The 56,658-nt window shown below is 43.4% G+C and carries 59 protein-coding genes and 1 CRISPR repeat array (1 of these 60 only partly in view); of the genes, 23 read left to right on the plus strand and 36 right to left on the minus strand.

The annotated features are described in order from the left end of the window. Both LAY57_RS18265 and LAY57_RS18270 read left to right on the plus strand, forming a co-directional pair. Positions 1 to 516, plus strand: a 516-nt coding sequence (locus LAY57_RS18265; protein ID WP_249068246.1) for an RNA-guided endonuclease InsQ/TnpB family protein, incomplete at its 5' end; no start/stop codon positions are given. 394 nt (positions 517 to 910) lie between these two features. Beyond that, positions 911 to 3,436: an EAL domain-containing protein gene (locus tag LAY57_RS18270; RefSeq protein ID WP_249068247.1), complete on the plus strand. Its 2,526-nt coding sequence runs from the start codon at positions 911 to 913 to the stop codon at positions 3,434 to 3,436. Between the two features lie 46 nt (positions 3,437 to 3,482). Here the strand turns inward: LAY57_RS18270 and LAY57_RS35890 are convergent, their stop codons facing one another. After that, positions 3,483 to 3,608, minus strand: coding sequence for a hypothetical protein (locus LAY57_RS35890; protein WP_275994148.1), 126 nt, complete (start codon positions 3,606 to 3,608; stop codon positions 3,483 to 3,485). On the opposite strand from LAY57_RS35890, the gene LAY57_RS18275 reads away from it, so the two are divergent. Beyond that, a complete protein-coding gene (locus tag LAY57_RS18275; protein ID WP_249068248.1) occupies positions 3,607 to 4,311 on the plus strand; it encodes a hypothetical protein in 705 nt (234 codons plus the stop codon). The two genes, LAY57_RS35890 and LAY57_RS18275, sit on opposite strands and share 2 nt — an antisense overlap. Positions 4,312 to 4,379: 68 nt before the next feature. On the opposite strand, the gene LAY57_RS18280 is transcribed toward LAY57_RS18275, so the two are convergent. Together LAY57_RS18280 and LAY57_RS18285 are read right to left on the minus strand one after the other, a co-directional pair. Then, positions 4,380 to 7,688 (minus strand): type 2 lanthipeptide synthetase LanM family protein, encoded by a 3,309-nt coding sequence (locus LAY57_RS18280; protein ID WP_249068249.1) that lies wholly within the window; start codon positions 7,686 to 7,688, stop codon positions 4,380 to 4,382. Positions 7,689 to 7,738: 50 nt separating this feature from the next. Beyond that, positions 7,739 to 8,029, minus strand: a complete 291-nt coding sequence (locus LAY57_RS18285) for a hypothetical protein (protein ID WP_249068250.1) — start codon at positions 8,027 to 8,029, stop codon at positions 7,739 to 7,741. A gap of 155 nt (positions 8,030 to 8,184) precedes the next feature. Between LAY57_RS18285 and tnpA the strand changes: the two genes are divergently transcribed. Together tnpA and LAY57_RS18295 are read left to right on the plus strand one after the other, a co-directional pair. Next, positions 8,185 to 8,583 carry an IS200/IS605 family transposase gene (gene tnpA, locus LAY57_RS18290; RefSeq protein WP_249068302.1) on the plus strand — a complete coding sequence of 133 codons (399 nt, stop codon included), beginning with the start codon at positions 8,185 to 8,187 and terminating at the stop codon, positions 8,581 to 8,583. Then, positions 8,576 to 9,844, plus strand: a complete 1,269-nt coding sequence (locus LAY57_RS18295; RefSeq protein ID WP_249068251.1) for an RNA-guided endonuclease InsQ/TnpB family protein — start codon at positions 8,576 to 8,578, stop codon at positions 9,842 to 9,844. Before tnpA ends, LAY57_RS18295 begins: the two co-directional genes overlap by 8 nt. A 114-nt stretch (positions 9,845 to 9,958) precedes the next feature. Here the strand turns inward: LAY57_RS18295 and LAY57_RS18300 are convergent, their stop codons facing one another. From LAY57_RS18300 to LAY57_RS18365, 14 genes are all read right to left on the minus strand, one after another. After that, entirely contained in the window at positions 9,959 to 10,189 is a 231-nt protein-coding gene (locus LAY57_RS18300) for a hypothetical protein (RefSeq protein WP_249068252.1), read from the minus strand. 33 nt (positions 10,190 to 10,222) lie between these two features. After that, a CRISPR array of direct repeats spans positions 10,223 to 13,235; the repeat unit is 37 nt; unit sequence GTTTCAATCCCTGAAAGGGATTTTAGTCGATTTCCAG. Between the two features lie 251 nt (positions 13,236 to 13,486). Further along, positions 13,487 to 13,759 carry a CRISPR-associated endonuclease Cas2 gene (gene cas2, locus LAY57_RS18305; protein WP_249068253.1) on the minus strand — a complete coding sequence of 91 codons (273 nt, stop codon included), beginning with the start codon at positions 13,757 to 13,759 and terminating at the stop codon, positions 13,487 to 13,489. A gap of 1 nt (position 13,760) precedes the next feature. Next, complete coding sequence (gene cas1d, locus LAY57_RS18310) at positions 13,761 to 14,765, minus strand: type I-D CRISPR-associated endonuclease Cas1d (RefSeq protein ID WP_249068254.1); 1,005 nt, start codon at positions 14,763 to 14,765, stop codon at positions 13,761 to 13,763. Positions 14,766 to 15,162: 397 nt separating this feature from the next. Beyond that, positions 15,163 to 15,756, minus strand: coding sequence for a CRISPR-associated protein Cas4 (gene cas4, locus LAY57_RS18315; RefSeq protein WP_249068255.1), 594 nt, complete (start codon positions 15,754 to 15,756; stop codon positions 15,163 to 15,165). A gap of 3 nt (positions 15,757 to 15,759) precedes the next feature. Next, positions 15,760 to 16,596 carry a CRISPR-associated endoribonuclease Cas6 gene (cas6, locus tag LAY57_RS18320; protein ID WP_249068256.1) on the minus strand — a complete coding sequence of 279 codons (837 nt, stop codon included), beginning with the start codon at positions 16,594 to 16,596 and terminating at the stop codon, positions 15,760 to 15,762. Positions 16,597 to 16,661: 65 nt separating this feature from the next. Further along, entirely contained in the window at positions 16,662 to 17,372 is a 711-nt protein-coding gene (gene cas5d, locus LAY57_RS18325; RefSeq protein ID WP_249068257.1) for a type I-D CRISPR-associated protein Cas5/Csc1, read from the minus strand. A 5-nt stretch (positions 17,373 to 17,377) separates the two neighbouring features. Then, on the minus strand, positions 17,378 to 18,370 hold the full coding sequence (cas7d, locus tag LAY57_RS18330) for a type I-D CRISPR-associated protein Cas7/Csc2 (RefSeq protein ID WP_249068258.1): 993 nt from the start codon (positions 18,368 to 18,370) through the stop codon (positions 17,378 to 17,380). A gap of 56 nt (positions 18,371 to 18,426) precedes the next feature. Beyond that, on the minus strand, positions 18,427 to 21,834 hold the full coding sequence (gene cas10d / locus LAY57_RS18335; RefSeq protein ID WP_249068259.1) for a type I-D CRISPR-associated protein Cas10d/Csc3: 3,408 nt from the start codon (positions 21,832 to 21,834) through the stop codon (positions 18,427 to 18,429). Next, a complete protein-coding gene (hepT, locus tag LAY57_RS18340) occupies positions 21,824 to 22,270 on the minus strand; it encodes a type VII toxin-antitoxin system HepT family RNase toxin (protein WP_249068260.1) in 447 nt (148 codons plus the stop codon). Before hepT ends, cas10d begins: the two co-directional genes overlap by 11 nt. Then, entirely contained in the window at positions 22,267 to 22,719 is a 453-nt protein-coding gene (gene mntA / locus LAY57_RS18345) for a type VII toxin-antitoxin system MntA family adenylyltransferase antitoxin (protein ID WP_249068261.1), read from the minus strand. Before mntA ends, hepT begins: the two co-directional genes overlap by 4 nt. A gap of 23 nt (positions 22,720 to 22,742) precedes the next feature. Next, entirely contained in the window at positions 22,743 to 23,156 is a 414-nt protein-coding gene (locus LAY57_RS18350) for a hypothetical protein (RefSeq protein WP_249068262.1), read from the minus strand. Positions 23,157 to 23,393: 237 nt separating this feature from the next. Further along, positions 23,394 to 23,618 carry a hypothetical protein gene (locus tag LAY57_RS18355; RefSeq protein WP_249068263.1) on the minus strand — a complete coding sequence of 75 codons (225 nt, stop codon included), beginning with the start codon at positions 23,616 to 23,618 and terminating at the stop codon, positions 23,394 to 23,396. 302 nt (positions 23,619 to 23,920) lie between these two features. Continuing rightward, positions 23,921 to 26,143: a type I-D CRISPR-associated helicase Cas3' gene (gene cas3, locus LAY57_RS18360; protein ID WP_249068264.1), complete on the minus strand. Its 2,223-nt coding sequence runs from the start codon at positions 26,141 to 26,143 to the stop codon at positions 23,921 to 23,923. 11 nt (positions 26,144 to 26,154) lie between these two features. Continuing rightward, positions 26,155 to 26,412 carry a DUF433 domain-containing protein gene (locus LAY57_RS18365; protein WP_249068265.1) on the minus strand — a complete coding sequence of 86 codons (258 nt, stop codon included), beginning with the start codon at positions 26,410 to 26,412 and terminating at the stop codon, positions 26,155 to 26,157. Positions 26,413 to 26,690: 278 nt separating this feature from the next. On the opposite strand from LAY57_RS18365, the gene LAY57_RS18370 reads away from it, so the two are divergent. After that, complete coding sequence (locus LAY57_RS18370; protein WP_249068266.1) at positions 26,691 to 27,548, plus strand: helix-turn-helix transcriptional regulator; 858 nt, start codon at positions 26,691 to 26,693, stop codon at positions 27,546 to 27,548. Between the two features lie 34 nt (positions 27,549 to 27,582). Here the strand turns inward: LAY57_RS18370 and LAY57_RS18375 are convergent, their stop codons facing one another. After that, entirely contained in the window at positions 27,583 to 28,296 is a 714-nt protein-coding gene (locus LAY57_RS18375) for a hypothetical protein (protein WP_249068267.1), read from the minus strand. Positions 28,297 to 28,696: 400 nt separating this feature from the next. Here LAY57_RS18375 and LAY57_RS18380 point away from each other — a divergent pair, with 400 nt between their 5' ends. The 4 genes from LAY57_RS18380 (at position 28,697) to LAY57_RS18395 (ending at position 31,896) form a co-directional block, all read left to right on the plus strand. Further along, the gene (locus LAY57_RS18380) at positions 28,697 to 29,425 is read left to right on the plus strand and encodes an AIM24 family protein (protein ID WP_249068268.1); all 729 of its coding nucleotides are present in this window, start codon (positions 28,697 to 28,699) and stop codon (positions 29,423 to 29,425) included. A gap of 84 nt (positions 29,426 to 29,509) precedes the next feature. Continuing rightward, a complete protein-coding gene (locus tag LAY57_RS18385; RefSeq protein ID WP_249068269.1) occupies positions 29,510 to 29,866 on the plus strand; it encodes a Spx/MgsR family RNA polymerase-binding regulatory protein in 357 nt (118 codons plus the stop codon). 138 nt (positions 29,867 to 30,004) lie between these two features. Next, complete coding sequence (locus LAY57_RS18390; RefSeq protein WP_249068270.1) at positions 30,005 to 30,568, plus strand: HdeD family acid-resistance protein; 564 nt, start codon at positions 30,005 to 30,007, stop codon at positions 30,566 to 30,568. Between the two features lie 146 nt (positions 30,569 to 30,714). Beyond that, positions 30,715 to 31,896 carry a CapA family protein gene (locus tag LAY57_RS18395; RefSeq protein ID WP_249068271.1) on the plus strand — a complete coding sequence of 394 codons (1,182 nt, stop codon included), beginning with the start codon at positions 30,715 to 30,717 and terminating at the stop codon, positions 31,894 to 31,896. Between the two features lie 169 nt (positions 31,897 to 32,065). Here LAY57_RS18395 and LAY57_RS18400 read toward each other — a convergent pair whose 3' ends face one another. From LAY57_RS18400 to LAY57_RS18410, 3 genes are read right to left on the minus strand one after another with little or no spacing between them, the layout of a single operon-like run. Then, positions 32,066 to 32,545 carry a DUF4336 domain-containing protein gene (locus tag LAY57_RS18400; RefSeq protein WP_338022440.1) on the minus strand — a complete coding sequence of 160 codons (480 nt, stop codon included), beginning with the start codon at positions 32,543 to 32,545 and terminating at the stop codon, positions 32,066 to 32,068. A 20-nt stretch (positions 32,546 to 32,565) separates the two neighbouring features. Beyond that, complete coding sequence (locus LAY57_RS18405) at positions 32,566 to 33,618, minus strand: agmatinase family protein (protein ID WP_249068272.1); 1,053 nt, start codon at positions 33,616 to 33,618, stop codon at positions 32,566 to 32,568. A 32-nt stretch (positions 33,619 to 33,650) separates the two neighbouring features. Continuing rightward, positions 33,651 to 33,941: a hypothetical protein gene (locus LAY57_RS18410; protein ID WP_338022439.1), complete on the minus strand. Its 291-nt coding sequence runs from the start codon at positions 33,939 to 33,941 to the stop codon at positions 33,651 to 33,653. A gap of 200 nt (positions 33,942 to 34,141) precedes the next feature. Here LAY57_RS18410 and LAY57_RS18415 point away from each other — a divergent pair, with 200 nt between their 5' ends. Together LAY57_RS18415 and LAY57_RS18420 are read left to right on the plus strand one after the other, a co-directional pair. Then, on the plus strand, positions 34,142 to 34,789 hold the full coding sequence (locus tag LAY57_RS18415; RefSeq protein ID WP_249068273.1) for a Uma2 family endonuclease: 648 nt from the start codon (positions 34,142 to 34,144) through the stop codon (positions 34,787 to 34,789). A 121-nt stretch (positions 34,790 to 34,910) separates the two neighbouring features. Next, entirely contained in the window at positions 34,911 to 35,363 is a 453-nt protein-coding gene (locus LAY57_RS18420; protein ID WP_249068274.1) for a DUF29 domain-containing protein, read from the plus strand. A 300-nt stretch (positions 35,364 to 35,663) separates the two neighbouring features. Here the strand turns inward: LAY57_RS18420 and LAY57_RS18425 are convergent, their stop codons facing one another. After that, on the minus strand, positions 35,664 to 36,242 hold the full coding sequence (locus LAY57_RS18425; RefSeq protein ID WP_420839102.1) for a DUF29 domain-containing protein: 579 nt from the start codon (positions 36,240 to 36,242) through the stop codon (positions 35,664 to 35,666). Beyond that, the gene (locus LAY57_RS18430; RefSeq protein ID WP_249068275.1) at positions 36,196 to 36,510 is read right to left on the minus strand and encodes a helix-turn-helix domain-containing protein; all 315 of its coding nucleotides are present in this window, start codon (positions 36,508 to 36,510) and stop codon (positions 36,196 to 36,198) included. Before LAY57_RS18430 ends, LAY57_RS18425 begins: the two co-directional genes overlap by 47 nt. Before the next feature lie 42 nt (positions 36,511 to 36,552). On the opposite strand from LAY57_RS18430, the gene LAY57_RS18435 reads away from it, so the two are divergent. Next, positions 36,553 to 36,771: a type II toxin-antitoxin system HicB family antitoxin gene (locus tag LAY57_RS18435; protein ID WP_249068276.1), complete on the plus strand. Its 219-nt coding sequence runs from the start codon at positions 36,553 to 36,555 to the stop codon at positions 36,769 to 36,771. Here the strand turns inward: LAY57_RS18435 and LAY57_RS18440 are convergent. Continuing rightward, positions 36,761 to 37,090, minus strand: coding sequence for a helix-turn-helix domain-containing protein (locus LAY57_RS18440; protein ID WP_249068277.1), 330 nt, complete (start codon positions 37,088 to 37,090; stop codon positions 36,761 to 36,763). The genes LAY57_RS18435 and LAY57_RS18440 overlap by 11 nt on opposite strands. Before the next feature lie 6 nt (positions 37,091 to 37,096). After that, positions 37,097 to 38,608, minus strand: coding sequence for a threonine ammonia-lyase, biosynthetic (ilvA, locus tag LAY57_RS18445; RefSeq protein WP_249068278.1), 1,512 nt, complete (start codon positions 38,606 to 38,608; stop codon positions 37,097 to 37,099). Positions 38,609 to 38,621: 13 nt separating this feature from the next. Between ilvA and LAY57_RS18450 the strand changes: the two genes are divergently transcribed. Next, positions 38,622 to 38,924 carry a hypothetical protein gene (locus tag LAY57_RS18450; RefSeq protein ID WP_249068279.1) on the plus strand — a complete coding sequence of 101 codons (303 nt, stop codon included), beginning with the start codon at positions 38,622 to 38,624 and terminating at the stop codon, positions 38,922 to 38,924. Positions 38,925 to 38,945: 21 nt separating this feature from the next. Beyond that, positions 38,946 to 39,395, plus strand: coding sequence for a hypothetical protein (locus LAY57_RS18455; protein WP_249068280.1), 450 nt, complete (start codon positions 38,946 to 38,948; stop codon positions 39,393 to 39,395). Between the two features lie 173 nt (positions 39,396 to 39,568). On the opposite strand, the gene LAY57_RS18460 is transcribed toward LAY57_RS18455, so the two are convergent. From LAY57_RS18460 to LAY57_RS18470, 3 genes are all read right to left on the minus strand, one after another. Next, complete coding sequence (locus tag LAY57_RS18460; protein ID WP_249068281.1) at positions 39,569 to 40,228, minus strand: DUF2290 domain-containing protein; 660 nt, start codon at positions 40,226 to 40,228, stop codon at positions 39,569 to 39,571. A 74-nt stretch (positions 40,229 to 40,302) separates the two neighbouring features. Continuing rightward, entirely contained in the window at positions 40,303 to 42,411 is a 2,109-nt protein-coding gene (locus LAY57_RS18465) for a DEAD/DEAH box helicase (RefSeq protein ID WP_249068282.1), read from the minus strand. Between the two features lie 313 nt (positions 42,412 to 42,724). Beyond that, entirely contained in the window at positions 42,725 to 43,300 is a 576-nt protein-coding gene (locus tag LAY57_RS18470) for an Alr1449 family protein (protein WP_249068283.1), read from the minus strand. A 210-nt stretch (positions 43,301 to 43,510) separates the two neighbouring features. Between LAY57_RS18470 and LAY57_RS18475 the strand changes: the two genes are divergently transcribed. Further along, positions 43,511 to 43,945 (plus strand): hypothetical protein, encoded by a 435-nt coding sequence (locus tag LAY57_RS18475; protein ID WP_249068284.1) that lies wholly within the window; start codon positions 43,511 to 43,513, stop codon positions 43,943 to 43,945. Positions 43,946 to 43,993: 48 nt separating this feature from the next. On the opposite strand, the gene LAY57_RS18480 is transcribed toward LAY57_RS18475, so the two are convergent. Next, a complete protein-coding gene (locus LAY57_RS18480; RefSeq protein ID WP_249068285.1) occupies positions 43,994 to 44,875 on the minus strand; it encodes an ImmA/IrrE family metallo-endopeptidase in 882 nt (293 codons plus the stop codon). 3 nt (positions 44,876 to 44,878) lie between these two features. After that, on the minus strand, positions 44,879 to 45,247 hold the full coding sequence (locus LAY57_RS18485) for a helix-turn-helix domain-containing protein (RefSeq protein ID WP_249068286.1): 369 nt from the start codon (positions 45,245 to 45,247) through the stop codon (positions 44,879 to 44,881). A 173-nt stretch (positions 45,248 to 45,420) separates the two neighbouring features. On the opposite strand from LAY57_RS18485, the gene LAY57_RS18490 reads away from it, so the two are divergent. Both LAY57_RS18490 and LAY57_RS18495 read left to right on the plus strand, forming a co-directional pair. After that, entirely contained in the window at positions 45,421 to 46,434 is a 1,014-nt protein-coding gene (locus tag LAY57_RS18490) for a coiled-coil domain-containing protein (RefSeq protein WP_249068287.1), read from the plus strand. 92 nt (positions 46,435 to 46,526) lie between these two features. Continuing rightward, positions 46,527 to 47,234 (plus strand): Uma2 family endonuclease, encoded by a 708-nt coding sequence (locus LAY57_RS18495; RefSeq protein WP_249068288.1) that lies wholly within the window; start codon positions 46,527 to 46,529, stop codon positions 47,232 to 47,234. A gap of 5 nt (positions 47,235 to 47,239) precedes the next feature. On the opposite strand, the gene LAY57_RS18500 is transcribed toward LAY57_RS18495, so the two are convergent. Beyond that, positions 47,240 to 47,500, minus strand: coding sequence for a hypothetical protein (locus tag LAY57_RS18500; RefSeq protein ID WP_249068289.1), 261 nt, complete (start codon positions 47,498 to 47,500; stop codon positions 47,240 to 47,242). Positions 47,501 to 47,644: 144 nt separating this feature from the next. Between LAY57_RS18500 and LAY57_RS18505 the strand changes: the two genes are divergently transcribed. Together LAY57_RS18505 and LAY57_RS18510 are read left to right on the plus strand one after the other, a co-directional pair. Next, positions 47,645 to 48,730, plus strand: coding sequence for a coiled-coil domain-containing protein (locus tag LAY57_RS18505; protein ID WP_249068290.1), 1,086 nt, complete (start codon positions 47,645 to 47,647; stop codon positions 48,728 to 48,730). 168 nt (positions 48,731 to 48,898) lie between these two features. Beyond that, entirely contained in the window at positions 48,899 to 49,327 is a 429-nt protein-coding gene (locus tag LAY57_RS18510; protein ID WP_249068291.1) for a KTSC domain-containing protein, read from the plus strand. 209 nt (positions 49,328 to 49,536) lie between these two features. On the opposite strand, the gene LAY57_RS18515 is transcribed toward LAY57_RS18510, so the two are convergent. Beyond that, positions 49,537 to 50,385 carry a lysophospholipid acyltransferase family protein gene (locus tag LAY57_RS18515; protein WP_249068292.1) on the minus strand — a complete coding sequence of 283 codons (849 nt, stop codon included), beginning with the start codon at positions 50,383 to 50,385 and terminating at the stop codon, positions 49,537 to 49,539. Positions 50,386 to 50,568: 183 nt separating this feature from the next. Here LAY57_RS18515 and LAY57_RS18520 point away from each other — a divergent pair, with 183 nt between their 5' ends. Beyond that, a complete protein-coding gene (locus tag LAY57_RS18520; RefSeq protein ID WP_249068293.1) occupies positions 50,569 to 50,931 on the plus strand; it encodes a hypothetical protein in 363 nt (120 codons plus the stop codon). Positions 50,932 to 50,947: 16 nt separating this feature from the next. Here LAY57_RS18520 and LAY57_RS18525 read toward each other — a convergent pair whose 3' ends face one another. From LAY57_RS18525 to LAY57_RS18535, 3 genes are all read right to left on the minus strand, one after another. After that, complete coding sequence (locus tag LAY57_RS18525) at positions 50,948 to 51,631, minus strand: Uma2 family endonuclease (RefSeq protein WP_249068294.1); 684 nt, start codon at positions 51,629 to 51,631, stop codon at positions 50,948 to 50,950. 100 nt (positions 51,632 to 51,731) lie between these two features. Further along, positions 51,732 to 52,412, minus strand: a complete 681-nt coding sequence (locus LAY57_RS18530) for a Uma2 family endonuclease (RefSeq protein ID WP_249068295.1) — start codon at positions 52,410 to 52,412, stop codon at positions 51,732 to 51,734. Positions 52,413 to 52,564: 152 nt separating this feature from the next. Further along, on the minus strand, positions 52,565 to 52,798 hold the full coding sequence (locus LAY57_RS18535) for a hypothetical protein (RefSeq protein WP_249068296.1): 234 nt from the start codon (positions 52,796 to 52,798) through the stop codon (positions 52,565 to 52,567). A gap of 5 nt (positions 52,799 to 52,803) precedes the next feature. Here LAY57_RS18535 and LAY57_RS18540 point away from each other — a divergent pair, with 5 nt between their 5' ends. Next, positions 52,804 to 52,950, plus strand: coding sequence for a hypothetical protein (locus LAY57_RS18540; protein WP_249068297.1), 147 nt, complete (start codon positions 52,804 to 52,806; stop codon positions 52,948 to 52,950). Positions 52,951 to 52,994: 44 nt separating this feature from the next. Here LAY57_RS18540 and codB read toward each other — a convergent pair whose 3' ends face one another. After that, complete coding sequence (codB, locus tag LAY57_RS18545) at positions 52,995 to 54,275, minus strand: cytosine permease (protein ID WP_249068298.1); 1,281 nt, start codon at positions 54,273 to 54,275, stop codon at positions 52,995 to 52,997. A gap of 751 nt (positions 54,276 to 55,026) precedes the next feature. Between codB and LAY57_RS18550 the strand changes: the two genes are divergently transcribed. Then, on the plus strand, positions 55,027 to 56,658 hold the 5' portion of the coding sequence (locus tag LAY57_RS18550) for a PAS domain S-box protein (protein WP_249068299.1). The gene runs 612 nt beyond the window's last position; 1,632 of the gene's 2,244 nt are visible here — the first part of the coding sequence; the start codon lies at positions 55,027 to 55,029; its stop codon lies off the right edge, out of view.

Below are 56,658 nucleotides of genomic sequence, written 5' to 3' on the forward strand. Positions count from 1 at the left end.
ACTGTAGCCGCATTGTACGAACGGGTAGCTAAATCCCGCCAGGATTTTCTACATAAGCTTTCCCGAAAGCTCGTCAATGAAAACCAAGTTGTCGTAGTAGAGAATCTTAATGTCAAAGGCATGGTACGCAATCACAATTTAGCTAAAGCCATATCTGATGTGGGATGGGGAACCTTTGTCAATTTCCTAGCTTACAAGCTAGAGAAAAAAGGTGGCAAGTTGGTTGAAATTGACCGTTGGTTTCCCAGTTCTAAGCTCTGCTCTAATTGCTATTACCAGATTGATAAGTTACCGCTTAATATTAGGGAGTGGACTTGTCCTAATTGCGGTACTCGTCACGACCGTGATGGAAACGCCGCAATCAACATTAGAGCGGAGGGCATCAGGATACTACAGACGGATGGAACAGCCGTTTCTGCTAACGGAGGGGAAGTAAGACCTCATATTGGACGCAAGTCTGTTCTGAGGCATTCCTCTGTGATGTTAGAAGCCCACACTATAATCGCTTCGATTTAGTGTGGGTAGTTCACAGCTATGTTTAGTAGTAGTTATAGCAACCGCCAGGGCGATTAAGCCAACTCCAACTGTTACATGAAGTCCATAATCCCTTACGGAGTAACCTCTTCCCTCTTCCCTCTTCCCTAGTCCCTAGCCCCTAGCCCCTAGTCCCTAGCTATAATACTGCATTTTTGTCAGCAACCCCGCCTGAAGCACAGTGCAGTGTAGGCGTTTCTGACTATGAACTGGCGAGAGTAGGAACTGCACTTCTTCCTACTCTCCCCTCATGGGCAGGTACTTAAAAGTGCTTGTGTCGTGTTCGTCCCTGGGCTAAAGCCGCAGGGTTTCCATTCTACCACTTTCTTTTATGACAGCTAAGCTTTTTTGGAAATTTAATTGGCTGTTGCCTCCAATGATCAAGAGAAACCAGCGTATTAGAGCTAAACTCGGCCAGATAGCAGCCCTCGTCTTGCAACAACCAGTTTTGATTAGCAGCATACTGGTTTCGGGTTTGGTGCTAGGAGTTAGGCAACTTGAGGTTTTGCAACCTCTGGAACTGATGGAATTCGATCGCATGACCCAGTTAAAACCGGAAGACCCGCCAGATCCGCGAATTTTGGTAGTCGAAGTTACAGAAGCAGATATCCAAGCCCAAAAACAATGGCCTCTTTCCGATCGCACTATCGCTAGACTGTTATCAAAGCTACAATCTTATCAACCTAAAGTCATTGGTTTAGATATACATCGCGATTTACCCCGCCCACCCGGTCATGCAGAGTTGGTTAAGCAACTTCAAGCGCCAAATGCGATCGCCATCTACAAGCTGGGCGATACCGATGGTACAGGTGTCCCAGCGCCTCCCGGAATTCCAAAAGAACGAATTGGTTTTAATGACTTTGTTCTCGATCCGGATGGAGTAATACGCCGGAATTTTATGTATACCTCTACACAAACTGAAAAACTTTATTCATTTTCTCTACGGTTGAGCCTCAGCTATTTGAAAGATGCCAATATTGGCTTTAGAGCTAATCGTAACGCTCTGCAATTGGGCCAAACAGCATTTATAGCCTTGGATGCCAATTCAGGCGGGTATCAAAATATTGATGCCCAAGGTTACCAAATACTGGTAAACTATCCGCGTAGGAAAGTAGCGCCCCAGGTTACCCTGACACAAGTTTTGAACGGCGAGATCGATCGCAATTTAGTGAAAGACAAAGTAGTGCTGATCGGCACCACAGCACCGAGTGGAAAAGATTTGTTCTTCACTCCCTACAATCCAGCCGATCGCAAAAAAGCCCTGACACCCGGCGTGTTAGTCCATGCTCAGATGGTAAGCCAAATCCTGAGCGCCGTACTAGATGCTAAACCTCTGTTTTGGTTTTGGCCCCAATGGGCTGAAGCCTTATGGGTGTGGGGTTGGTCGCTGGTAGGGGGAATGCTGGCGTGGCGTCTTCGGCATCCCTTATCCCTGGGAATAGCCGGAACTGTAGCCATAGCAGGATTATTTGGAATTTGCTTCGCTTGTTTTCTACAGGCAGGATGGGTGCCCTTCATAGCGCCTGCACTGGCATTAGTAATCACAGGCGGCAGTATGGTGACTTATCAGTTATTTCATCATGCTTTTTACGATTCCTTAACGGGTTTGCCAAACCGAACTTTATTCCTCAAGAAAGTTGACAAAGCAATTGGTCGCACCAAACAGGACGATAAGTTTTTATTAGCCGTTATCTTTCTGGATCTTGACCGCTTTAAGTTTGTCAATGAAAGTCTCGGACATCAATTTGGCGATCGAATGTTACTTGCCGTCACCCAAAGGTTAAAAGCATCTCTGCGTTCTACAGATACAGTAGCGCGGATTGGGGGAGACGAATTTGCCATCCTGCTTGAAACCATTACCGATGTCAATCAGGCAATTCTTGTAGCTGACCGATTGCAAAAGCAACTGACTTTGCCATTTAACTTAAAAGGGCAAGAAATCTTTACAACTGCCAGCTTTGGCCTTGCTTTTAATCAGATCGATCGTTACTACCAACCAGAAGAACTGCTGCGAGATGCCCACACAGCCATGTATCGCGCCAAAGCATTAGGCAAAGCACGCTATGAAATTTTCTCTACGGGTATGCACACCCAAATAGTCACGCGATTGCAGTTGGAAACTGACTTGCGTCGGGCGGTTGCTTCAATGACACAGGGAAATAGCCACGAATTTCTAGTCCACTATCAGCCGATCGTATCCCTAACAACAGGTAAGATAGCAGGTTTTGAAGCACTGATGCGCTGGCAATCCCCCGAAGGCAAATTCATTTCCCCAGCAGAGTTTATTCCAGTGGCGGAAGAAACCGGATCGATCATACCCCTCGGTAAGTGGATATTACAGCAATCTTGCCGTCAGTTGGGTATTTGGCAAAAACAATTTCCCATGCACCCACCTCTAATGATGAGCGTTAACCTTTCCGGTCAACAGTTTTCCCAACCGGATTTAGCCGAACAAATTGAAAAAATTATCAAGGAAACAGGACTGGACGGTAATAGTGTGAAACTAGAGATCACAGAAAGTATGGCAATGAACGATGTTGAATCCACCATTGCCATCATGTTGCGCCTCAAAGCTTTAAACCTGCGATTTAGCATCGACGACTTTGGTACTGGTTATTCATCTTTGAGTTATCTACACCGCTTTCCTGTAGATACATTGAAAGTAGATCGTTCCTTTGTCAGCCGCATGGATAATACTAGCGAAAATGCTGCGATTGTCCAAACTATTGTCATGCTCAGTCATAACTTAGGCATGGACGTAGTTGCCGAAGGAGTAGAAACAGCACCACAAATGGAAAAACTTCGCACACTCGAATGCGAATACGGACAGGGCTATTTCTTTTCTAAGCCACTCCATAACGAAGCAGCAACAGCATTGTTGGCTTCACAACCCCAATGGTGATTAGATAGAATAGGGGCTAGTGCAGGATGGCGGAAATAACTCACCACTAAAAATTGCCAATGATTGCTCTGGAGATCTTGATTTTTACCACTGACAACTGACAACTGACCGCTTGCACTCTAAGTGCCAGTCCAGTAAAAAAGTTAACAAAAAGTACAAAGTCTAAAATCATGAATTATTTACAACGAGGAAGCTCAATTTTAGGAATTGCAATATTAGTGGGCGGAATTACTACCGCACCTTATGCCCAACAAGTAGCCCAAACTAGGGCCGAAGACTTTTATAATCAAGGTATAAGCAAGGCCCAGAGAGAAGATTACCGAGGCGCGATCGCAGATTTGCAAAGATCTGCTAATTTATTTACCCAACAGAGAAATCCCTCAAATGCTTATAAAAGTAAAGCCCTTGCTATCTACGTGCAATTAGTCGAACAAAGACTTCAGCCTACTTCCAGTTCTCAATCCCTGCCAAGTTGGTACAAAATAGGTAAATGTTTGGGCGAACCTACTTGTCAATACGGAATTACTTGGATCGATCCAGAAGCAGAAAAAACGGCTTTTGGGGGTATATTAATCTTAGAAAAACACTTGCGAATGAAAGAAAAGCCCGATGGTTCTGGCGAACCCGTTAAGGCAATTTTAGATGTTCGGGTATTACCAAAACTTCGCCCAGAAGAAATATTACAAAGTAACTGCGAGTTAAGAAGGAAGGCAGACCCGCAAATTTTGGCTATTGTCCAATTTCAGGGATTTGAAGATCGGGATTTGTACACAAAAGTGAGGCAAGCCTGGTGGGCGAATTTAAACACTGAAAAAATTGACCCACTTCCTACTACAAATATTACCTGCATTAATCCATGTCCTGGCGGTTGTTGAAAAGCTTTTTTTATTTACGACAAGATCCAAGGGTTTCACTAAAATGTTTTTGGCAATATTATCGATTTCTATTCCCATAACAATAGAGAAGGTAGCACTTCTGAATGCGCCAACCGAAGCAACTCGTAGCCAATACCAGATGTTCCTTGAAAGAAACTGGGACTAAATACAGAATTAGGTAAATTAGGAAACTGATATCCACCTACTTGTTCTGCCCGACGCACTCCCCAAGCCGCTCTTTTTTCCGCAGCTTCTCGTAATTCGGAACGAGATAATTTTTCGGCAGCCACTAACAGCATCTCTATGCGACCAAAGTTACCGCAGCATACGCAGTCCGCATCATGTAAACTATGCTTTTGCGTAGTCTGCAAAGCAACTTCCACATCTTGATAAATATCATCTGTTGCTAAAATTGACAACCCGCCCAATCGCGCCAAACCAATCCCAGCAGCGCCATGACACCAACTCACCATAAACCCAGATTGACCGTTTTGTTGAGCAAAATCTCGTAAATCCGGCCAGTTTGCAGCTACACTAGAAAAAACGCTCCGCTCATAAGCAATGCCTTCATAAGCTGCTTCTAAATAAGCTTTGTTTTGCGTCACAGCATAGAGTCGCAGCAGCGCATAAGCAATACCCGCCGCACCGTGAGAGAAACCCGTATACGCCTTCTTACCCAAAATTTTCCAAGCTTTCGTAGCACCATTAATGCTAATTTGATGCTCTAGCAAATGCTGACCGCAGGTTATAGCGCGTTCTAAAACTTTTGGCTCTTTTATTTCAGCATATAGTGCCAATAATCCTAATATTGCACCAGCGGAACCGCCAAGAGTATCAAATTGTCGATCGCTTGTAATTAGTTCTGCGGTAATCAGATTAGCAATTCCCAAAGCATCTTCTAAAAGTGACGCTTCTCCCAGGAAATGACTTGTTCTAACTAATGCGTAAATCATCGAACCTAGCCCCGTTGAACCGCCAATTCCACAGCGCACAAATCGGCGGGTAGACTCAAAATCAGCGGTTTGCAAAAATTTGCGAATTGACTGTAAAGCTCCTAAAATTAAATCCCGAAATTGGTGATTGCCTTTGACATAATCCAATGCAGCTAAAAATAGAGCAATACCGCTATTACCGTTATAAAAATCTTCAGGTAAAGGCATCATTTGAAACCGTTCGGCATTGGGAATATAGGCAAAGCTAATCCATTTTACACTACCATCATTCCCCCAGATTGCCCGTTTCTGAATTTCTGTGGCAATGCGCGTCGCTTCTCCTAGTAATTGTTGGCTGCTGAGGGGCTGAATTTGTCCGAAGTCAGCTATATTGGTAATGCGATCGCTTTTTTTATTTGGCACTAACCTCGCATAAAAAGAGCCTTTTATAATCTCGATTTGTTGAGCTAAATCTTTTTCATTCAAGGTTTGTATCTGAGTTAAAACTTGCTGATAACTGGGTTCTTGAAAGTAATGTTCGATTGGTTTTTGTAAACCAATTGTGAGGTTATTGCTGTTAAAATATGCGGCAAAATAGGGAATATCTAACTGCTCCATAGCTTTCAATTCTGCATTAAAAATTGGCCACGAATCAGGCTTTTTGGGAGCGACTAGAAAAGCACGAGATAAGATGTCTAGTTCGATGCTGCGATCGACTCCATCCCGAAGAAATTTGGGAGATTGAATTTTTTGTAAGATTGTCCAATAAATCCTTGTAGCCCGAAAAATAAAGCGCGATCGCTTATTTTTTAGCGCCGCCAAAGGACTATCTTGTGCTAGGAGAACTTCTCGGCGATCGATTAAAAATCGATACATTTGTTCAAAACCAGACACAATTTTGTCGAGATAATCATTGGGCGAAAGGGGAATCCCATTTAAGGTGGGAACATTCGTGGGGACTGGATTTGGGGTATTGGGTACTTTGTCCTGATTTTGCTCTTTTGCTATTAACTGTTCGTCAATACCGCCGAGAGCGCTAACATCGTAGGCAAGGCGATTATTTTTGGCAAATTCCCAACGCGGTAATAATCCTGTGCGTAGTACGGATTCGGAAAACTGTAAGGTTACAGATGTTTCTGCTGCTGTTGCTTCTGGTAATTCGGTGATAGCATTTACCTCTTGGTGCATTAAAGTTTCCATGTCAATTAGCACCAAATGTTCGCCGGTGGCAATTAGATTTTCTCTATGACAATCAACTACTCTAAGTGCATATAGCAGACACAGCAACATTCCGGCTCGTTGATAAAAACGTTGTGCTGCTGCTTCATTTTCACAGGGTAGATGTTCTACATATTCAACCCAACCATAAGTTTTGCGATCGCATACTTTTAAAACTTTGAACTGTAAAGGGATATCCTGCTGATTGCACCAGTCTAAAAACTCTGTATAAGCTGCTTCTGCACCTAAGTCTTTCGGTTTGTAAACAAGTTTCAGTCCGCACTCAAAGGTAATCGCAATCACGGTTGTGCCGCCATTGTGAGGATCGGAGAGAGAAGACTTAATTTCAATTACTTTTCCCAATTCATCATTAGTAATTCGTAATTTTTCTTCGTTCCTCTGTTGTGGTTGAAATATTTGCTTAATTTCTAAGAGATCGGCTTTTAGGCTTTGCAAAAATGCGGCTGTTGTTTCCACCCAAAAATCAATGGCGACTGCCATTAATCGACCTAGTACTGGATATGTTTGGAAAAAAGTCAATAGCCCATCTTGCAAAAGTTTCTGCACGAAAGCTTCATACTGAACTTTGATTTGAGCCTTATCTGTTGATGATTGTGCCAAAACATTAAGAATAGTTTGCCCTAGCGGACGAGAACGGGTGAATTCATATTCAAGGGTTTTGCCGCTGAGATTTATAAGTTGATCGAGTAAACTGCGTTCTAGAGTTAGGTAAGCTGATTCCGAAAGCAGTTCTAAGGGGAGATTCTCTGGAGATAATGAGGTAAAACCGAGACGAGTTAATAGTTTTTGCCGCGCAACAAAGATGGCGGGGAGCAAAATTTCTGCAAATAGTATAGGGTTGTTTTTGTCAATGGGTAATGGCTGATTTATTTTCTCTTCTTGGTGATTGACAAACGAGTCTGCGGTTTCTATAATCTCCTTTAAGGTTTCTGCCCATGTTGGCAAAGTGCGATCGCCTACAGTCGGATGCGATCGCAAAACCCTACTTACTTGAGCCAGTTCCAAACCATCCCACATCAACCGTTTCTGAAACTTCTCCCAATTTCCTTGGGCCACAACATCACACCAACGCTTCAGAATGCGATCGGCCCTCTGCGGTTCGTTAACTTGTGTAACATCAGGGGTCAGTGATTCGATCCTCAGACGTTCTGATAGAGAGCTAGCTTGGGCGACTATTTGTGCTAGAGCAAACTGAGTTATTACCATAATTTCAAGTTTCCATCCCTGAAAGGGATTTTAGATGGTTCATGAATTGCTTAGCTACCGCCGCTAGAGCCATTGGGTCGCTGAGAAAGCAGGTACTGCCAAACCTGGGTGACCTCAGCCTGCATCTCCCTAATGGCAGCTCTATCTGCTTCTGCGTTTTCTACCAGCCTGTTGATAGCGCTATCTGTGGATTCTGCCCACCGGCGAACCGTCTGGTAGAACTCTTCTAAGTCTTCTCTCTGGGCCAAACGCGCATCCCGTTCGTTAATCAGGTTAGTCGCCATATTGTCGAGTATTCGTTCGATACGGTCTAGTCGTTGTTGTTCTGGTGTTTGGGTCATTGATGTTTACTACAATCCATTGACATTCCACATTTACCAAAGAAACGAGCGGAAAGCCCCTGACTTCAGGCATGGGGATGAACGCGGTGGCGGCTTTAGCCGCCTATAGATATTAATATTTTGTATTAGATAGCTCAATGCTGTATAATATAAATATGACAGGTAAATACAAATCTAACAACAATATCGTCTATTCCTGTAAGTATCACATTGTTTGGTGTCCCAAATATAGGCGCAAAGTGCTTATACAAGGCGTAGATATTCGACTCAAAGAAATACTGGAAGAAGTCAGTGTTGAATTTCAAGCCGATCTCATTGAAATGGAAATAATGCCAGACCACGTTCATATCTTAGTTGAGTGCGATCCGCAGTTTGGTATAGCTAAATTAATTAGATATATGAAAGGTCGGTCATCTCGCCTTCTACGCCAAGAGTTTCCTTGGTTAAAAAGCCGTCTACCCTCCCTTTGGACTAACAGTTATTTTGTCTCAACTGTCGGCGGTGCGCCAATCTCAATAATTAAGCAATATATCGAGAATCAAAAGAATGTCTAGCTACGGATGCCAGCAAATCTTAATCACCCCATGCCAGGAACTGGGAGCAATACTTGAATATGTCTGCTCAGAATCTGCCAAGCTAACCAACTGCGGTATTTATTATTCAAGGCAGTTATTTTTTCAAGCTGGTCAGATTGCTACTAAGTTCGCTCTGCATAAAGAAATGAGGAACAATCCCCACTTTAAAGCATTGCAATCTCAAGTAGCACAGCAAGCCTTAACCACTGTCGCCGAGTCGTTCAAATCCTTTATGGGACTTATTAAAGCCTATCGTCAAGGAGCTATTGTCGAACGTCCTAAACTACCTAAATATCGCCAAGGTGGACTTGCTCTAGTAACTTACCCATCGCAAGCAGTCAAGCTAAAAGATGGAATACTTAGATTTCCGCTAGGGAACAAAGTTAAAGCATGGTTTGGACTAGATGCTTTCTATATGCCGATGCCAACTAACCTAGACTACTCTGCCATCAAGGAATATAGGATACTTCCTAGAAATAGATGTTTCTATCTTGAGCTTGTCTACAAGCTTGAATTAGCGAAAGTTGATGTTAGCCCTGACAAAGTTCTCGGCATCGATCATGGAATTAATAATTGGTTGACTTGCGTGAGCAATGTTGGTACTAGCTTTATTGTCGATGGGTTGCATTTAAAATCCTTAAACCAATGGTACAATAAGCGAATCTCTATGCTTCGGTCAAATCAGCCTCAAGGCTTCTGGAGCCATCAGCTTGCTAGGCTCACTGAAAAGCGTAACCGCCAAATGCGAGATGCCGTAAACAAAGCGGCTAGAAAAGTTATTAACCACTGCCTTGATAATAGCATCGGCAAAATTATCTTTGGCTGGAATACTGGTCAAAAAAATAGTGCAAACATGGGCTCTAAAACTAATCAAAAGTTTCTCCAGCTCCCCACGGCAAAACTCAAAGATAGGATTGCTCAACTGTGCGAACAGTACGGCATTAAATTTCGAGAAACTGAGGAGAGCTATACTTCTAAAGCTTCGTTTGTTGATAGAGACTATCTGCCTAAGTTCGGCGAAAAACCTGAAGGGTGGAAAGAATCTGGCAAGCGGGTACAGCGTGGTTTGTATAGAACTGCTCAGAATTGGTATATCAATGCTGATTGCAATGGTGCTGCAAACATACTTAGAAAAGTAGCGACAACACTTGAATTTGATTTAAGTGGAGTTGGTAGGGGCGCTTTGACTACGCCCTTAAGGTTCAGATTATGGACTCTTAAAGAATCCCCGTCCCTTTAGGGCTGGGGAGTGTCAACTAATCTCTAATTTAACCAAAAAAACTTCGTGCAACTTGGCGAATTTCTAAAGGAAGAAGATGATATTCTGACCAAAAGGACGGTAAAGTAGCAGACTTCATAATTGCTCGTAGTCCATCGGCTGCGCTTGTCCTTGAGCAATTTGTTGTTTTGCTTGTCTAGCTGCTTCTACCAGTTTACTTTGGGTTTTCTCAAAAGATTGATTCCATTGCCATTCATCTTGAGAATCAGCAATGTATTCTCGTAAATGATCAATAATTCCTTCTTGTTGTGAATCAGGTAGAGATTCTAAAATTTTAACAATAGTTGCTATATTTTCTCTTGACATTGTGGCTCTCAGTTATTTAGTGGTTGATGAAAAGTTTCAATCCCTGAAAGGGATTTTAGTCGATTTCCAGCTTAAAATGTATCTGTTATTAGCAGATACATGGTTGTTTCAATCCCTGAAAGGGATTTTAGTCGATTTCCAGTCTACTGCACCTTCTAATGTATTAGCAGATGTAGCAAGTTTCAATCCCTGAAAGGGATTTTAGTCGATTTCCAGTTGCAAACATCGTTGCCGGTGGAGGTTATAAAAGTGAAGTTTCAATCCCTGAAAGGGATTTTAGTCGATTTCCAGGGAGAATGCAAAACTTCCCGATAAAGTGACAGGTTTCAATCCCTGAAAGGGATTTTAGTCGATTTCCAGTCACTTGCACTACCCAGCTTTCTGGGTGCATATAGTTTCAATCCCTGAAAGGGATTTTAGTCGATTTCCAGCGAACTAGCGCCTGAGAAATTCGAGATGGACAAAGTTTCAATCCCTGAAAGGGATTTTAGTCGATTTCCAGCTCAGAATCCCAGCGATAGCCTTCGCCTTCTAAGTTTCAATCCCTGAAAGGGATTTTAGTCGATTTCCAGGCAGCTTACTCACCTCCTAGCTGCTGGTGTTGGTTTCAATCCCTGAAAGGGATTTTAGTCGATTTCCAGGAAAACCGAACAACGCAAACCACAGCAAAAACCCCCAAGTTTCAATCCCTGAAAGGGATTTTAGTCGATTTCCAGGGGTATTAATTGTAGTGGCAACTGTTTGATAGGTTGTAGTTTCAATCCCTGAAAGGGATTTTAGTCGATTTCCAGGAGTTAGCTAAATCTAGAAGGAAAGCGATAAAGCTAGGGTTTCAATCCCTGAAAGGGATTTTAGTCGATTTCCAGGAAAGCAATGGGACGCAAACCATACAAGCCAAATGTTTCAATCCCTGAAAGGGATTTTAGTCGATTTCCAGATTACTCAGTTTTGAACAGAGCGTTTGCATCTTTCGTTTCAATCCCTGAAAGGGATTTTAGTCGATTTCCAGTCCAGGCGAGCCGACTGGGGAAATACTACATGAGGTTTCAATCCCTGAAAGGGATTTTAGTCGATTTCCAGATCGCACTCGAATCCCACCAAGAGGCTGTTTTCTGTTTCAATCCCTGAAAGGGATTTTAGTCGATTTCCAGATGGCTAAATCTACAAGGGTCAAACTTCCCCTTAAAGTTTCAATCCCTGAAAGGGATTTTAGTCGATTTCCAGTGATTATCCGTTTTCGGCGCATTTCTACATTATCTAAGTTTCAATCCCTGAAAGGGATTTTAGTCGATTTCCAGTTTCACCCGCGGCTATAGTCTGGGTGCTTGTGAAGTTTCAATCCCTGAAAGGGATTTTAGTCGATTTCCAGTCCGGGTTAGCTCTCCTTCATTGGAAAAGTCTGGGTTTCAATCCCTGAAAGGGATTTTAGTCGATTTCCAGTCTTCATATTCTGGTCGCATGATCCCGTGAGCTTCGTTTCAATCCCTGAAAGGGATTTTAGTCGATTTCCAGACCAGAATTATTCGGGTCGCTAAAGCCGTATCCACCGCGTTTCAATCCCTGAAAGGGATTTTAGTCGATTTCCAGGTGCGATTGGCAGACAGAGGTAGCCAGGGTGATGCGTTTCAATCCCTGAAAGGGATTTTAGTCGATTTCCAGCCACTTGCTGCATTAGGCGCAGCATTTGCTGCCTTAAGTTTCAATCCCTGAAAGGGATTTTAGTCGATTTCCAGATCCCTACGGCGATGATGGTGGCGAACCCGGTGCAGTTTCAATCCCTGAAAGGGATTTTAGTCGATTTCCAGCGGGGTGGCGCAATTCGTATCGCAAAGAACCATCAAAATTGTTTCAATCCCTGAAAGGGATTTTAGTCGATTTCCAGCCCCTGCTCAAATTTTCTAGTGCTGGATATTTCTCGGTTTCAATCCCTGAAAGGGATTTTAGTCGATTTCCAGTTTTGCTTCTGGGAGGGTTGCTGAGGGAACTTCAGCGTTTCAATCCCTGAAAGGGATTTTAGTCGATTTCCAGGCAAAATCCAAGAACCAGAAGCACCAGGCTCAAAAAGTTTCAATCCCTGAAAGGGATTTTAGTCGATTTCCAGCCACTGGGGGGATATTCAGCTTTGGGAAAATAGGTTTCAATCCCTGAAAGGGATTTTAGTCGATTTCCAGTTAATGCTGTCGTGGATGAAGTTGAATTCGGTAGGTTTCAATCCCTGAAAGGGATTTTAGTCGATTTCCAGGTGTTACCTCGTTCGCATCCCTGGCGGAAGCGTTGTTTCAATCCCTGAAAGGGATTTTAGTCGATTTCCAGCGATCGCTCTCGTTTCGCGATCGCTCTGGCTATTTGAGTTTCAATCCCTGAAAGGGATTTTAGTCGATTTCCAGGTTATTGGTTGGAGCTTTTACACCATCAGGAGTAGCGTTTCAATCCCTGAAAGGGATTTTAGTCGATTTCCAGGTTGTGTATTTTCCCTTGCCGGGAAGGCGATCGCACTCCGTTTCAATCCCTGAAAGGGATTTTAGTCGATTTCCAGATTAATTAACCAGAGGCGATATCTGCCTTTTGCATAGCGACTGTTTCAATCCCTGAAAGGGATTTTAGTCGATTTCCAGACTTTCATCCCAAGCTGTGGTTTTCCAGAAATAGTTTCAATCCCTGAAAGGGATTTTAGTCGATTTCCAGGAACTTGAATCTGTTCTTTAGCTATTAAGGCTGGGTTTCAATCCCTGAAAGGGATTTTAGTCGATTTCCAGGGAATTCCCTTCGTACACACCAAGAAAAATATCGTTTCAATCCCTGAAAGGGATTTTAGTCGATTTCCAGCTGGTAATTCAGAGCCAGAATCGTAATCTGGATAGTTTCAATCCCTGAAAGGGATTTTAGTCGATTTCCAGTCCTGAACTTACTTTCTTAGCTTTAGAAAATCCTAATGTTTCAATCCCTGAAAGGGATTTTAGTCGATTTCCAGGCTCGTTCCCGGCTCGATCGCACACCGCTTTGCAAAATGTTTCAATCCCTGAAAGGGATTTTAGTCGATTTCCAGTGCTGTCCCTCAGAACGCTTACTGTATTTAGTTTTCAAGGTGCTTTTGCGACTACCACCTAAGACAATAGCATTACAGCCTGGTAACTTGTCAATACCCTCCAAGAAAAAACCTCCAAAAACCAGTCTACATAAGCTTTCCAGCAATTGCGACAACCTCGATCGCATCCCAAAACCTTGAAATCCTTGCTGGGGGAGGGATACCGCCGCAAATTCCACACCCTCCCGCCAAACACCCCCTGGTAGTCGCAACTAGGCGAAGAAAATCGAATCATCGCGCACCGCTTCGCCCCCAATCCGCTCCACCTTACCTTGACAGCAGGCACACAGGAAGTAAAAGCGGATACTGTCCGACTCAGGTTTAATCAGCTTGGCTAGACGCGATCGCAGTTTAGCATATTGCGTCTCCGTCAAATCGCACTCAAACACACTAAACTGCATCCACTGTCCGTAAGACTTAAGGACAGAATGAACCTTAGTCCGACGACTATCCTCGGAAATATCGTAAGAGACAACAACAAACATCTTATTTCAAAACCAAAGGAGGATACTTCTCAATCTCGCCCATCAAATACTTCGCCACCAAACGCGCCTGAATCTCAAACGCCTCCTGATAAGTACATTGTCGTCCCAACACCGGATGTTTAAACTTCGATTGCTTCTTCTCCTCATATAGTTTCAGAAACTCACGCCGTCCCTCAGCAGATAACAACACCGCATTACTAAGCGGTTCCATCGTAAAATCACCCGGACTAACCTTTCGCAAATTAATCGCACCCAAAACAAAAGCATCAACCACCAAAGGTCGAAATTCCTCCATCAAATCCAACGCCAAACTAGGACGACCGTAATGTTGACAATGAAGATATCCCAAATAAGGATCGAACCCCACCAAATTAACCGCACTTTGGATATCGTGACGCAGCAAAGAATAACCAAAACTCAGCAGCGCATTAACCGAATCCGTAGGAGGACGGCGGTTTCTACCATTAAAACTAAACCCTTCCACCCGAATCAACTGATTAAAAGCACCGAAATAACCAGCACTCCCAGAACCCTCCAAACCGCGCAAAGAATCGATCTTATTAGTATCATCGATCGGGCCAATACTGTTTTCAATCCGAGAAATCGCCCCATCCAAATCCAGTTCCGAATACTTCCGCCCCTGTCGCAACAACATCATCCGATAATTCTTCAACTTCCCACGTACAAAACCTTTTACCAAATGAACTGCTTTTGGAGATTCCCCAGCAGCATCCCACTGCGCCTTTCGCACAAAGATATTTTTACTCATTTCCGGCTCCAAACGTCCCAAATAACGTCCAGTCTCAGTCAAAAAACTCAAAGGAATATGCCGTAACAAAAACTCATTCACCACCGCAGGCGAAACCGTAGCACGCCCCAAAACCACAACCCCATCCACCTTAATTAGAGGCACATCCAAAAGCTTCTCATTCTTCGCCTTCACCAACAAACGCTCGTCATTCTTACCCACAAAAGCATCTTCAGCCGTAATATAAACAGTTCCCATTTCGATTTCCTCCTCTTGTTAAATTCTTGCACCTACGTTGTCAGCCCGTCTGCGATTCAAATCCACAACAAAGCTTACTGATTTCATAGACAGGACTTACGCACCCATTTTTGGCGTAGGGGCGGGTTTAGCCGATAAATTAAGCATTTCACAGATATCCCTAATACAAAACCCGCCCCTACAATGCTTGATTTTTCGTGATTTTGCGTAAGTCCTGATAGACCTTGCACCTGCGTTGTCAGCCCGCCTGCGATTCAAATTAATCGCTTTCACTTTCCCCCACAAATCCCCGACTTGCACCTGCGTTGTCAGCCCGCCTGCGATTCAAATCGCAGGCTAATAGCGAAAGTCCACTTAAGTGGACTAAAAACAATGTTTTAGTCCTAGAACATAGAATTCAGCTATCTTCGCAATAGCGACTTACCTTGACAGCAACTTCAGGCAAACATTGCGAAAAAAGACTGCAACCTTTACAACGTTGCGAATAAATTGCTGGTGGTCTAGATCCAGTTTGTAGTAACATTGTCACAGCAGAAATAGTCGCAACAACCTGCTCTCGTAACCGATCGGAAATCTCCACAAGTTGACGCTGATGAGATTGAGCATAATAAATATAACCAGTGGTAACATTTTTCCCCGTCATCTCCTCCAAACACAAAGCTTGCGCCGCCACTTGCAACTCATCATTATCCCACTCACCCTTACGCCCTCGTTTGTATTCCACCGGATATAACTGTCCCGATTCCGATTCAATCAAATCCGATTTTCCAATCAATTTGTATTGCTCCGATTTCAGCCAAATAGCGCGAACTTGCCAAGTTTCTTCCCGGTAACTTTCCGAGAGAGTATGTACGCGATCGTGCAAACTCGTCCCTTCTATGGTATACTGATTCTCGCTAAACTCCCCAGCGCAAAACATTCGCCAGCAGCGATGCGAACAGTACGCATAGTGATTCAATGCCCCAATAGGAACGTAATCAATCTCATTCATAGATCAGTGCCTTGAAACCTTAGTAGAATGTCGTCGGATCATCCCCATACCCATAGGCGTCTTGCGCCCAACCCCGCTGTACATCGCAAAGTCAGCCAAAGCATTAATTTGCTTAATCGCAATAGCGTCAACATCACCCAAAATCCGAAAACTCATCACCCCAACACAGCCGATAAACTTACTTCTGGAATCCGCCACAAATTCAGTACGAATATTAAAAAAGCTCGGAAAAATCGGCTCCAATAAACTTTCTTCAAACGGGATACCGCTGTACTGATTCCACCGCCGCAGCAAACTTCCAAAAACACTATCGCGGCTAGGCAAAGCGCAGTCAAAATTGCTTTGCCGAAAAGCAGTAGGAGTACAGAAAGAAAAATCAATCTGGCGTTCCGAATCAGAAGCTTCCTCATAAACTTGAGCATAAGTAGAAAAATTTGCCCAAGGTTGAGTAGATTGAGGCGTACCCAAGATACTCGTAATTTGCAAATCAGCCGATCCCAAATGCCACGGATGCTTAGGATTGATATTCAACCACAAAGAAGTCAGATCTGCAAACAGAGCATCATCTAACAGCGAAACGCGCCACCAGCAGGGGGTGTGAGCCGCTATAGACTGTCTGTATTCCCATTGCAAGAGGTGATCGCGATCAGAATTATTTCTAACCTGAAGGGGACTGAGAGCGAAAGCTTTCTCCGTTTTTTGTTCGTGAAGGCGATCGCCCAACTGTTTATCCACCGAACTCACCAGAGTCAAAAACAGTGCGTGGAGGTGCTTTCCCGTCAGATAACCCGATGGAATGGGCGACTGCGGGAGAAGATTGAGGACAAGACTGTGAGGCATTTTGGCACTCCAAAGTAGAAGAAAGTAGATTGGGTTGAAGTAACGAAACCCAACCTACAATTTCGTTAACTAAACCGATACTGCATTCGCGCTGGAATTTTGAGATTTTCTTTCAACCCTTCAAAGGTGTAGAATTCCCCTCTCATCCGCACATTGCGAATCAAACTCACAGGCGGCATATTGATTGTGTCATAACTCAAAACCCGATGGTTAAACATCACATCGATCGGGTTCAAAGGATATGAAAAAGTAAATTCATCCTCCTGATGTCGTTTCGGTTTGGGAAGTTCTTCAACTGTCACTTCAGCCTTACTTGCCCATTTTCCCAGCCGAATCCACCTCCGTAAAGTTAGAGACTTTTCAGAAATGATGAAAAACTCAAACACACTTTCTGCTGCAATCTCTTTTGCCCTACCAAAACTGGGAATATTCTTCTGGGTTTTCTCCATCTCAACATGGTAGTTGTTATTCGCATACTTCCAGGTATGGAGAACAGAAGCATGGTTAACTGCTCTAGCTGGAGTAACGTAAATTCCCTGCTGATTGAGCGGCGTTAAATGCTCCTCATACTTAGGAACTTGTTCGGGACAAAAGTAGCGGTAGGAATGTTCTTCAGAAACAGTAGTGGAGTAGATTTCGCTATCCACCAATCCCAGCGCATAGCAGAGCGCATAGTTGTGCAAAACTGGTTCTGTTTCGTAGAGTCTTCCGATTTCGCGAGTAGCGAAGTAAAGGCTGTCGTGCAACTCAATTTGGCAGCGATAAATAATCGTCATTACTTTTACCCCGCTTTAGCAGCAGCTTTCTTAGGCTTCTCGATGTGTTTGGCGAAATAGTCTTTGCTTTCTTTCATAGCTTGTTGCAGAATAGCCTTCATTGTCTCTTCATTACCCGCGAGAGTTTTGACTTCACCTAACATTTCTTTGAAAGCCTCGCCAATAAAACTTGTACGAACAATAAATTCGTCCGACATTAGCGCCTCAATGCCAGTTTTAGCAGCAGAAATTACATCATCTTCATTGAGCGGATCGGGTGAATGTAGGCTTCCTTTAGCTTTCATCTGGTCGTAAATTGCTTGAGTCCAGCGCAGATTGCTGACAATTTCTCCATCAGCAAATACAACTCCAATCAACTCATTACGAACTCGACCAGTTCGAGTTGTCTGCGCTCCATAATGACGAGTCCGTAAAATGTTATTAAAAACGTAGAGAAAGCTAGCTTCCGTAGGATCTTTGAGAGTCACGATGCTGGGAAAAAAGACTTGAGGACGAATGTGGTCTTGTTGATTGATCCGGCTTGTCACTTCCCCTTTGCGACTCATTGTGCCACTTTCATAAGGAGCATTCAAGGTAAATGTTTCGTGGGATTCGTCAAAAGGTGCGATCGAAAACGCTGTATCCACAACTACTTTGGACTTTTCCGAGCCAGAGTCACCAATTGCAAACCCATAGATAATGCAATCAGGATTGTTCATCGCAAAATCGACGTTGTACTCGCACTCTTCTGCGGTCATCAAGCCATAGTTGCGAAGTAGTTCTCGACCAACTAAACGCTCTGGTGTCGATTGCTTGCGCTTGAACATGGAAAGGCGATCGATTACAGTAGCATCCACAACCCCTGCTCTGACTCGTGCTTTATTTAGTTCTCCATCAGTTTGAAAGAGCGGATAAGATTCAGTAACGCGAACTGTCAGAAAGTGAACGTATTTTCCCATTGGCTTATAGGGAATTTCTTTGTGGAAGAACTTGGAATCAACAGTTTTCAGAAAAGTCATGGTAATCTCCTTAAAATTCTGGAAAAGACAGTAACAACCATTGAAGAGATGTAATTTTACTCTTCCTCAGCATTTTCTTCAGGCTTTTTACCTTTAGCCTGATTTTCTTTGTCGTCTTCAAGACGATACAAGAACTCGCAAGTATCTCGAAGTAAGTTCAACTGACGACCTGCCAGACGAGCGCGAGAACCTGCAAAAGATTTTTCAAACACATCCACCACAAAATATCTAGCGAAATCTAAAACGGCTTGCCTTTCTTCTTCGCGGTTACTAATAACCCAACGGCCTTCTGCGGTAGAGGCATGAATCCGATCCATGAGTTTGAAAACTTCAGCAGCAACCGCAGCAATCAATGTTTCGCCTAGAAACACAGTTGAATCTGCTTTGAGAATAGTTTCGGCAGCTAGATCGATCGGTTTCAAAACTGCATTTGCTTTTGGATTATATCGTTTATTAGCTCTGTAGAACTTCCGATAAAGTTCAGTCATCTTTTTAGGATGATTTAGCGCTGATTTTTCTCCCACAATTAATTCCTCCAAGTTGGTGTCAAATTTAGTGTAAGGATCGAAGCAGGGATAGAAGCGATAAGCGTACAGCTTAATTTTTTCTACCCGTGCTGTCTCAATTCCTCGATCGCGAACCCAACGGTTTAAGTAAGTGAAAACATACAGAGGACTGGTTTCAAAATCTTTCGCCAGTTCCGTAAATTTGCCCCAATTGGCGTCATAGCCTCCCTTACCTTGCTTGGCATTAACATCGAGATGAATTGCATAGGCAGCAGTTAATACGTTCAGAGGTGCAGAGTATTCTTTATCGTTTTCTGTCCAACCTTCCAAAATATAGTCAAGCCGGAAACGATCGCGCCCCAGCAACACCCGAAACGCTTGCGGCGCACTGTCAAGAAAGACGCTCTCCTCAAACTCTGCCCCATCATTGAAAGGTGGAATAGGTGATTCTGAAACAACAGTTTTGACATCCAAAATCATTGGGAAGGCAAAAGCTAACCAAGCTGGCATTACCCAAGATTCGGTATCGGTTGGATCTTTCCCCGGTGGCAATGCCATAAAGTAGAATGTCAGCGGTTGGTCGTCGGGATAGGAAAGTTTGAAGGTGCGATCGCGTTTAAAGTCCGGATCTTTTTCCGGCAGATTTTTCTTACGTTCCAAATCTTCATCAATTAAGAAAGCATCTACAGTTTGATAGCGATCGCGCTCAAGATTAGCCTCCAAATCTTTACTGATAAAATGATTGCGAATGCTAGTATCAAAGCGAGTCTGAGCAATACCATTGTAAGCTTTTTGCAGAAACTTATTCGTCTCAGGAGTAAAGTAATAAGTCGGGTAAAAGTAGAGGTATCGATATTTCCCATCTTCAAATCTCTTCCCAACTGCCTGCGTTTGATTCATCAGAATTTGCCGCAGCATCATTTCTACACCCGCAATGCTGGAAATGTTCCGCTTGGCATTAGAACCTCCCAACATTTGTTTATTAGTATAAACTTGCGGCGTAAACAAAACAGCAGACTCCATCTGTTCTGTGACGGTGTAAGCAGAGTGAGAAATTGAGCAAATTAGCTGTCGTCCTCTACCCTGTTTTTTAGCTAACTGATAGCCTGACAATTCCTGTAGGAATACTTCAGCAGATGCGGTGGCAGATGTCGCTTTTCCAGGTAACATCACAACTCGCGTTACCCATAGTCGCAAATCCTCCCAACCATCAGGTAATTCGTACTGTGAAACGATAGGTTTAATGAGTTGGGAAATGTGTGCGATCGCTTCTTCACAAATTTGACGAAGCTCCTCTGGACTTAAACCAGGATGAGACACCAGATACTTTGCTGCTAAGTAGTACCATTCATAGGGAACGCCACCAGTGTTGCCCTTTAGTTTGTGTTCCTTCAGGCTTTCATTAATCCGCTGGATTTCCCGGATTGGCGGTAAATACTCTGAGAGGTTCCAAAACTTAGCAATTTCCTCGACAATATCTAAATGAGGTAATTCTGGAAGTTTCTTGTTTTTCTTGCGCTCGGTTTCGATTCGTTGGACTCGTTCTTCCCAAATTTTACGACTGATTAAATCTCCAAATTCAGCAATTTGGTCAATCCGAATATCGTCATCAAAGGTGAAACTATAATCAGCCGACAGAACATCCTGTTGCTGAAATTTGATGAGATTATCGCTACGGCTTTTAGCAACAGAGTTTTTGGTGGGATTTAGAATCCTTAGTGTGGCGCTAAGGGCAACTTGCATTAAATCTGAGCCATCAAAAAATAGGTTGTAATATTCAGCATATTTCATCCCCTTGCCATCTCTACCAAAGCCTGTTTGTCGCAGCCGCAGTTGACTTGCACAGAATTCTTTAATCTTGCTTACAACCCGTTTTGGTAAATCTTCAATTTGGACGCAAGGTGAGTCTCGTCGTGCCAAGTAGATGACGCCAGTTGGCAGATAAAGTAGTGGCTCGTAGTAGGTGAAATCGTCGGTATTAAGGCTGATGTGCGCCTCCATCAAAGCGTTATTCACTACGTTGGTGAGTACGCCTCTGTTTTCAGCAATGCTGTGGTAAGTGAATTTCAGTTGTCCATCACTCAGGCTATGAATTAACTCATTTAGTCTTGTATTTTCAGCATCCTGGGGATGTTTGATAATTGAAGCTAGAGAATCGGCTAAACAAGTTAAGTCTGAAAGAGTGCGGAGAGTGCGATCGCGCAGAACTGGATTTAGCCCAAACTCTGAAAAATTCCAGTTAGTATCCCAACGTCGTTGAGCGTTATAAGCGACACAGAGCAAATCATCTAGGTACTCTCGATAGGCTTCTGGTTCATCAGGATTGATGAAGCGATCCAAACCTAGCTGACGAACTTTTTCATCAATAATTTGACGATGCTGTTCTAGGGGTAACTTACGACAATCAGCCGGGACATCTGGGAATTTTTCAAAATCATGCAGAATAAACCCAGCAATTACCATCCGCCTTTCCAGTTCTCGCACCACTCGCCGCACAGTACTATCGAGTTTTTCTAACCTTTGCTCAATTAAGTTTGCTGGAAACAATCCATTGAGCAAATGGGTATTGAGCGATTGATCGCCTGCATTATCTCGCCGAACTCTATCTTTTCCTTCGGCTTCATTTTTGCGATCGAGTTCATCAAAGTACTTACCTCCTTTTGCTGTAACGCCGATCGCAACCCGTAGCAGATTTGGTAATACATACTCTGCAAAGTCGCTCATCACGCGATCTCCAGGATTCTGAGCCTGAATTGCCTCTCGCAATAGCTTGAGGGTTAGTAACTCGCGAGACTGGGATTCGATAGTGCGATCGCTCGTTTCCTCAAAATCTGAGTTATCACTAGATTTCCAAGCATCATCTTCATCATCAAATCCTTCAGAATTTATATTCTCCTCACTATCCCAAAGAGACAACTGTCGAGCCTGTTCCCCTGATTTTTTTCCCTTAGTCGCCATTTTCCACCTCTAGTGAATCTAAATATTCTGTCACCTGTCTTTGATAAACCGGATAATGCTGCAAAGCTCTCGGAATTGCCGCGTGAACTTGTACTGGATCTATCTGTTCGTAAAGGTGAACCAGTCGATTTCGCAAACTTCCCGAAGCTGCCAATATTTCTGCCAACTCAGTTGTAACAATACCTTGGCGGCTAATTTCTATAAAGCTTGCATAGTTACTTTCTGGCGGTTCTATTCCTAATTGTTTCAGCAAGTACCGATTAACGTCTATTGCTACCTGAATTATTAGCTGCAACAATCTTTCTACAATTAACTGCTTGTCATCATCAGCCAGATATTCTTCCAACGTCACAGACTCAAAACGCTTCAGGTTATTTAGATAGTTCATCATTGCATCTAGTTTACTTAAAACTATCGCTGGCTCAATTGCTGTCATACTCCCCACCTTTGCAAATTTTTCTCAAGTTTCTGGCGTAGCTCTCTGCGAATTGCGGTCATTTCTATATCGCTCTTGAAAGCTTTTTTCTGAAAAGCTGTAAATTCACCCGGTTCTTTCTCATATAAGAGTTTGCCGTCACGAGCAACAAAGTGAGCAATTAGAGGCGAGCAATTATTCAACTCAACAACATCAATTTTTTCTTGATTAATTTCCCAAAGCTCACCAAGCAGTTGAGATACTTCAAACCAAGCCCAAGCATTATCTTTTATGTAAGTCTTACGGACTTCTTCATCGTAAAGAGCGGCAAAATCCCAGTCACTATTAGCATGGATATCACCTCTGGCGCGAGAACCGAATATAACCAGCATTTTGAGATAAGGGATTTTCTCTGGTAGTTGTGGAGAAAGTGCCTTAAGTTTTTCCAATGTTAGCGTATTGTTAGGCATTTTGAGATTCGGTTGAATGGAAATTACTTTTGTGTCAGTTCAAGTAACTGATACCGCTCGATATACTCTAGAGTGAGTAAACGAATGTAGTCTAGAAGCTCGAAGAACTGCTTAATTTTGGGATACTTATCTCCTGAGTTGCGATACCAATCGACAATGCAATCGATATCGAAGATACTTAGCTGGTGTAAGTGAGCGATCGCTTCACGAGGTTCTTGGCGTGTATAGCCATAAGAAGCAATCTGGCTGACGTATCCGTAAATATAAGTTGAAAGAAGTTCTAGTTGGCTCCAAACGGTGTATTCTTGTTCCGATTCTTTTTCTGTTTCCCATAGCTTACGTCGTTCATCTTTCATGGCTTTTTCGTAAGTGAACAAACGAGCTTTAAGCTCAGAAAGCCGATTGCGCTCAAAGATTTCAGCTTCATTTTGCTTCATGTTCATAACCTGAGTTTAAATGAATGTTTTAGTGAGTGGTAAGGAGAGGGAAGCTTTAGTAGAATTCGCTGCTTTAGGTTTGTTCTTTTGTTAAGTGCTTAACCAGCCATCTGCTATCAAGTCTTGCTTTATAGCTTCTGGGGGTTGAGATTACTTACGCCTGAACTTAACGCCGCAAGCTGCTGATTAGCTTCCCTCCTTTGCCCACCCTCTCCCTTAGAGAGCGATAAAATTCAGTTAAGCCTTCAGTAATCGGTATCTGTGTTGGAGACCGACTCGTTCCGTAATAATGGGATAGCCTTTAGCTCGTGCTTTATCCACAGGATCTCCAAAACGCCAGCCTACCTTCACAGCGAGTTCATCGCCCCAATGCCATTCGCCGTCCGACAGGACTTCAATCAACAGATCAACCTTTGTTTTCTTGAGTCTTTGCATTTTTGTCTCCTTGACAATATTTGACATCCGACTCCTTCAAGCCAACAACTTGCTCTGCTGCTGGCTTTGGGGGTCGCATAATCAGAAGCTAACCTAAGCGATAGCCGATTGCAAGACAGTAAGTTCATGAGTTACTTAACCAGTCAAATAAGTCAGCAGTTGATGGTGATTAATGTACAATAGACCTAAAAGCGACGGAACCCGATCCGCTCGGAGGGTAAGGGTATTAAATCCCTTTTAGGGATTGAAACAAATACGTCTGAACTTAATGGCGTAAGCTGTTTACTTCTCCGTCGAACTCTTAAAATCCCTTTCAGGGATTGAAACCCCTAAGCAATCCATATTTCATCTCCTTTGCTTTTAAACGAATAGGCAAGGGTGTCCAGCAATAAAGCGGACTGGCTGAACGCTATAGAATAAGGCGCAGTTGGATCGTGAAAACTGTATTGGTCGCTAATCGGGTAAATCGCAAAGTGCATCGGGAGTCGCAAGCGCGATCGCACTTCCGCCACCGAACGACGCAGCACATAACTGACTAAAGCTTCTTTCCTCAACCGCTTATTGATTTCACCAATCCAATAGTTCTCAGGTTGCCAAACCTCGATACCTGTCAAAACTTGAACCTTCCAAGCATCTGCGATCGCATCCAACTTGCCTGAATAGGTAAAGCGCCAGTTTAGCCGTTCTTCCCGATATGTCCGTAACTTCATGAAGGCGAGACAGTGTGCAAATCGCCCTTTGGCGATCGGTTGTCCGAGGCGTTCAGCAGTTTGGAGAAGCGATCGCATAAACTCCTCTTTAGTCATCACTTCAATTTCTAGATTGCTCAAAATTCCTGGCAAATCGTAAGTTTTAAACCTATCTGCCTCATTTGATTCTGTTAGATCGTAAATGCCGCACCCAAGAGGACTAGACCCTCGAAAACTTGCTGCATCTTCTGTAATTGGATTTCCCTTTTCCTTACCAGAGAGTTGTTGCCACTCTCTTTCCCATGCCATGCTAAGACCAAACACCTTTTTCAGGCTGGTATTAAACACTTTTTCGCAAGCCGTTTGAAATGCGTTCTGACTGCCTTCATACTGCTGCTTAATTGTCTTATGTCCTAGCTGTCGGCAAATCCGCATTGACTGTACTGCACCCCAGCGAGAGTAATATCCTTCAAAATCATTGATTCGGCGGTAATTGTCACGAATTTGATTGTGAAAAAAGGAACGGTCATAAATGCCACTTGCTTCTAAAGGTGGCGAATCACCGAGAAACAGCTTTTCTACTAGAAAATTGGGTACGAGTGCGTAAGCTGTGAAAGTTACAAAAGTAATATTTTGCCCATTTTGTTCATATCCGTCATGCCGTCCTAAACGTCCTAACCGCTGGATGAAGCTACCTGAATCTGCTGATTCAAAGATGAGAAAATTAATCTTGAAATCAACGCCGACATCGATTGTGCTAGTACCGATAACCAAGTCAGCTTGTAGCGATCGCTCTTTGTCCTCCTGACCAGATAAGCCCGTATTCTCGCCAACTACTAAACCATGAGGTGCCAGCAATTCTCGGAAAAATGGTGTAAGACGCTTCACTGCTGCGATCGAGTTGAGAATGATTGCCCCTTTGCTACCTGGATGCTGCTGAAAGTGAGCCAAGATGAGATTACTGCTTTCTTTCAGCCAAGTTTCAGAAGCTTTAGAAGTTGGTTCCAAGGAGATAAACTGAAGAGAAATTTCTCGCGATACTTGTCGCCATCCTTCTGCTTTCAGTTGGTGAGACTGATCCTCTGTATCCGGGAACTGATATTTATTCTCCTCAAGTGGGTTAATTTCCTTACACCTAAAGCCAGATAACCTTAATCTCTCTATCAGTTGTTTATTTGGGGTTGCTGATAAAAAGAGAAATTTCTTGCGGCGATTCGTATTTTTAATTAACAGCATTGTGTTAATCGCGCTGGCAATTTGCGGAGCCTGAAAAACATGAAATTCATCAAAAATGAATAGATCGAAATCTTTGTCAATCCGGTTCCATAGCTTATCAGGACTGTCATCACGAGTTAAATATGCACCTCGATGCAAGTAGTGAAGGATATCAGGGTTAGTCAGCAGGATTTCAGCTTGCCCTGTGCGAGTAGCAATTGCCGCTGCTTTCTTTAGCCCTTCATTTTCAGCATAAATTTCTAATTCTTGCCCACTGAGTCTAACCACACGAGGCTTGATATCAGGCTGAAATTGTTCAATATAGCCCTGAATTTGCGTTTCCTGGTCACGGGCAAGTTCATTGGTTGGATACAGCCCGATTGCCAAAAAGTCTGTTATTAGTGCCTGTAGAAAAGCTGCTAAACTTTTGCCATCGCCCGTCATGGCGGTATTAAAGATAACGTCGATATTCGGGTCGCGTATTGCCTCCAAAGTTGCGGCTTGATGCCACGAAAGCGACCAACCATCGGGTAGTTTGACACCTTCCGGCACTTCGGATGCAGGGCAAGAGTAAACGGGTTTAAGTGCGATCGAGTTGATGAAGCGATCGCTCAGTCCGTAAGCTTGAGACAGTTGCTCGTCATTCATCCTCTTATTCCTCATATTGTTTCTTTGGCTCGATTTAGAGGAATTTCCATCCATCCGCCTCGCGCCATCTCAGCACCATAGGCGATGCAAGCCAGCACATCCTCTCGCTCAATGCTGGGATACGCCTCTAGAATCTCGTCGATTATCATTCCACCTGCTAAATAATCCAGAATCAAAGACACCCAAATCCGATGTCCGCGAATGCAAGGTGTACCAAAGCAGATATTCGGATCGATCGAGATGCGGGATAGCAGGTCATCATTAGCCATTGGTACTTCTCCCTAATATGTCTTCATTGGATTAATCTAGCTTTCCTCCAGTCTACGAACACTTGGAAGAGGGGTTTTCCTTAACCAATCCGCTAACCTTCTGGGAGGTTAACGCCCTGTGGTACTTCGGACGCAGGGCAAGAGTAAAGGGGTTTAAGTGCGATCGAATAACCATCCACAATTAAACTTCCTGTTAGAGGTGAGGTAAAATGTAGTTACAAACATAGAATGACACAACTAATTCTAAAGTGCAAGTGCATTTAAAAAATATTTCTAAAATGCCCAGAAAAAAGGAAACGTTAACGCTGTCCGTCCCGCCGGGGACGAAAGAGAAACTAGAGGCGATCGCACGCCGTCTCAAGATTTTCTGGGGCAAAAGTCCCAGTCCATCAGGGTTGGTGGTTGCGATCGCTCAAGAAGAAATCCAAGTTGGACGAGAAACCTTTACCCTGAATGACAAGCAAGTCAAAGCCTTGCGCCAAGCGACTAAAGTACTGATCGATGCAGGTCAAATTGAGGAAGCTGAAACTATAAATACACTTTTACTAAACCAAGGCGATCTGGAAGCTCCCTTGCGGCAAGCACTACTGGAACAGCAAAATCAACCTATGCAAGCTTGGCGCGATCGCATTGACGAACTCATCGCTATGCGTCAGCCATTCCGCCTGCAATATCGCAACTCTCAGGCTCAAGATTTGGAGTTTGCCGTCCGCTTCGCAGATGTCACCTTCTATGAAAAACGCTTCTACTTACAAGTCTGGTGCGAGGAAACAGCCGACGCATTAGCGGAAAACCCCGATTTACCTGAAGTTGCTCACAATCGTTGTTTTCGGTTTGAGCGCATTAAAGGCATCCAACCCATTTCAGGTGTATGGAGAGGTGAGTTTGATTCTCTGAAAGTGTACTTACACTTTCAGAGATGGCTGGCAAATGCCTACGAACCGAAACCTGAAGACATCGACAATGCCGTTTTGGGGGATATTCGACAGGTTGTGCGGCGTGTCGTCAATCCCTTCTGGCTGATTCGAGAAGTCTTGCGATACGGCAAAGACTGCAAAATTGTCGCTCCAGATAGCGTCAGGGAGCGAGTCAAGGGAGAGCTACGCGAGATCTGTAAGTTGTACGACCTAGAGTAACAGGAGCAACGCCAAAATGTGATATTTCTTTAAATCACTTCTTTTTAGTGCGATTTCGTTTGCGAGATTCTGACGCGATATTCCCGCCTTTCTTTTGCTTTCCCTTAGCGGCTTTAGCGCCAGTGGAACCAGCCGTACCCCCACCAGACGCTAAAGCATCGAGTTCCCCTGAAAATCCCAAGGATTGAGAGTTTTCAGCCGCAATTTGAGGATCAACGTTGGCGTTGTAGAATTGCTGAAATTGTTGCAGTCCCTTGTCTGTAGTCATGTCAAACCCTGCTTGTTGACCGATCGCAAAAAACGACTTAGCCATGCCAAATTTAGACGAGTCGTTCATGATATCCCTGAATTCGGGTTCAATTTCACGCAAGTACTTTAAGATTGCAGTAGCGTTACGCAGTTTAAATTCTCGCTTGAGAAATTGCCAAAACGCCAACAGTTCTGGAATCGCATCGTCACCTTCTTCTGGAGAAAGGAGGGAGACTTTTCGGGGAAACAATTCCTCTATCACAATTTCGACATCGTTTTTGGTCATCCGAGGTAGCGTGAAACCCTCATAACCATAGCCGTAGTAAATTAGCTGTGCTATCCAAAATCCCATTTCTGAGTGAGTTTGAAGGTATTCCTGTCCTTCGGGAGATTTGGCAAACAGCGCTATAAGCGTATCTTGGTAATCTTCCAGTATTGGCTCGGCTCGATCGTAGTCAAGACCATCAAGTTGGCGAATATCAAAAGGTTTATCTGACATATTCGGATAAAAAGCGATTGAAGTTTAATTTGCTCTACAACCAAGATAAATAAGCTTGTTACCGACTTTTAAATTCTTCATAATTTAATTATAATTTTGCAGATATTTTTGTTGCCTGGTGGTCATTGTAGCTTTTTAGACAATGAATACCCGTGCAGTACGATATTCGTGCTGTAGATCGACTGTGGGTAAATTGAAGTAGCGATCGCTTTGGCGTTCCGTCCAGAAACGCATCGATCGGAATCTACGTCCAACCCAGATGTACGATCGCGTTTTGTGGTACGATTTTACCAGTGATTTCAGACCCTATACCGCGCAAAAACTTCCGAGTTTTGCGCCGAGTGCAAATAATATAGTATAACTGAAGATAAAGTACATACTAAATACCTGTGATCAAATCATGAAACACGCAGTCAAAATGCTGGAGCCAACCGATTTATGGTATCTCCAAAATAACATCAACAAAGAAACTAACAAACTTCACCATCCCACTAAAAATATTCCGTTTGTTCAGCAAGTGGAAATTGAGCTTGATAATTCGGGAACGGTAATCCAAAAAGGTGCGTTGCATAGGTGTATCGGTCAATTAACTTATGGCATTTATAAAACCGATAATCGTTTGAGAGATATTTGGGTATCTTTGAAGACAGAAGCGGAATACAATGCTCCGGTTTATAAAGGTACAGGTATGGTTTATCTGGAACCTAGACAAAAAGGTAATTTCCTACATTACACATCCATTGAAATCATAGAAAAAGAACAATGGGAATTTGATGATGGGATATTCCAGTTTTGTTCGGATAATGTAGTTATAGGTGCAAAAAAACTAAAATATCGACAAATGATTGGGTCTAGTGATGGGAGGTGGAGAATTGCGATCGCAGCTTTAGCTGGACAAAAATCTACGGTTGTAGTGGGTACAGTTGCACCAGCTAAGATTGTTCACCTAAAAAGAGGTGAAACTGTGATAGCTGATTATGACTTTGTTAAAGGATTTACAAATGGAATTCAAGAAGATTATCGAAAATTAGGTCATTTTGGTAGAGGTGGTGGAGAAGGTTTTGTTTGGATTTATGAAGGTGAAGGTAAATTATTAGTATCTGAAACTGAGGGTATGGGTTTGGGTTAAATTATTTCCCAATCCCCAATCCCCAATCCCCAATCCCCAATCCCCAATCCCCAATCCCCAATTCCTAATAACTAAGCAAGCATTATGTCGATTCAAGTTTACGGAATACCTAATTGCGGAACCTGTAAGAAAGCGTTTAAGTGGCTCGAAGATAACGACATTAAGTACGAGTTCGTTAACACAAAGGAAAATCCACCAAACCGCGAGATGCTCATTAGTTGGGTGAAAGATCTGGGGTTTAAACCGATGCGTAACACCTCCGGTCAATCCTATCGTGCATTAGGCGATCGGAAAAACTCTTGGACTGATGAGCAGTGGATTGAGGCATTTGCTAAAGATGCAATGCTCCTCAAGCGACCGCTTTTTGTTAAGGATGAAACGGCTGTAATTGTTGGTTTTAGAGACAAAGAAGACTCGATTATATCCATTCTTAATTGTTGATTGTGTAAGCTACGAAGGCAGAAATAATCTACTCCCGCTGAGTAGATATAGCTTGGTCGGCAAAAGTCTACCTTAAGATTCTACCCAGTTCTTAAAAGATTATCTAGGCTGAGATTAGCAAGCAATGGGAAGAAATCTATGACAAGTAATGTTTCTGGTGACATTAACAAGGGTGTTAATGGATCTCTCTGGATGGGCATTCTCTTGATTGTTTTGGGTATTGCAGCGATCGCTATACCTGCTGTCTCGACAATCGTCATTGAAACTTTGGTCGCTCTGATCCTCGTCTCTGCTGGATCTGCCAAACTGGTTTACGCATTTCAAAGCCGCGATAATGGAGGCTTCCTTTGGAAGGTATTGTTGAGTGTCCTCTACGTCGCAACGGGTGTGATGCTGTTTTTTTATCCCTTAACGGGTGTCCTTACACTAACCCTGTTGCTGGGAACTTTTTTGCTGACGGAAGGCACCTTCGAGTTAATCCTGGCATTTCGGTTACGTCCCCAACAGAATTGGACGTGGGTGCTAATTAACGGCATCATTACCCTGGTATTGGGTGCAATGATTTGGTTCCAGTGGCCCTTCGATGCGCCTTGGGCGATCGGCACTCTGGTTGGTGCTAGCGTTCTGTTCACTGGCATTTCACGAGTCATGCTGTCCTTGAATCTCCCTTCTGCACCGAATCAGTCAAATCAAGCTGTTTGAGTCTAAAGTGCTGTAATCTGGCGTATGGTGGGCTTTTAGCCCACTTTTATGGTCAGAAATAGGTAGAACAGAGATTGCGCTTTGCGGTAAAATTCAAGATGCCGCCGTAATTCCAGCGCCCCCTGAACTCCCAACTACAGCCAACAATGAGATTCACACCACTACTGATAATTTTTATCCTGTTGATTTCTGGCTGCGATCGCAAAATTAATCCTGACAGCACTCTCAGTGCAAAAACTGGAGTCTCAGAACAACCAGAAGCGCCTCAAAAGCCAAAAGCTTATACAAAAGAAGCGAAATTGATTGCTGTTGGCGACATTCTGATGCACATGGCGCTGACTCGCTCCGGTTACAATCCCCAAAAGAAAACCTATAACTTTGACCATTTTTTCAAAGAAGTCAAGCCGATTATTGCCACTGGCGATTGGGCGATCGCAAATCTAGAGATACCTGTAGCAGGCCCAGAATTGGGTTATTCAGAATATCCTATTTTTAATGCTCCAGCACAAATAGTCGATGCGGCCAAAGGCGCTGGCTTTAATATATTGACAAATGCCAATAATCATGCTTTAGACAAAGGTGAAAAGGGAATAATTAATACGATTAAGAATATTCGATCGCGTGGATTGCCTTCAGTCGGCACAGCTACTTCGCCCAAGGAAGCAGAGAAGATTTTGATCGTCAAGAAAAACGACATTTCGATGGCGGTTATGGCTTATACTTTTGGCACGAATGGTATTCCTATTCCCAAAGGTAAAAACTATCTTGTCTCGCTGATTGATGAAAATAAAATCATCAAAGATATTGCCAGAGCGAAGAAACAGGGAGCCGATGCGGTCACCATTTCCTTACATTTTGGCGATGAGTATCAGCGTCAACCTAACGCCGGACAAAAACAACTGGTCAAAAAGTTAATTGAATCTGGTGCTGATATTATTCTCGGCTGTCATCCCCATGTTGTACAACCTTACCAAATATTAAAGTTACGCGGTAAAGACGGTAAACCTAGAACCGGAGTTGTCATTTATTCAATGGGAAATTTTATCGCTTATCAGATTGGTTCTTACAAAGATCTTGGGGTAATCTTTTCAGTGAATATTCGCAAACGCTTTCCCGAAAAAACTATCGAAATTACCAACGTCGAAGCGATTCCTACCTGGACTCATAATTATACACTGAATAATAATTTAAATTTTCGCGTTTTGCCCATTGAAGCAGTCGTGAATAGAAAAAACGATCCACTTCTACCAGCTAGTAAGTATCCAGTTCTCAAAAATCAATTGCTTGATATGAAGCGTCACCTCAAATCATTAAGCAGTGATAAATAATTTTGAGTTTTGACTTCGTTAGTACAATCGTCAAATTGTCTGTTTTCATCGTTGGTTAATTTTTTACCACAGATGAAGACAGATGAACACAGATGAACACAGATAAGAATAAGAAGGCGATTTTTTTAGGTAACTAATGTTACCGGATATGAGATGATTTTTGACTTTTCTACACTTTTTCCTTTGCTGGCGGCGTGACTCCCATTTTGTTGAGGATAACTTCCAGTTCCTTTAGCAATTTAAAGTCTGACTGCGGCAGAAACTGACTGCTAGTTCCGAACAAACTATCAGCTACAGAAGGGTTTTTCTCAAGGAAAGCGAACGCCTGTCGAAACTGACGCGGATTTGCGGAGATAGGCGAGTCAAAATGGCAGGGAATAATTCGATCGAAATTCCAGCTCGCTACCTTGTCGGCCCAGTCGATCGCTTCTTTGGGCGATCGGTTGAGAATAAGCGTCTGCAAAATGGGTGCCACAAACAAGCGTCCGTCCCCTCGCAGCGCATCAAATGACTGCTTCCACTCATTTTTCCATTTGAACGGAAACCAACCGAAATACGCCTTCCTAGAGCGATCTTTCCAGACGAATATACATCTGTATTCATCTGCGTTTATCTGCGGTAAAAAATATCCAAAACCTACTTTTACGATCGGCTCTTAGAAGATAGATTTCAAAGATTATGTTGCGATAAACCCATCAAATTGCACAGCTTATAAACTGCTCTCGCTCCAACGTTGGCATCCCACTCATCATCCCCAACTTCGTTGACATCAAAGCCAATAATCTGTCTGCCGCTATGCACAACTTCTCGAAACAAGCAAAAGGCTTGCTCTAGTTCCAGACCTCCAGGGACAGGCGTTCCTGTATTCGGACACAGTTTGGGGTCTAGTCCATCGACATCAAAACTAATATAAACTTGCTGCGGCAGTTCTGCCACCATCTGTTTGCAAAGTTCGAGCCAAGGAACGCCAGCATAAAGCTTTTGTTTCAAAATTGGATCGTAATATGCAGAAATTCGTCCTTTTGACTGCTCAATTATGTTGATTTCGTCTTGGCAGATATCCCGAATTCCCACTTGAACTAACTTGGAAATTTGCGGTAATTGTAAGGCATTAAACATAATCGAGGCATGAGAGTATTGGAAACCTTCGTATGCGTCGCGCAAGTCCGCATGAGCGTCGATATGCAAAATTCCAAAGTCAGGATAATGTTGTGCTAATGCCTGGATCGATCCCAGTGGTACACTATGATCGCCGCCAATTACTGCAACTTGTTTACCTTGGTTTATAGCAGCTTGAGCCATATCAAATAGCCATTGATTTACGGCTTGACATTCTCTGTTTATCGTTTCCAAAACTTGAGATAGTTCTGGATTTTCTTCGACACAGCCGCCTTCTTCCATATACTCGATAATTCTGGTAGCTTCCTGTCTCAATACTTCATTTTTCTGCTGAATATGGGCGGGAATCTCAACCATGAAAATGCCTTGTTTCCAACCATCGGCATTATCGAAATCATAGATATCAAGTTGACGAGATGCTTGTAGAACTCTCGCAGGACCTGCGGCTGTACCTGCGCCATAAGAAACAGTTACTTCCCAGGGAATGCCAAATACAATGATATTGGCAGATTCGTAATCAAATGGTAGTCCTAATAGGTTACCGTTATCGACACCAAGAGCGTTGGGATCAAAGTTTTGCAGGATTTCTTCTTTAGTAGGCATTTTAGGTAAGTTTAGAGAACAACTGACAAAAATTACTTTTTGAGGAGAGTACAGATCAGTTCGCCTGGGCCACTGAACTCGAACGGGACGATCGCTCCATCTTTTTGTATCCTAATGCGATCGCGACAATTATATACCTCTATTGGTCTGGCCACCCCGTCAACACTGACCGATGCCCTATACTCCCAGTAATTTTTAGCACTTCGGTTGATACTGATTATGCAGATTGTGCGATCGTTGGAGTTGCGACAGAACAATGCTTTAGCTGGGAGTGCTACTGCAAACGATAATGTCAATAACAGTACTAAAGCAATATATTTCACAATATCCCAAATTTGTTAAGTAGGTGGGCGTAAATAAACTCAACTCCCAGAAACCCGGTTTCTCCAAGAAACCGGGTTTCTAACGGCTTGACAGTTTTACTTTTAATTATGCCCACCTACTTACCTGCATAGTCAAGATTTGTTTATTTCTAATATATTACGATAGCATACTCGTAATATCCAGATCCAGGATCTCACTTATGGTTATTGCAGCACCAGAACCGAAAACTGAATTTCAGCAACCTCCAATCGGAGAACAGCGGGTTGTGATTCGTGGCATTTCTTGGGAAGCATACCTGCAAATTCTAAACGCGCTTCCCCAAGCGCGTAGTTCTCGTTTGACCTATGACGATGGAGTTTTAGAAATAACAATGCCGTTGGAAGATCATGAATTTTATGGCCGTTTAATTGAGTGCTTTATTCGCACATTAGTTGAACTTTTAGGAATGCGAATAAAAACAATGGGTTCAACGACGATGAACTATCCCCATTTGAAAAAAAGCGCAGAACCAGACAACGCTTACTACATTCAAAATCAGCCATTAGTCAAAGGTCGCAATGTCGATTTCTCCCAAGATCCGCCACCAGATTTGGTTGTCGAAGTAGATATTACCCATACCGATATTCAGAAAAACCAGTTCTACGCTAGCATAGGAGTGCCAGAGTTTTGGCGATTTAACGGTAAGGTGTGGCGAATTTACCAACTTCAGGAAGGTGTTTACGTTGAAGTCGAAGTTAGCCCAACGTTTCCTCAAGTGCCGAAGGATCGGCTGTATACGTTCCTAGAAGAGGCGAAGAACGATGAAATTGAGGCAATTCAGTCGTTACGATCTGGCTTTTTCAGCTAATCGCTTTTATCCGATTGAATTGCCAGAAAATGTAAAAGAGTTACTTTTAGCAACATTTTGTTAACATGAAAGCAGACCAACGTATACTGCAATTACCCACAACTAGCTACTAAAAAATGGTATGTCTATTCTGAAAATTAATCGCCAAACTCTGTACGAAAAAGATTACCTGCAATGGATACAAACCACTCTGGAAAAAATCCGGAGTGGTGACTATGTGAATGTGGACTGGGAAAATTTAATCGAAGAAATTGAAGATATGGGGAGAAGCGAACGGAAAAGTTTAAAAAGTAACCTGATTGTGGTTTTTCTCCATTTACTCAAGTGGCAATTCCAACCTGAAATGAGGAGTGGAAGTTGGGAAGGTAGCATTATCGAACATCGCCGACGTATCAGGGAATCTATAGACGATTCACCCAGCCTTCAAAACTACTTAGAAAGCATTTTTCCCGAATGCTATCTGCAAGCAGTCAAGCAAGCGAAAGCTGAAACCAGATTACCATTAGAAACATTTCCCCAGCTATGTCCGTATGATTTAGAACAAGTAGTCAGTGATGAGTTTTTGCCAGAGTGAATTTAAACATCAGTTAACCTCAAAACCAAGCACCAAATAACGCCACAAACCTAACCGAATTGCCAATTCTATCATCCCGTTACATTGGCAGAATCCTTTCTACCTATTTGATCGAATAAGCGCCGAAATATAGGGTGAGTTGGCAGTGTATTCCTGGTGATAAGTAGGTGGGCATAATTAAACGTAAAACTGCCAAGCCCTTAGAAACCCGGTTTCTTGGAGAAACCGGGTTTCTGGGAGTTCAGTTTATTTACGCCCACCTACTTATCTTCTTTCAATGTTAAGTTATAACCATTACTATTATTCCATTAATTCATCGCTCATAACTTCACCGGGATAAAAGCGATCGCTCAAAATTTCTTCTAAGCTATAAGGGCAACTTTCTGGAAATGTCTTCAACGGCAGGTTTGTTTCTCCCGCCGCTAATGCCATTCCTTTAGTATAGGCTATCTGGAGAGTTTCTTCTAGATAAGGTTTAAGACTAGGATTTTCTTTGAGCAACTCTAATACATCGATACGCTGGATGCGAATTGTATTCAACCAACTACGACTGCGTTTTGATACTTGATATTCCCATTTAAGCAAATGCCCAATCAAAATACTCAAGCGATTCCGCAATTCCGCACGCTGTTGTTTTCCCAAAGATTCAATCTCCTCAATTAAATTGGGCAAGTCAAGCTGATTCCATTGCTGAAATTTGAGCAATTTCGCTTGTTCTTGCGTCCAGGCATAGAAATCAGCTTCATAAAGACTTGGCATTAAAGTTTCTGGTGTTTGTTCGGTTTGTGGTGTTTGCATAAAATGGTGATAACATAAATTTTTGCGATCGCATTTATCCCGCACTAGAGATGACTTCTCCAATTTCTTTAGGAGTTGCACCTATAGCTAGCATAGCTCGGATAAGTAATTCTATCGAAACGGAAGCATCGGCATTTTCAGCTAATGCAATACGTGGCTGACTGGAGTGGATTTTTTCTGCCAATTCAGATTGAGTCATTAGCTTTTGTTGTCGCTCTTTTAAACTGCGACTGAGGGCTAATTTAATTTCAATTAAGGCGGTTTCCTCTGGTGTCAGTTCTAAAAATTCGGAAACCGTGCCAACTTTCCAGCCCTTTGCTTCTAGACGTTCTCTTTTAGATCGCTCCATATCACTATTCCTCTCTAATATAGCAACAGGAGAACTAAGAAAATGACGAAATTTAAGTATCAAATGGTGATTCAATGGTCTGATGAAGACAACTGTTTCTTAGTGGGTTTTCCTGATTTTCCCGGACAGCGTTGGCGGACTCATGGCGATAGTTATGAGGAAGCTTTTGCCAATGGTACTGAAGCTTTGGAGTCGCTAATTTTGGCTTATGAAGCTACTGGCGAACCACTTCCAGAACCAATTACTTTGATTACGCACTAACAACCCGCGTTCGAGCTTGCGAACGAGATTTAGGCTTAGTTTTCACGACAATTTCTACATCTCGACCTAAAGCATTTAAGAAGCGAAACAGCCCTACAGTTGAAAAGCTAGATAACTTTCCGTTTATAAGGGCAGATAATTTTGATTCGTCAATCCTTAAAAGTTCTGCTACTTCAGTCTGTGTCATCTTTTGCTTGCTAATTATGCTGCTAATTTTACGGGCTAGTTCCGCTTTCACAAGTAATTCATCAGCGTTTTCTAAACCCAAATCAGCAAACACATTCCCGCTACTTGCTTGTACTCTGATTTCCTCAGTCATATAGTCCTACCCCAAAAACAACTTATATGCCGGATTATTACTTTCATCCCAATAGCGATATCCCAGCGTATCGAGAAATGCCTGCCACTCTCCCATTTCGTTGGGCGGAACTTGCATTCCCACAACAATTCGCCCGTAGTCTGCGCCGTTGTTGCGGTAGTGGAACATACTGATATTCCAATCGGGACTCATAGAACCGACAAACTTCATTAATGCACCCGGACGTTCGGGAAATTCAAACCGATAAAGCAATTCGTGATTAGCGAGAGAAGAACGTCCGCCCACCATGTGGCGCAAGTGCAATTTTGTTAATTCGTCATCAGTTAAATCAAGAGTTTTGAAACCGCAAGCTTCAAAGCTTTCTACCATTTTTCCAGCATCGGCACGGTTTTGAATTTGCACGCCAACAAAAATATGTGCTTCTTTTTCGTCAGCAATGCGATAGCTAAATTCGGTGAGGTTGCGTTTGCCAAGACATTCGCAAAACCGGCGAAGACTGCCAGGTTTTTCGGGAATATTGACGGCATAAATTGCTTCGCGGCGTTCGCCAAATTCTGCTCTTTCTGCGACAAAACGGAGGCGATCGAAATTCATGTTAGCACCGCAGGCTACAGCAACTAAGGTTTGTCCCTGGATTTGTTCTCGTTCTACGTAGGCTTTGGCACCTGCGATCGCTAAAGCACCTGCTGGTTCTAAGATCGATCGCGTATCCTCAAACACATCTTTAATCGCCGCACAGGTATCATCCGTATCCACCAGAATAATTTCATCTACGTATTGCTGACACAGACGGAAGGTTTCTTCCCCCACTTCCCGCACCGCAACTCCATCCGCAAATAAACCCACCTGCGATAAGCGCACCCGATGTCCAGCTTTCAAAGATTGATACATAGCATCCGCATCCACTGGTTCAACACCAATAATCTTGATGTCAGGACGCAACCGTTTCACATAAGCGCCAATCCCAGAAATTAAGCCACCACCGCCGATCGCCACAAAAATAGCATGAATCGGTTGCTGATATTGCCGCAGAATTTCCATGCCGATCGTACCTTGTCCGGCAATTACATAAGGATCGTCAAACGGATGAATAAAAGTCAACCCTTTTTCCGCTTCCAATTGACGCGCAAAGGCATAAGCATCGTCGTATGTATCACCATACAGCACCACCTCTCCCCCACGCGCTTTAACCGCGTCCACCTTCACTTGAGGCGTAGTTACTGGCATCACGATAATCGCTGTTGTCCCCAGCTTACGGGCACCGAGAGCGACTCCCTGAGCGTGGTTTCCCGCAGACGCAGCAATTACACCCTGTGCTAGCAAATCTGGCGACAAATTTGCCATCTTGTTATAAGCGCCCCGCAGCTTGAAGGAGAAGACAGACTGCATATCCTCCCTTTTGAGCAAAAGTTTGTTATTCAGGCGTGCAGACAGGTTGGGGGCGTATTCCAGGGGCGTTTCTTGGGCAACATCGTAGACACGGGCAGTGAGGATTTGTACCAGGTAGTCGCAAAGCATGGGGTGAAGGGGTGTGCGAAGGGCGGATAAAAGACAATTTTACGCTACTTGCGGCGCTGTTCTGTGGGTGTGGTTGGCGATTAGACTTGTGCGAGAGTGCGATCGCATTACCCAGTCCCCTTTACCGGACACAACCCGCGCCCCCTTTTATCGCATGAAAACGGAACTGTTGTCGGAGGGCAAGTACGACGAACACGGGAACCACCGCGTTCAATCTATCAAAATAGTGAATTCCTTTAACAACTTATGTCGGAAGAACCTCTATCTAAGGAACGATTTGACCGATGAGCCAGATGAAGTAAAAATAGAATGCTAAATCTCATGAAGATTGTATTCTATGAAACTGAATGATTTTACGAAACGGCTTTCAGTTGTAGGACGCTGGATAGCTACAACTCTGTTTTGTCTTTCCGCGATCGCCTTCGTTTGGCAGGGTGCGTTTTTCTCGAACACCGCCGCAATAGCTGCTCCTGCTGTAAACTTAATCGCAGCAGCAGATGCTGGCTCTAAGGTTCAGGAGAAAGCCAGCGAAGATGCTGGAAGAACCAAGAATTTCATTCAAGATACGGCTGATAAAGTCAAGGATACCGCAAATAAAAATGCCGATCGAGTTGAGCAAGCAACGGATGACAATGGTAGTTTCGTTGAGCGTAAGGCTAAGACAGATGCGGCTCGAATTGAAAAAAGAGCAGATGAAGATTCGGCTCGGACTCAGAAAGCAGTAGACAACACCAAAAATGCTATTGAACGCACTGTTGATAACATCAAGGATGTTTTTAGCAAGTAGATACTAGCTTGAAAGGTCAATGTACATTGTTTCATTCATTGCATTTACTTGAACTTGAAGGATCGATGTACATTGATTGGCTTGTGGCAATTCTACTTTGGTGAACAGATCTCGGAACGTAGAGGATAATTTTAACCGGGCATTATTGACGTTTATTATGCTAATTTATTCAGTCAGTAAATAGCTATGTGTAATAATTTCTTCTCTGCAACGGTGATAGTCTCCTGGAAAAGGTTACTGGAAAATGTAAGTTCATCGGTAAATTTTCTAAAAGCTGTGTTATAAAAACTGCGAAGGATAAAGTATATGAAGGTACTCGGAGCTATTGGAGAACAAACAGGTATTCTGCAATTTTTGAATTGTCCCAGAGTTAAATGGCATTTCGGATGATGTAATTCTTGATGATTGTCTGGATCGTAATCGAATCTAATTGGTACTGGTAATATATTTTTTGCTATTATATCTGCATATATTTCGTCATTTTCATAAAGCTCTGGAGCGTTTTGGAAGTCTTCTAAAAAGGGTGATGGGAAGAAGGCAAGTCTATGTGAACTTAAATTATTTTTTTCATAAGTATACATAAACTGTATTAAGGCACCATCAATCATTTTAATGTTATAGTTTCTATTTTTGTCTAACTCGTTATACATCTCTTTGTAATCAACATTTTTTAATACTATTGAGAGATCCTGCATATCAGAGTATGCTATTTGGCAACTATTCTTGCCAATATTTGTAGATGAAGGAAAATTTTGTGTAACTGATAAACCAATTGATATTAATTTTGTCGTTACTGTCGCAATTTCGTTGTAAATAGATCGATAATCAGTCATTAGACTAATGCAAAAAGTTGGTTTTAGTTTAAGCAATTCAAGCGTTAAAGATTCTTTTTCAGAGACTCTTTTTGTTAAAGGAGCTTATCTCTTAATCGGTTCAGTATATCTTGAGGCAAGTCGTCTTTATGGATTTCACCTTTATCAAGAGCATCAGCAAGCTCTCTTAGGCTCTTTTTTTGCTTGGCTATCCGCTCACGCTCCTTGGGATCTCTATTAATAAGATTCATTTTTCTACGTTCTTCTTCTGTAGGATAGGTGAAATGGAGAACAAAGTTTTCTCTCCTAACTTTCTCAAATTCTTCCACTAAACCTCGCATATTGTCGCCATAACCCAATACTCTTAACCAAGCTTTGCTTCTTGTCATGGCAGTAAATAAGATATTCCTTTTTCTGGCAAGCTCTAACCCAGAGAAACATTCATGAGCATTTATAAGATAAATCATTGCAGCTTCATTTCCTTTAGCTCTATTTATACTTGTAAAAGTGATTGTTTCTTCACTAAAAAAATCATCGGGCGAAGTGGTTACTCCAGCCAGGTTAGAGTTAATACCCTTTTCAAATAGTAAAGCTCTAGCCTCTCCAACAGCGCCCCTCGTTGTAAGGGGGTCAGAGTGAATAACCATTATATCGTCACCCTTTAATTCTTCTTGCCTAATATTCTTTTCTATTTGATTGATCAACCATTGTATTTGTTCTTGGTTATTATTAAATGATTTAAATATAATCAAGTCTTCAACCTGTGAATGAGATTCGAGGAATTTGGGACTTGTGTTGCTAGTTCTAGCAAGCTGTACAAACTTTCCATCTTCCAGGGTTCCTTCTTCTACTTCATAACCAATGTCTCTCCATAAGCCAGCATTTTCAAACATCTGGATTAATCCTTGATTCCTATAAATTCCAAAACCTAAAGCGTGTGCAGAAGTTAGTATTGGACGAGAGTTTCTGTAGCATTTTTCTAATATAATGTCTTGTTTGGGTTCTCCTGGTATGTTCTGAAGTTGAACTCGTGACTTACCATTAACATCCTCACCAAAAATGACTTCTGGTGATTCCATTGTCTTTTTATTCAGGTTTTGTAGCTCATCATAGGCATAAACTATTCTTTTTGGTTCCTTCAAAATTTCGTAACAAAGCCGCAAAAAATGTTTAGAAAAGTCCTGCGCTTCATCAATTAGTATTGCATCATAATAACGTTCAAAAATTTTTATTTTATTAAGAGCTTCCTCACAAACTGTATCAAATTCTTGACCAAAGGTATTTGCCAGTGTTTTTGCTGTATTTAAATCTCTATATTCAATATTATGCCTTTTACACACTTCATAATAAATACCTTCCATTGACGGACTTCCCCAAGCATGAATGATTTTGATTTTTTCCCAGTTTGGTTCTTCGCTTGTATGCTCAATAGTAAAAGTATTTATAAGTTGCTTAAACTGACCTTTCAGGGAACGGGTATTAAAAGTGATGGCAATATCCCAATCAGGATGTTTCGCGTGTAGATATGCCACTTTAAGAGCTAGAACTATGGTTTTCCCCGATCCAGCAAGACCTCTAATTCTCTGTACACCTTCGACAGTTTCAATTACGGCAGCACTTTGATTTTTGTCTAAGTTTGCAATAGACTCTTCGAGTTTTTGGAGTTTGGCACCCCTAGAATTCTCTTGCTGAACATAGCTACGCTGCTTCCTTTTCCTTATGGAAGTCATAGCTTGTATTACTGAGTTAAGGCTCTCAAAATATTCTATAGATTGCCACTTTTGAGAATCCAAATATTCTTTTAGAGCGGACTCATCAATGATGATTGTATATTCATCTGAAAGATGATCGGGTTTACTACTCCAACCTGGTGCAAATGTTACGACACCGATTTCCACCATTAATTTCCTTTTGCTCGTGAGAGATTTATGCTGAAGTAGTTTTGATTGTATTTTATTTACACTTTCGTCCTGTGCTTCTTCCACGTTTATTTTGGTGTTAGTCCCCTCAATAATATTGAAAATAACAACTCCATGCTCTCTGGATACCAGAAGAGCATCAATTTGATAACCGCCCTGAGAGGTTCCTATTATCGGATACCCTATATATAAGCTGCCATCGATATCGGATCTATTCTCAAAGTATTCAGCTAGTCTTCTAGATGAAACTGGTTTATCTACATCACCTCGGATAACGTTAACCATAAGATATTGGTTTGCTTGAAGTAACTATTGCTATTATACTTCAAATTGGAGCAATTGCAAGGAGACGTTTCCACTCTGCGGATGTTTCAAGAAACAAAGCAATAGCCATTGCCGTAAGTTGCGTTTCCTGCGTCAACCCAACATATTTTGTGGTGCGATCGCCTATCGCTTTCTAGATCTGCCTATCATTAATGGGTTGATAATGGTGTCTCGCCGTCCTTGTTGCAATTGTAACTCACCCTGAACTACAGGTGATGAGGCTAGAGCGATCGATCTCCTCACCGCCGACGCCCCAGTCCCGCTTAACGACGCCCTAGTCTGGAAATGCGAGCCCTGTGCGAGGATCGCGAATATATAAGCCGAGAACCAATGATTCCATCACCGTATCCCATACTGGGGTCAGGCGTTCTGCATCGTCCACCCAGTAGTCAAAAGTAATCAAGCACTGAACTCCAGAACCTAGCCCAATACAGATTCGGGAATAAGCTTCGCGGTTTTCTTGAGGATCGATAAATTTGAATTGAGTCCAAACGATGCGGGCTGTTTGGCGCTTGAGTCGAATAATTTCGCCTTGCTCGATCGGATTCCGCTCATCATCCCGCACCACCTGCTTTAATAGGTGAACCAGCGGAAAATCTGCCCATTCCCCAGGCGGTAGTAAATTAAAAGAAGCTTCTAAGCGACAATCATCGTTCGGTGGCTTTTTATCTAGAAACCGGAACGACTTCGTATCCGGCTCAAAATGCCAATCTTGGGGGACATCGAAGCGCAACGCCCCCCGCCCCGCCACAAAGATCCGAGTTCCTGGCTGTGATTTCCAATTGTGGTCTTCTTTTAGCTCTAGGGTTTCTTTGATCCATTGGAGATTGTGCTTTTTGCGCTTGGACATAACCCCTCCATTGTTGAGATATTTCTGATTTTGCCGTAGGTTGGTCTATTACTATAACCGACACAAACGCTGAGTACTTATACTAGGTAGTTGTCAAACGTGGGGTCAACAGGTCTGTGAAGGGCCGATCGAGTCCCTTTTGATTTTAGCAGGATCGTGATTCATCCGATGAAAATGGATATGCCGTCGGTCAAAAAGTGAAAGTTTGGGATGAAAATCGAGAGGAGTCGTATTCTGGGACAATTGAGAAAATCCAAGGTCAGCAATACTTTATCAATTAGCAACTTGAGTTCCTTAGTAAAAAACATGAATTTAAAGGATACAAAGACAAATCTATTTCGAGTTATCAAACTTATATCTGTGGTTCTCATTGCCAGTGCCATTGGATTGGAAATAGCGAATATTTATGGATCGATCACCAACAGCAGAATGCCAAGCTTTCTAAATCCAGTCTTTTGGCTCGATCGGTTTGCTATAACAGCTCATTTGGTTGAGGCAATTATAGCAGCTTATTATGCAGAATCAATCAAACAAATGCCGATAAAATATGGGATTTATACTTTTTTTGTGGGCACAGTTGGTTTGTTAGAACTGATTGAAAATCTTCAAGCAGTAGATGAGACAGAAACTAGATCTCATTCTTAAAGGCAATATGACCGACTCGTAGCGTAAGCATTAATAGCAATCCATGTATCAAATCGCAGGCCCGATCGAATGTAGAAGAGACAAAACACAATACTTATCTCCCATCTGAATCGGCATCGCTTCTATATGGCAGTCAATCAAACCCCAACCCAAGTGAATTGTTTCCATGCCGCTATAAGGTTGTCCGCTGACATAAGTGTGGGAAATTAGCGAGTCGTGAGGAATAGACTTATCTTTAGGAATAAAGCCCCCAGTCCAATCTGGAGTCTGAGTTCGCCACCAAACCCGCAGCTTCTTTTGAGGTTGGGAGATGGTAGCAGAAAGTCCCCTCACTTCTCTTGGTTTGAGGGCGCAATGCCACATCACTAGAGCATAATTCCCAGAACCCTGCTGTATCATTCGCACCAAAGTTGCTAAAAGCGATGTTTGGTAGAGTGTCGCCAGAACTCTCCCCGCACTCAGGGAAATTCCCACCTCTTTCAACCGAGGTAAAAAAGACGACTGGGGCATCAGTAAATCTGCTGCACCGCGATCGCACAATCGTTCTTTGTGCTGTCCGCTCCAATTCGGCAGAAAACTGCCAATCCTGACTTGTTCGTGGGCGTCGAACAGCAGTTCCATCAATTCGTGCCCTTCGGTGAAGCGCTGGCGCACGATCGGGTCATTCTCTTTAATTAAAATGATTCCCGTGCGGCTATCGACCAAAATGCCTTGCTGTTCGTCTAGAGGCGCACGCAGAGGTGTCGGGATGCCAAAGTGTCGGTAGATGCACTCTAGATCGATCGGCGGTCGATCGCTCAACCCCGATTCGCAGCGCAGAAACTCCACATAGCCGAACAGATCCTCCTCGCTACGGAGTGCGCCGTAGCCAGACAAAAACGCCTCTCCCGGATGGCGGTAGGGTTGAGCGGGTGGTGGAGCCTCACGCACTATTCATTTTCCAACGGTCATCTTGATCACGTTATAGAGCAGTTCCCATTTTTCCGGTGTGGTGGGTTGCTGTCCTCGGTATTTTAAACGAGCCAGCATGATCGTGTCATCGGCAGGCAATCCCGCAGATTTGGCAAATTCAGCCAAACTGAGGGGAATATCTGCCATTTCTGCTTGTGTTACCGTTGGATCGCCTTTGAGCCCCAAAATGGAAGTGAGTTTCTCCATTAGTTGCCAGGAGAGGTTTGTGGCTTGTCCCCGTTCGATTTGGGACAGGTAGTTGCGGGAGATCCCGACTCGATCGGCTAACTCTTGCTGGCTCAGTTTTTCCTGGAGGCGGCGATCGCGGACTTTCTTTGCAAATTCATCCATATACAGTCAGGTGTGAGCGGTGCGAAATCAGGCGTGACCAGGCTTTGACAACTAAAGTTTACAAATTGTGTCTTTACATCTTGCATAAGCGGCAAACTGGTGTTAGAGTAGTAGACAAGAAATGCAAACCACAGTTTACATCCCAATCCTACTCTAGCAGCAAAAATCATAATATGACTCAAATTGCAGCCAAAGACAGCAAGGCGAAGATTCTTGATGCGTTTCAACAAATTATCAGTCAACGGCAAAACGTTGCATCGCGAGTCGCCACAAAAGAGGAAGAAGCAGAGAAGGAGAAAAACCGCACTGTTCTGGAAACGGTTTCTCAATACACCGCAGATACGATTGTGCGGGGACTGGCGGATCTGCAATTGGAGTTTGGTAATACTATTACCGGACTTTCGACGCAGTTAACGACGGAAACCACCAAGCTGGACGACTTAAAACAAGCGATCGCAGCTGAGAACCAAAATCTGCAAGAACTCCAGCAAACCCGCGTAGTCGCCGATGCGCTTTATCTGCTGACTCAGGAACATCAGGAGAATTTGCGCTTTTTGCAAGAACGATCGACGAACGATCGCGAGACATTAGAAAAAGAAATTGCCCAATCGCGGAAAATTTGGCAGCAGGAACAGCAAGAATTTGACGTCACTCTCAACGAAAACGGCGAACTGCTGCAACGCGATCGCACGAAGTTGGAAGAAGACTACGGGTACGAGACAGAGCGATCGCGCCAAATTGCCAGAGATAAATATGAGGAAACCAAGCGGCTTCTTGAGCGGGAAATTCAAGAAACAACTCAAGCTAAACAGAAAGATTGGGCGGAACGCGATCGTATTTTGGCAGCAAATCAAAACTTATTGGCAGAATATCAGCGCAAAGCCGCAGCATTTCCCAACGAAGTGGACGAAGCGGTTAAGAAATACAGGGAAGAAGGCATTCGAGATGCTAATCAAGAAGCCAAAGTCAAGGCGGACTTATTAGAGAAAGAGTGGGATTCCACTAAGCAAGGGTACGAGTTACAAATTCAATCTCTAGACGCGAAAATTCAGAAGCAAACGGAACAAATTACCGAAATTTCAACGCAACTGCAAACAGCATTGCGACAAGCTCAAGATTTGGCAATGCGTGCGTTTCAGAATTCGTCAAATCGGGTTGCGGCAAAAGGGGAAAAATCTGAGTCATAAGTAGGTTGGGTTGAGGTACGAAACCCAACCATAATCAGAGTTACAAAGATGTTGGGTTTCACTTTGTTCAACCCAACCTACAGACTCTTAGAATGAATGCAAAGTTTGAGGAAATTCGTATGTCTGTGACACCCACCATCAAAGTACCGCCGTTGGAAAGTGGCGATCGCCTTACCCGCCCGGAATTTGAACGCCGCTACCACACCATGCCCAATCTCAAAAAAGCTGAATTAATCGAAGGAGTTGTTTACGTGGCTTCACCTCTACGCTTTGCCAGCCATGCCGAACCACACAGTTTAATCATCACCTGGTTGGGAGTTTACCGTGCTGCTACACCTGGAGTTCGTTTGGGGGATAACGCTACCGTTCGGCTAGATGCAGACAACGAACCGCAACCCGATGCACTACTGCGTTTGGAACCGGAAGCAGGCGGCAAATCTCGAATTACCGAAGATGACTACGTAGAAGGCGCACCTGAGTTAATTGTAGAAGTTGCTGCTAGCACTGCTGCATACGACCTCAACGACAAACTCAAAGTTTATCGTCGCAACGAGGTACAAGAATATCTGGTGTGGCAAAGATACGAAAATCGCTTGGATTGGTTCAGCTTAAGGGAAGGCGTGTACGTTCCGTTTACAGCCGATGAAACGAGGATAATTCGCAGCCAAGTGTTTCCCGGTTTGTGGTTGGCAGTTTCCGCCTTGCTAAATGGCGATTTGGCAACCGTTCTGGCCCAGTTGCAGAAAGGATTGGCGACTGCGGAACATGAGGAATTTTGCGATCGCTTGCGAAACCCTTAAACCAGCTACTCTATCTCTTCGATTTCAATTTGCAAACACATTTCGCGAATATTCTCTATCGTGTCTTCTGCCGAAACTGATTTTTTGATAAGTAAAAACCGAGAACCAATTTTTCTGAGATGAAATGGAATCTTTTGAGTGGGAATATCCCAGTCAACACCACCATCTGCTAAACCTTGTCCTTCTATGCGCTCAAGAATGACTTTGGTATTGCCGCCATTCAGGTGCATCAAAACGCGCACTGGTTCTCGAAAGTAATTTGACATCGAGCTTACGTCCATGACAATGAATCGTAGGGTGCGTTCCCCTGTCGCTAACGCACCGAATCTCGAACACATTCTAACAATGGTGCATTAAGCTTTGCCTAACGCACCCTAGAAAATCTCACATTTATCAACTGGAGTTCACTTATGGCTATCAAACGTCCCAACGAAAAGAGTACAAAGGCTGAAATCCTCACTGCATTTGATGAATTGTTGAAAGAAAAGAAGGAATTAGAGACACAACTAATGCAAAAACCAGAACCAAAAACTACCCAGCCAAGTAGCAATAATAAATCTACATCTACAGTGGAAGTTCCCATCAAACCTGTTCAATTGAGTCAGCAAAAAATGGAATCGATTATTGAGGGATTGAATCTACTGCAATTCAACTTTGGCGGTGCAGTCAGCGATTTGTCGGAAAAGTTGACGCTGGAAGCTTTTAAACTTCAGGAAGTGCAGCGAAAAGTAACAGAAGAAAAGCAACAGTTGGAAGCTTTGCACAATTTGCAAGCAACCGATGGTAGTTTGGATGAATTAATTGAACAGTACGAGGATAGTTCCAAAACTTTTAGTGAGGAACAGCGCCTGCGTCAAGAGGAAGTTGAACAAGCAATAACCCAGTCAAGGAAGGCGTGGGCAAAGGAACAGGAAGAACGCCGCCGCTTTATCAAAGAACGCAATGAAACCCAAAGCAAAACGCGCCAACGGGATGATAAAGAATATACTTACGATCTGACTTTGCAACGTCAACTTTCAAATGAAGAATACGAACAAGAGAAGAAGCGGTTGTACTTGGAACTTGACGAATTCAAGCAAACTGAGGAGAAACAATGGGCAGAACGAGAAAAAGCGATCGCAGAACGCGAAACTCAATTTAACGAACTGAAAGCGAAAGTTGAAAATATGCCCAAAGAATTGGAATCTGCTATCAAACGTGCCAAGGATGAAGGTAAAGGTATCGCTTCCCACCAAGCCAAGGTGAAAGCCGATTTGATTGCTAAAGAAATCGAAGGTTCTAAGCGCAATTACGAAGTGCGAATTCAATCGCTGCAAGAAACTATTCAAAATCAAGATACTCGCATTCAAACTCTCTCCAAACAACTGGATGCTGCTCTCAAACAGGTGCAAGATTTGGCGGTGAAGGCGATCGAAGGATCGTCGAATATCAATTCTTTCCAAGCTGTGAAAGAAATTGCGATCGAACAAGCGAAGAATCAGAACAAAGTCAAGTAGATTTAAAATTTCAGATTTCAGATTTCAGATTTGTGTTTACATCTGAAATCTACAAACCTTGTCAGGTGAGTGAGGTAGAGAGAAACCGGGTTTCTTGGAGAAACCCGGTTTCTGTTACTCCACTTAAGGCAAGAGAAAACCGCTATAAGATTCAAAATGGAGATACTGATGAAATTTACCAAAATTGATTTGAGCAACATTGTAGGAGTCTGTCACGATGATGATTATCTGGGATTAGTTATCGATAGGGGAGATAGCATAGATGTGATTGAAATTCCGGCACCTCTTGCTGCTTATGAAGGACTTGTGCAATTGAATGCAGTTGTTTCTGATGACTGTTCTGATTCGGTTGATTTTTACGATCTGCCGGGTGTAGAAAGGGAACTTCATATCCTACCTGTACATTCCACAATGGCAAATGCTGTGGGATACGATCCGGATAATCACCTATTACAAGTTGAGTTTAAGAACGGCTCGGTTTATCAATATGAGGATGTGGATGAAGAAACTTGGGAAGCAATGAAAGTCGCTGATTCAACTGGGCGATTTTTCAATCGGGAGATTAAAGGAAACTATTTTTCTCGTCGTCTGGAATAACAATTAAAACTGCCGCGCTATTAGAAACCCGGTTTCTTGGAGAAACCGGGTTTCTGGGTGTTTAATGAAGTTATTAACGCAAGTTGCTAGTTATATAGTTGAGGCTGGTATTAGGTACGTTGTGGCGCTTTAGCGCTCTTATTATAACTTGGATAAGAGCGCTAAAGCGCAACAACATACCTGGAGAAACCGGGTTTCTGGGTATTCAGTCAACTCTGTGCTTGGCTACGCTTGATTAAAGAGTACAATTCTTGCTGCATCTGAGTACAAACTGTCTCGTAGCAGACATCAACATACTCGCGATCGCTTGCTGCATCCCTACCGTAACGTTCAAAAATAATCGGAGGACAAACACGAGTATGAATAGTTACAGGTAATGGAATATGAGGGAGAGGGCCGATCGCCAATCCCCAAGGCAATCCCAGATAAATCGGAAAGACAACTGGATCGATATCAAACAGCCAAGGCATTCCCCACTCGTGTAGCTGCTGCATTTGTTTGTAAATGTCGGTCAGAACTATCAAAGTATCGTGAGCGCCGTGGGAAATGACAGGCACAATTGGCACTTCCTCCCGCAACGCTAGCTTAATAAACCCTGTGCGTCCTGCAAAATAGATTCGATCGCGCAACTGATGCGGTCGAAAAACATCTTCCGCGCCACCGGGGTAAACTAGGACACTTGCTCCTTGGCGCAAAGCTGCGATCGCCATTTTAGGATGTGCCATAATAGCTCCCGCTTTTTCAGCCATTTGCGCGATCGGCAAAGAAACCTCCCACACACGGGGGTGCATCAGACCGTAGACAGGCCGTTCATACCCAAAACGTCGAAACCAGTCATACATCATCATAAACATATCTGGGGCAGCCAGTCCCCCATTATGGGAACCTACCAACAGAACTTTTTCGTGAGGTGGGATATTGTGCCAGCCGCCGGTTTGAACCCGAAAATAGTGGTGATACAGCCAGTCCCACAGTGGCATTAGAGATTCGATTACTTTTGGCTCTCGTCGATCTAAAGACCATCCCGGTCTGGCTTGAACGTTATTCTTTATACTCATCAAGATATGGTAGCAGGATCGCTAAGACTAAGACAATATCGATGTTAGTACACCCGATCGTGAGTCTCAAATAAGATCGATCGTTGCTCAAATTTTAAAAGTCGATAATATAATTATAGTCAAAGTCTAATCAAATCTTCAACAGTACCAGCACGAACTCTTTAATATTTGGGAATTTCAACAATGAATAAACTACTCTTTTCCGGCGTGCTTATAACTACGATTTTTTTGGTTCAATTTTCATCTTTTGCACAATCATTGCCCAGACTGCGGCGAAATATGAACTACGCACAAGCCAGGACTCTATTAATTCGACGAGGCTGGCGACCTGTAGTTAATTCCGAACAAGTGAATAATCCAAATCGCAGCGGTGTGATTGATTATTTAATCAAAAAAGGCTATCCAGAAGTTGTCGATTGTTCTGGAACTGGATTAGGGCTTTGTCTGTTTCAATTTAGGAATGCAAGAGGGCAAACTCTCTTTGTCTCAACGGCAAATAACCAGCCTAGACAAGAAAGCACAATCTATAACTGGAGGGTCGAGTAAACAGTTTTATTCAATCCTAAGAATTATCAATTGATTGGGTATCTAAAATTTCTCGGATTCTCTGCCGAAATAATCGGACTGCACTTCTCTGTCCCCTTGTCCGACTTTGTTCGATGAAACTGGGAATTTCAGTAATTGGTAGAAAGGGAAATGCTAAACTGCGATCGCACTGTTCGTATCCTCCCTCAACTCTTTGATAAACCAAAAGCGTTTTTTTAGTGTATCGCCACAGTTCGGGAACGCCTAAAGCGGAATAAAGGGTTTGTTTATTAACAGAAGAACTGGTGTAATCTGATTCGATCGCCAAATCTGGTGGGGGATCGCTAGGAAGAATTATTTCCTCTCTTCCTCTAACTTGCGATTCGTTTTGAATGTAAAAACAGGAATCAGGTTCGATCGCGTTTGTTAAATCTTCCCGTTCCAGCGTTAGCGACCCAGCTTTCAGTACCTCAATACCGAGTTCGTCTGCAATTGCTTCTACAAAACTCTCTAGCAATCCCTTGGGAACTTCGTGTTCTAATAACGGCATTCTAATTTCCAACACTCCTCGATCGTAAGCAATTCTCCAAGCGCGATCGTCTCCTACTTCTGCCATCAATTTTTTGTAGGTTTCCCAGGTAACACCTTTCATCACCACTCTGGTTTCTTTGACGTCTGCGGGAACGGGTTGTTTGACTAAAGTTTTGTCTGTTGCTATCATATCCACTGCTCTTTGTCACGAATTTGCTCATTACCATTTTATCGACGATCGCTCTTGACTTACTCTACCAAAAAGTTAGCGCTTTCCGACGAGTTAAATCCTAACTATTACCCATTGATTCACTATCCAAAATTTCTCGAATTCTCTGCCTAAACAACCGCACTGCACTTCTCTGTCCAATTGTCCGACTTTGTTCGATGAAACTGGGAATTTCAGTAATTGGTAGAAAGGGAAATGCTAAACTGCGATCGCACTGTTCGTATCCTCCCTCAACTCTTTGATAAACCAAAAGCGTTTTTTTAGTGTATCGCCACAGTTCGGGAACGCCTAAAGCGGAATAAAGGGTTTGTTTATTAACAGAAGAACTGGTGTAATCTGATTCTACTGCTAAATCTGGTGGCGGATCTTCTGGTAAGTTAATTTTCCTCCCCCTCACCAATCCTTCATTCTGAATATAAAAACAAGTGTCTGGTTCCACAGCACGAGTTAAGTCTTCTCGGTCTAGGGTTAAAGACCCTAACTTTCTCACTTCGATACCGAGTTCGTCTGCAATTGCTTCGACAAAACTTTCTATCAAACCTTTGGGTTCTTCGTGTTCTTCTAGTGGCATTCTAATTTCCAATACTCCTCGATCGTAAGCAATTCTCCAAGCGCGATCGTCTCCTACTTCTGCCATCAATTTTTTGTAGGTTTCCCAGCTAACGCCTTTCATCACCACTCTGGTTTCTTTGACGTCTGCGGGAACGGGTTGTTCGACTAAAGTTTTGTCTGTTGTTACCATATCGACTACCCTACTTATTCTTTTAGATAGTTTGCTCTCCTGTTTCTGATTCAGGAATTAGACACCACAGGACTAGAAACCCGGTTTCTTGGTAGATCTTTAAGTGTGAAACCCACTATTTTTCAGACAAACCGGGTTTATTGGCCTAATTGCTATGATTTTAGCCGATCGATCGCATCCTGAAACTCTGCCAAAGATCCGATTGTAACTGCTTGCCTGTGCAAGGTTTTCAGTTGTTCGACATCCTCAATTTGATTAATTTCCTGCACCAATTCCCCAGGTAGATCTTCAAATCGAATCTGGAGGACATCAATTATATCCTCCCGACCCTTTTCTATCATTCCTTCTTCGCGAGCTAAACGCTCAATACTGGTAACGTAACGCATTTTATTTGTCTCCTCGTAACTATTTATTTCTTGTCGGAACTCAGTGGTCAGTGGTCATTGGTCATTGGTCAGTTGTCAGTTGTCAGTTGTCAGTTGTCAGTTGTCAGTTGTCAGTTGTCAGTTGTCAGTTGTCAGTTGTCAGTTGTCATTAATTATTTTTTGACTTTTGACTTTTGACTTTTGACTTTTGACTTTTCTAGCCCCTCTTCCCTCTTCCGATGATTTTGCTGAGAACAAAGTAAAGCATGACTGCGGCAATGAAGCCGTTAATTGGCTTAATGCCGGGATAGAAATAAGCGATCGCGCACGCGAGCGGATAGGTAATAATACCAGCCCAGTTAAACGCGGGTTGCCGTGCTTCTGGGGAAGGAAACTGCCCCCGATGCACCAGCCAGTAATCGGACACGATCGCGCCGCCTAGAGGTGGAATGAAAGTACCGAGCAGTTTTAGATAAGGAAGCAGCATAATATAAATGCCACCCCAAGCTAGAACTAACGCTACTGTCGCACCGCCCAAAGCAAAAATAATCCACTTATTAATGCGGAATATTTGAGATCCTGCCACAGAGAAAGCGTCAATGGTGTTAGCTTGCGTTGTCCACATATTGAGTAACAACAACAACAAACCCCAAAATAGCAATCCCTCCTGCGCTAGAGCCTGCACAACATCTTCGTTGGCGTAAAGCAGGGAACTGAAGGCCCCGCAGATGATAAAAAAGCCATTGACAAAGAAAAAGGCAGCTAAGGTCGTAATTAGAGTCGTGCTTCCTGTCTTGGTAAGGTGACGATTGTTGGTGGCTTGAGTAGCGTTTGAAATCAAGGTGCCGACGACGATTGTCAATGCTTCGCCCCACGCTAATTGTTGTGTTGGTTGAATTGCTTGCAAACCCTCAAAACCGCCTAATTTGCTCATGGCGATCGCTAAAATCCAGAACATCAGGAAAAGCATTGTGGAAACGGCAAAGCGGCTAAGCCAATCTATAAACCGATAACCAAAATAGGCGGTAGCGCAGCATAAATAGGTACAAACCAGAATAGTCAGCCAATTCAAGTAAACAGGCACATCCATCAACTTATTTAGCGAATCGGCAATTAGGGCTGAACCCCAGCCATACCAGCTAATTTGGATAAAACTCAGGATGAAGTCAACCCAGCGCGAACCGACATTACCGAAACTGAACCGGGCCATGAGGACTGTGCTGAGTCCGCTTTTGGCGGCAATGTAACTGAGTCCGGCGGTGTAGCTACCCAGAATTAAGTTACCCAGAATAATCAAGCCAACCAGATCGGGCCAAAAGCGAAATGCTGGGCTAACCAAACCTCCCGCAAACAATGTGCCACAGGAAAGGGTAAAACCGATTAGCAAAGGTGCCAGCGATCGCATGGACTTACGCGCATTCGCACGAACGGCACTCAGGGTGTAGTCTTCACTGACTGGCGTGAGTGTACTAAACTCTGGTTCTGATGTTGTATTCATAAAGCTTTGACATAGTTATTTTGAGCGCAATTGCATTAGATTCTGAGTAGAGAATTCTATCACAGTAATGTCAGCACTTAAAGCCTTACGCTTTAAATGAGATATAGCAACTTTAGGGCGATTAAGGCAACTCCAACTGTTACCTTTAGTCCATAATCCCTTACTTCGTCAAGCTTTTTCCTCTTCCCTCTTCCCTAGTCCCTAGCCCCTAGTCCCTAGCTATATATAGCAGTTGCCAAGGCGATTAGGACAGTATTAAAGGCGCAAAGCAAGGCTGGGACTCTGTTTGTACTAAAGCCGAAGCACTTTGCTATACGAACTCTCCCGGTGCGCGGTTACCTACAGACTTCCCAAACAACTTCTGGAAAGCTTTGTAGGAAAGCTTATAAATGATTGCTGGGTCGTAAGTTTCTAGATACGACTTAAGTTTTAAATCGAAAAAAGTTTAGAAATATACCTATCTAGTTAAAAATCAAAGCGAACAAAAACGCCTTGAAAACTTTTTGGTGTGGTTATATCTCTAGTCGTACTCAATTGTAGGTCGTGGCGATCGCATACTGTCAGCACAGTTAATCAGCTTATGGTTGGATAAACAACCACATTTTCAGCAGCTTTTGAGAAGTGCGTAGAAATACATCTAAAGAAATACTTAAAAATAAGCCGTAGGGTCAATGCAGAAAATTTGTCATCCACCTTAAGGTTAAAAAGTTCCTTTTAAAGGTGCCTTGATTATTCTAAGCGAGAGAGGTTGATGTTGAATCTAACACGCTTCCAGATTAAGCGCTACGGCGTAGCGGTGGTGGCTGTTGTGCTGGCGCTGCTGCTGATGCTGCTGCTAGACCCCTGGTTAGCGATCGCAAAAACCCCTTTTCTACTGTTTTTTGGCGCTGTAATGGTAAGCGCCTGGTATGGTGGTCTGGGGCCTGGACTGCTAGCCACCTTTTTGTCCGCTCTGCTTAGCTCTTACTTCTTTTTATCTCCCACCTATTCCCTGGATCTCGATCTGAGCAGCCGCACGCTGTTGCTCCTGTTCGTGTTACAGGGAATACTTGTCAGCATACTGTGTAAGCAGCTACAAACTACCAATCGGCGACTAGCAGCGAACCTGATCAAGCTAAAGGCAAGTGAGGAACGGTATCGTCGCCTCGTGGATACCGCCAACGAAGGCATCTGGACAATAAATGCAGAAGGACAGATAGACTACGTTAATCGGCGGATGGCTGAAATGCTAGGTTATAGCGTCGAAGAAATACTCGATCGCCATATTTTGAAGTTTATGGACGAAGTTTCCCGCAGCTTATGGCAACCTAAGCATGACGTCATAGCGCAAAATCACTTGCGATTTCGTCGCAAAGATGGTACAAATCTTGAGGCAATAGTCTCTACAAATCCAATTCTGACCGAAAAGGGAAAGTTCCTGGGCACACTCGCGACGATCGCAGATGTGACGGAGCGCAAGCAAGCAGAAGAGGCGCTGCGGGAGAGTCAACAGCTCTTTGAGAGTTTCATGAGCAACAGCCCAACAACTGCCTATATCAAAGACGAAAATGGCAGCTTCATCTACGTCAACCGACGATGTGAGCGTCTGTTTAATAGAAAGCTAGCTGATTGGGTAGGAAAGACAGATTTCGACTTATTTCCAGCAGAGGCAGCAAAGCAGTGGCGCGATAATGACTTAGCTGTCCTCACTATGGGTAAAACGGTAGAGGTGCTGGAGACTGTTCCCCATGATGATGGGGAACATTATTGGATGTCCTTCAAGTTCCCCCTGGAACAAGCCTCTGGGCGAAAGCTTCTAGCAGGAATGTCGCTGGATATCACCTCTAGCAAGCGTGCGGAAGCGGCACTGCGCCAAAGCGAGGAACGCTACCGCACTCTGGTAGCGGCGCTAACCTCAGTGGTGTGGACAACAGACGCTGAAGGCGCATTCATTACCCCGCAGCCTTCTTGGTCAGCGTACACGGGTCAAAGCTGGCCGGAACAGGCCGGATGGGGCTGGGCCCAAGCACTACACCCAGACGATCGCGAACAGGTGAAGGAGGTCTGGACGCGATCGCTGCTTCACAGGACAATATACGAATCGGAGGCACGAATTTGGCACGCCAAGAGCGGAAAGTATCGTTATTATGTAGCTCGCGCCGTGCCGCTGCTGAACCCGGACGGTACGGTGCGCGAGTGGGTGGGAACGATTACAGATATAGACGATCGCAAAAACGCTGAAGCAGAAATCAAACAGCTCACCGAAACTCTTGAATTGCGAGTTCAAGAACGTACATCACAATTGGAAGCAGCCAACAAAGAACTTGAATCCTTCTCCTACTCAGTCTCCCACGACCTGCGTGCGCCACTTCGCCATATTAGCGGTTTCGTAGACTTACTCCAG

It is taken from the genome of Argonema antarcticum A004/B2, from assembly GCF_023333585.1.
GTDB lineage: Bacteria > Cyanobacteriota > Cyanobacteriia > Cyanobacteriales > Aerosakkonemataceae > Argonema > Argonema antarcticum.

Excerpts from the sequence above, each read along its gene's own strand:
- LAY57_RS18270 (WP_249068247.1), top strand. The coding sequence starts at position 911 with ATGATCAAGAGAAACCAGCGTATTAGAGCTAAACTCGGCCAGATAGCA.
- LAY57_RS18275 (WP_249068248.1), top strand. The coding sequence starts at position 3,607 with ATGAATTATTTACAACGAGGAAGCTCAATTTTAGGAATTGCAATATTA.
- LAY57_RS35890 (WP_275994148.1), bottom strand. The coding sequence starts at position 3,608 with ATGATTTTAGACTTTGTACTTTTTGTTAACTTTTTTACTGGACTGGCA.
- LAY57_RS18280 (WP_249068249.1), bottom strand. The coding sequence starts at position 7,688 with ATGGTAATAACTCAGTTTGCTCTAGCACAAATAGTCGCCCAAGCTAGC.
- LAY57_RS18285 (WP_249068250.1), bottom strand. The coding sequence starts at position 8,029 with ATGACCCAAACACCAGAACAACAACGACTAGACCGTATCGAACGAATA.
- tnpA (WP_249068302.1), top strand. The coding sequence starts at position 8,185 with ATGACAGGTAAATACAAATCTAACAACAATATCGTCTATTCCTGTAAG.
- LAY57_RS18295 (WP_249068251.1), top strand. The coding sequence starts at position 8,576 with ATGTCTAGCTACGGATGCCAGCAAATCTTAATCACCCCATGCCAGGAA.
- LAY57_RS18300 (WP_249068252.1), bottom strand. The coding sequence starts at position 10,189 with ATGTCAAGAGAAAATATAGCAACTATTGTTAAAATTTTAGAATCTCTA.
- cas2 (WP_249068253.1), bottom strand. The coding sequence starts at position 13,759 with ATGTTTGTTGTTGTCTCTTACGATATTTCCGAGGATAGTCGTCGGACT.
- cas1d (WP_249068254.1), bottom strand. The coding sequence starts at position 14,765 with ATGGGAACTGTTTATATTACGGCTGAAGATGCTTTTGTGGGTAAGAAT.
- cas4 (WP_249068255.1), bottom strand. The coding sequence starts at position 15,756 with ATGAATGAGATTGATTACGTTCCTATTGGGGCATTGAATCACTATGCG.
- cas6 (WP_249068256.1), bottom strand. The coding sequence starts at position 16,596 with ATGCCTCACAGTCTTGTCCTCAATCTTCTCCCGCAGTCGCCCATTCCA.
- cas5d (WP_249068257.1), bottom strand. The coding sequence starts at position 17,372 with ATGACGATTATTTATCGCTGCCAAATTGAGTTGCACGACAGCCTTTAC.
- cas7d (WP_249068258.1), bottom strand. The coding sequence starts at position 18,370 with ATGACTTTTCTGAAAACTGTTGATTCCAAGTTCTTCCACAAAGAAATT.
- cas10d (WP_249068259.1), bottom strand. The coding sequence starts at position 21,834 with ATGGCGACTAAGGGAAAAAAATCAGGGGAACAGGCTCGACAGTTGTCT.
- hepT (WP_249068260.1), bottom strand. The coding sequence starts at position 22,270 with ATGACAGCAATTGAGCCAGCGATAGTTTTAAGTAAACTAGATGCAATG.
- mntA (WP_249068261.1), bottom strand. The coding sequence starts at position 22,719 with ATGCCTAACAATACGCTAACATTGGAAAAACTTAAGGCACTTTCTCCA.
- LAY57_RS18350 (WP_249068262.1), bottom strand. The coding sequence starts at position 23,156 with ATGAAGCAAAATGAAGCTGAAATCTTTGAGCGCAATCGGCTTTCTGAG.
- LAY57_RS18355 (WP_249068263.1), bottom strand. The coding sequence starts at position 23,618 with ATGTCAAATATTGTCAAGGAGACAAAAATGCAAAGACTCAAGAAAACA.
- cas3 (WP_249068264.1), bottom strand. The coding sequence starts at position 26,143 with ATGAATGACGAGCAACTGTCTCAAGCTTACGGACTGAGCGATCGCTTC.
- LAY57_RS18365 (WP_249068265.1), bottom strand. The coding sequence starts at position 26,412 with ATGGCTAATGATGACCTGCTATCCCGCATCTCGATCGATCCGAATATC.
- LAY57_RS18370 (WP_249068266.1), top strand. The coding sequence starts at position 26,691 with ATGCCCAGAAAAAAGGAAACGTTAACGCTGTCCGTCCCGCCGGGGACG.
- LAY57_RS18375 (WP_249068267.1), bottom strand. The coding sequence starts at position 28,296 with ATGTCAGATAAACCTTTTGATATTCGCCAACTTGATGGTCTTGACTAC.
- LAY57_RS18380 (WP_249068268.1), top strand. The coding sequence starts at position 28,697 with ATGAAACACGCAGTCAAAATGCTGGAGCCAACCGATTTATGGTATCTC.
- LAY57_RS18385 (WP_249068269.1), top strand. The coding sequence starts at position 29,510 with ATGTCGATTCAAGTTTACGGAATACCTAATTGCGGAACCTGTAAGAAA.
- LAY57_RS18390 (WP_249068270.1), top strand. The coding sequence starts at position 30,005 with ATGACAAGTAATGTTTCTGGTGACATTAACAAGGGTGTTAATGGATCT.
- LAY57_RS18395 (WP_249068271.1), top strand. The coding sequence starts at position 30,715 with ATGAGATTCACACCACTACTGATAATTTTTATCCTGTTGATTTCTGGC.
- LAY57_RS18405 (WP_249068272.1), bottom strand. The coding sequence starts at position 33,618 with ATGCCTACTAAAGAAGAAATCCTGCAAAACTTTGATCCCAACGCTCTT.
- LAY57_RS18415 (WP_249068273.1), top strand. The coding sequence starts at position 34,142 with ATGGTTATTGCAGCACCAGAACCGAAAACTGAATTTCAGCAACCTCCA.
- LAY57_RS18420 (WP_249068274.1), top strand. The coding sequence starts at position 34,911 with ATGTCTATTCTGAAAATTAATCGCCAAACTCTGTACGAAAAAGATTAC.
- LAY57_RS18430 (WP_249068275.1), bottom strand. The coding sequence starts at position 36,510 with ATGGAGCGATCTAAAAGAGAACGTCTAGAAGCAAAGGGCTGGAAAGTT.
- LAY57_RS18435 (WP_249068276.1), top strand. The coding sequence starts at position 36,553 with ATGACGAAATTTAAGTATCAAATGGTGATTCAATGGTCTGATGAAGAC.
- LAY57_RS18440 (WP_249068277.1), bottom strand. The coding sequence starts at position 37,090 with ATGACTGAGGAAATCAGAGTACAAGCAAGTAGCGGGAATGTGTTTGCT.
- ilvA (WP_249068278.1), bottom strand. The coding sequence starts at position 38,608 with ATGCTTTGCGACTACCTGGTACAAATCCTCACTGCCCGTGTCTACGAT.
- LAY57_RS18455 (WP_249068280.1), top strand. The coding sequence starts at position 38,946 with ATGAAACTGAATGATTTTACGAAACGGCTTTCAGTTGTAGGACGCTGG.
- LAY57_RS18460 (WP_249068281.1), bottom strand. The coding sequence starts at position 40,228 with ATGACTGATTATCGATCTATTTACAACGAAATTGCGACAGTAACGACA.
- LAY57_RS18465 (WP_249068282.1), bottom strand. The coding sequence starts at position 42,411 with ATGGTTAACGTTATCCGAGGTGATGTAGATAAACCAGTTTCATCTAGA.
- LAY57_RS18470 (WP_249068283.1), bottom strand. The coding sequence starts at position 43,300 with ATGTCCAAGCGCAAAAAGCACAATCTCCAATGGATCAAAGAAACCCTA.
- LAY57_RS18475 (WP_249068284.1), top strand. The coding sequence starts at position 43,511 with ATGAAAATCGAGAGGAGTCGTATTCTGGGACAATTGAGAAAATCCAAG.
- LAY57_RS18485 (WP_249068286.1), bottom strand. The coding sequence starts at position 45,247 with ATGGATGAATTTGCAAAGAAAGTCCGCGATCGCCGCCTCCAGGAAAAA.
- LAY57_RS18490 (WP_249068287.1), top strand. The coding sequence starts at position 45,421 with ATGACTCAAATTGCAGCCAAAGACAGCAAGGCGAAGATTCTTGATGCG.
- LAY57_RS18495 (WP_249068288.1), top strand. The coding sequence starts at position 46,527 with ATGAATGCAAAGTTTGAGGAAATTCGTATGTCTGTGACACCCACCATC.
- LAY57_RS18500 (WP_249068289.1), bottom strand. The coding sequence starts at position 47,500 with ATGTCAAATTACTTTCGAGAACCAGTGCGCGTTTTGATGCACCTGAAT.
- LAY57_RS18505 (WP_249068290.1), top strand. The coding sequence starts at position 47,645 with ATGGCTATCAAACGTCCCAACGAAAAGAGTACAAAGGCTGAAATCCTC.
- LAY57_RS18510 (WP_249068291.1), top strand. The coding sequence starts at position 48,899 with ATGAAATTTACCAAAATTGATTTGAGCAACATTGTAGGAGTCTGTCAC.
- LAY57_RS18515 (WP_249068292.1), bottom strand. The coding sequence starts at position 50,385 with ATGAGTATAAAGAATAACGTTCAAGCCAGACCGGGATGGTCTTTAGAT.
- LAY57_RS18520 (WP_249068293.1), top strand. The coding sequence starts at position 50,569 with ATGAATAAACTACTCTTTTCCGGCGTGCTTATAACTACGATTTTTTTG.
- LAY57_RS18525 (WP_249068294.1), bottom strand. The coding sequence starts at position 51,631 with ATGATAGCAACAGACAAAACTTTAGTCAAACAACCCGTTCCCGCAGAC.
- LAY57_RS18530 (WP_249068295.1), bottom strand. The coding sequence starts at position 52,412 with ATGGTAACAACAGACAAAACTTTAGTCGAACAACCCGTTCCCGCAGAC.
- LAY57_RS18535 (WP_249068296.1), bottom strand. The coding sequence starts at position 52,798 with ATGCGTTACGTTACCAGTATTGAGCGTTTAGCTCGCGAAGAAGGAATG.
- codB (WP_249068298.1), bottom strand. The coding sequence starts at position 54,275 with ATGAATACAACATCAGAACCAGAGTTTAGTACACTCACGCCAGTCAGT.